This window comes from Pseudoalteromonas sp. H71, from assembly GCF_001468485.1.
Classification (GTDB): domain Bacteria; phylum Pseudomonadota; class Gammaproteobacteria; order Enterobacterales; family Alteromonadaceae; genus Pseudoalteromonas.
This window is the reverse complement of the sequence record NZ_LODI01000003.1, coordinates 64,438-121,077: the sequence shown is the minus strand read 5'-3', so window position 1 is coordinate 121,077 and position 56,640 is coordinate 64,438. Positions and strand designations below refer to the sequence as shown.

Genomic DNA, 56,640 nt, shown 5'->3' with positions numbered 1-56,640 from the left:
TTGAATTTTTTCACCGCTTGATATTTGCCATAAATCAACTCGCTTATTAGGCGAACCCGTTGCCAGCAATGTGCCTTGCTCGTTAAAGCGCACGGCGGTAAAAATTTTCTGACGCGCAATATACGCCAGTTTACTCACAAGATCACCTGTAGTCAGCTTCCATACATGTGCTTGCTTCATACTATCGGCAGTAAATGCAAAACGACCTTGTGGATCAAGGGTTACTTGAGTAACACGTGTTGGGTGGCTAAAGCGGTGAATAACTTGCCCAGTATTGGTATCCCAAAAATAGGCAACGTAATCGTTAGAGCCGCTTAATGCAAAGCGTCCGTTAGGCGCTAAATCAACGGTATTAACTTTATCTTGATGGCCTAAAAACTCAATGCGACGTCCGGTTTCAAGGTTTAAAAATACAACCACGCCATCGCTGCGACCATACAACACGCTGCGACCTTGGTTGCTAATGGCAATATCTCGAATCGTGGCTTTTTGTATTTTGTAATAGCCTTTGTTTTCGCCGGTGCTGATATCCCACACTGCGAACGTTGTTTTTTCTGCGGTAACCGCAACGCTGTTATCAAACGCAATAGCCACGCTGTAAACTAAGTTGTCTTGCGATTGCTGCTGAAACCATTGGTATTTTAAAACGTGCTGTTGATTATCCCACAGCGCGACCCCATGGTTGATAGAAGAGATTAAACTGTACTTACCATCGTGAGAGAGTGCTGACGAAAATGCACCTTGTGCGGTGTGTTCAAAGCTTTCTACCGATTGATTTTTTTTATCGGTACAAGCAATGGTTAAAAAACAGCTAAAAACGATTAAAAAAGTACGAAATATCGACATCTTACAAGTATTTCCTCTTAACTCTTAGTGACTGAGAGGTTAGACTAGGTGCGTTAAATGCCTAGGTTGTTTGTCTAATCACTGAATATATATTTTTAGTTTAGCTAACAATACAGACTTTAGTTATTAAACAAACAGCCTACCATGTAGGGCGTTAATCTTTAACTAGTAATATTACAATAAATGACAACTGCAAAGTATGTCGGAGATTTAAAATGAAAAAGACGATTAGATTGTCATTGATTGCAGCGTCGGTTTTAGCGCTTACAGCTTGTAATCAAGAAGCAAAAAAAGAGCAAGCTGAAGTAACACTAGACACTGTAGAGCAACAACAAGCATATGGTATTGGTGCTTCTGTAGGTAACTTTTTAAATAAAGACCTAGCAGACAAATCTGAAATTGGCATTGAGCTAGACCAAGCACTACTAATTCGTGGTTTCGAAGATGCACTTGCTGGTAATGCAAAAATTGACGAAGAAAAAATTCGTGAAGTGTTAACGGCTTTAGATACCTCAGTACGCACTAAGCAAGAAGAAAAAGCGAAAGTTGAGTCTGAAAAAAGCAAAGCGGCAGGTGTTCAATACTTAGCTGATAACGCTAAAAAAGAAGGCGTAACGGTAACTGAGTCTGGCTTACAATACGAAGTATTAAGCGAAGGCGAAGGCGAAAAGCCAGCAGCAACAGACGTTGTTAAAGTACATTACAAAGGGACATTATTAGATGGCACTGAGTTTGATAGCTCATACGCACGTAATGAACCAACTACATTCCCACTAAATCGCGTAATTGCAGGTTGGACTGAAGGTTTACAACTTATGCCTGTAGGCTCTAAGTACAAGTTCACTATTCCTTCAGAGCTTGCTTACGGCGACCGTGACCTTGGTAAAATTCCAGCTAATTCAACACTTGTTTTTGAAGTTGAATTACTAGAAATTCAAAATGCAGAAGCACCAGCTGAATAAGCTAGGCTTAAAACGTAAAAAGGGGCCTTAAGGTCCCTTTTTTAATTCGTGTAGCTTAATTTAAACGTGATTTAATCAGTATGATTAGAAAACAAGTTATCGATTAGTTCATCTTCAAGCTCAAAACGAAGCTCTAATGATTCACCAATAACTGAAAGATCGTTGTCAAACCCTTCTAACAAATCATCTTTATTTACTTCGGCGTACTTGTCATTAAAATCAAGTGCGACATCGGTTGTGCTAGAAATACGCGGATAAATCGAGTTTGCCAGCTTTTGGCTTTCTAACCCCTTTTTTTCACAGGCTTTAGCAATATCATCGTACACTTCAAAGTGGCCTGCAGACAGGTAGTCCATAAGCAGTTGGCAAAAAGATTGAATTTGTTCAGGCTCTGGTAGCGCATGATCGTTTTTATCATAAGGCGCAAACCCTGCAATCTTACAATACAGTACAATAAGTTCTTGGCGTTCATTGAGCCAGTTATCGATTACTGTATGACTACCACCCCATTTCTGTTGAGCTTTTTCTACACGCGTCAGCATAACTGTTCTCCTAAGCTGGGTTGGTTGTTAGTTACATTCGTTTTTATGTACATCAAGATATATTTAATTTGCGTGTATATCAACAAGTAATGCAGATGTTCTAATTGTGAATAAGCTTTATTTGATAGGAGGGGCAAAATTTTATTGCAGGCAAGAAAAAACCACCGGTTAAGGTGGTCTAATTTCTTCAAGTGGCTTGTTATAACAAGCTTTCTTATTTTTATTAAATGATTTTTATTGTTATTATTTAAAACTTTTTATTTTTATTGTTTTAATAATTTATTATTGTTTTTGTTAACGCGGGAAAGACAATACCAAGGTTTTTGTTATGTTGCAAACATATTAACAAAAAGTTTTAAATGTTAGTGTTTTTTGCTCGTTTTATAATCAAAATGGATTAAAACCATCAATATTGTTGATCTACTTCTATGTAAAGGTGTTTTCGTCTTTAAGAAATAGAGAGGCGATGAATATGGTGATACAATCTTGCACAATTTCTATAAGCATTAGGATCATTTACGCCATGAGCGAATTAAAAAACGACCGTTATTTACGTGCACTTGCAAAACAACCCGTTGATGTAACGCCTGTATGGATGATGCGTCAAGCTGGACGTTATTTACCAGAGTACCGTGCTACACGTGCACAAGCGGGCGATTTTATGAGCCTGTGCCGTAATGCTGAGCTTGCCTGTGAGGTAACACTTCAGCCACTGCGTCGTTACCCATTAGACGCAGCCATTTTGTTCAGCGATATTTTAACGATTCCTGATGCAATGGGTTTGGGTTTGTACTTCGAAACAGGTGAAGGCCCTAAATTTGAACGTCCTATTTCATCGCTTGCCGATGTTAAAAAAATACCTAAGCTAGACCCAACCGATGAGCTTGGCTATGTAATGAACGCGGTAAGCACTATTCGCCGTGAACTTAAAGGCGAAGTACCGCTGATTGGTTTTTCGGGTTCACCATGGACACTTGCTACATACATGGTTGAAGGCGGCAGCAGCAAAGTATTTGGTAAAATTAAAAAAATGGCGTTTGCAGAGCCACAAACACTGCATTTACTATTAGACAAGCTTGCTGATTCAGTGATCGACTACTTAAATGCACAAGTAAAAGCCGGTGCACAGTCGTTAATGGTATTTGATTCGTGGGGCGGTGTATTAAGCCCGCGCGACTACAACGAGTTTTCACTGCAATACATGCATAAAATTGTAGATGGCTTAATTCGCGAATACGATGGACGCAAAGTGCCAGTAACGTTATTTACTAAAAATGGCGGCCAATGGATTGAGGCAATAGCAGCAACAGGCTGTGATGCAGTAGGCCTAGATTGGACCATTAATATTGGTGACGCTAAACGTCGTGTAGGCGATAAAGTAGCGCTACAAGGTAATATGGACCCGTCAATGCTGCACGGTACGCCAGATCGTATACGCCAAGAAGTAGGCACTATTTTAGAAGACTTTGGTACAGGCAATGGCCATGTGTTTAATTTAGGTCACGGGATTACGCCAGACGTTGACCCAGAAAATGCCGGTGTATTTATTAATGCCGTGCACGAGCTTAGCGGCCAGTATCACAAATAATTAATGTGTTTTATGCATTAATACTAAAAAGCCCGCTTAACAGCGGGCTTTTTGTTTATACGCTTTAAAGTGCTTACTTAAACAAGCGATTTAAGCCATTTAATGCCGCAACCCGATAGGCTTCTGCCATGGTTGGGTAGTTAAATGTGGTATTTACAAAGTAATCGATATTATTGCCACCATTTTTTTGTTCCATAATGGCTTGGCCAATGTGAACAATTTCAGAGGCACGTTCGCCAAAGCAATGTACCCCAAGTACTTCTTTGGTTTCTGTGTGGAATAATATTTTTAAGCTGCCTACTTCAGTACCTGCAATCTGCGCGCGTGCAAGGTGTTTAAACTGAGCACGGCCTACTTCGTAAGGTACTTTAGCAGCGGTTAGTTCTTGCTCTGTTTTACCCACTGAGCTCATTTCTGGAATGGTATAAATACCCGCCGGAATATCAATAATTAACTTATCATCACAGTTACCGCAGGCTATTGCATCAGCGGCAATACGGCCTTGGTCAAACGCAGCACTAGCAAGGCTTGGATAGCCAATTACATCGCCTACCGCATAAACGTTTTCAACCTCAGTTTGGTAGGTTTCGTTTACTTTTATTTGCCCACGGCCGTCGGCTTTTAAGCCAATGGCTTCAAGGTTAAGTGTGTCAGTGTTACCTGTGCGGCCATTGGCAAATAAAATACAGTCAGCTTTCACACGCTTGCCCGATTTTAAATGCATAACAACGCAATCGTCGCGCGTTTCTACACGATCAAACTCTTCGTTATGACGAATAACAATGCCGCTATTCCAAAAGTGGTAGCTAAGTGCATCAGATATTTCAGCATCCATAAAGGCAAGTAAACGGTCACGAGTATTCACTAAATCAACTTTAGCGCCTAAACCTTTAAAAATAGAAGCATACTCACAGCCAATAACCCCTGCGCCGTATATAAGTACGCGCTGAGGGTCATGCTCAAGGCCTAAAATAGTATCGCTCTCATAAATACGAGAATGGCTAAAATCAACTTCAGGTGGGCGGTAAGGGCGAGAGCCCGTGGCAATAACAATGGTTTTTGCTGTAATACGCTCAGTTGAACCATCAAGGCGTTTTACTTCAACCGTGTGTTTATCAACAAAGCTCGCATCACCTTGAAACATATGAATGCGATTACGTAAATTAGACTGCTTAGAAATAACCGAACTTGCATGACGTAAAATATCAGGAAACGTTAAACGACTAGGGCGCTCACCAATATTAAACAACGGGTTGGCTTTGTATTCAATGTAGCGGCTAACCGAGTGACGTAATGCCTTAGAAGGGATTGTTCCCCAATGTACACAACCGCCGCCGACTGTTTCTTGGCGCTCTATAACCGCTACTTTTTTGTTATTTTTCGAAAGATTCATGGCGGTGCCTTCACCGCCAGGGCCCGTACCAATAATTATTGCGTCATATTGGAAACTTACGGGGGCTTTTTTCTGTTCTGGTTGTTTGGCCACAGCCACTCCTAAATTAATTAAAAGAGGCTTTTAATAACCTCGCATTAAGTGCTAGCCATGCCTGCTTTTGATTTTCCCAGGCGGCTTCCAGCTCGTGATATTGTGCCATTAAAGCTGAACGTTCACACTGCTTTGCCATATTATTTTTTTTAACTTCTAAAACTTGTTTTTGAAGTGAACAATATGTCTGCAGTTTTTTCAGCAATAAATCGTACTCTTGTTGTAATAATGTAAGCCTATCTTGCGCTAAAGGCAATTTTGCAACACGTGTTTGCGTTTTACTCATAAGCGTATCGGCTTTAGCTTTTTCTATACGTTCAACCGGTGTGCGCTTTAATTTACTGGCTAAACCAATGGCAGCTAAAGAGCGGATCATCCATTTGGTGGGGTCATAATGAAACCACTTAATCCCATTACGATAATCACTTGCAAAAATATGATGAAAGTTATGGTAACCCTCGCCATAAGTGAATAACGCTAAAAAGCCATTATCGCGCGCAGTATTTTTTTCAGTGTATGGGCGCGAACCCCAAATATGGGCCACCGAGTTAATAAAAAAGGTAAAGTGTTGGCTTAATACTAAACGCAGTAAACCCGCTAAAATCAGCATACCCCACACATCGCCCACCAATAAACCAAGTACCAATGGTAGGCCAACATTCATCGCAATAACCAGTTTTAGGTAGTGTTTGTGTTGCCACATAACGATTTTATTACGCTGTAAATCACGACAATTACTGTAATCGCCGTAGCTATCGCCTTGGTAGTCACGTAACATCCAGCCAATGTGGCTGTACCAAAAGCCATTAGTTGCGGCGTAAGGGTCTTTTATTGGGTCGTCAACTTGGCCATGGTGTATACGGTGATCGCTACTCCAGTGTAGCGCACTGTTTTGCAAAGCAAACGCACCGCCTAGGGCAAAAATAAATTCAACAGCAGGATGAGCATTATACGTTTTATGTGACCATAAACGGTGGTAACCGGCTGTGATAGATAGGCCTGCAAAAAACATGCAGGCTACAAAAGCAATCCAATGTGCGCTGGTAAATCCGTAGCTAATGCCATACCAAGGAACAAGTGTGATAGCCGCTAAAAAGGTAAGGCTAAAAAATAGGACGTTTGTCCAGATAATCGGTGGTTTATTCATCATTCTCAATCTCAGCGTACAACTGTAAGCTAAAATAGTATTTCAAACTCTCGCCGTCAAGTATTAGACTGGGGAATTGAGCTATTATCACTAAATATTAATATAAAATTATTCAGGGAGTTGTTGATGTCGGGTGTTAGAGCGCAACAGAAACAAAAAACACGACAAGCCTTAATTCAGGCGGCATTTAATCAGCTAAGTGCAGATCACAGCTTTTCGAATTTAAGTTTACGCGAAGTAGCCCGCGAAGCCGGCATTGCACCCACCTCGTTTTATCGCCATTTTAAAGATATGAACGAGCTAGGTTTAACCATGGTAGACGAAGCCGGTTTAACGCTGCGCCAACTTATGCGCCAAGCCCGCAGACGCATAGCAAACGACGGCGGCAGTGTCATTAACACCTCGGTTGTTACGTTTATGGAATTTATAGACAGCTCAAGTAACCAATTTAGGTTATTACTGCGTGAGCGCTCAGGTACATCTAAGGCATTTAGAGCCGCAGTCGCACGCGAAATCAAACACTTTATTTTAGAGCTTGCCCACTACTTAGAAAGCGAAACCAAGTGCGACGCCATGCATGCCTACATCCAATCAGAAGCCATGGTAACACTGGTATTTAATGCCGGCGCAGAGGCGCTAGATATAGAAGGCCAACAACTAGACGAACTAGTTGAGCGTGTTATTTGGCAGCTGCGTTACATAACGCGTGGTGCAACCCATTATGTAAGAGAAACAAATAAAGTAACTTAGCCTAAAAAATAGTAAAGAGTTAATATAAGCAGAGCAGCTTGTTTAGGTTATATATTTAAGCGTGGTTTTGGTTATTTTTGATATTTAAATCCTGAAATTAATTATTATTTAAATAATAAAACCTAAAATAATGTGAGTTTAAGTTGTTTTGTGGAATTTTTATGCTTGCTTCCATCTCTAGGTAATGTTAAAAATAGGCCTCACTGAACACACACACAAGAAACAAGATGCAAAATATTCGTTTAATTACACTAAAACTTAACCTCTTACTGCTATGGCAAGTGAGCGGGGATTAGTGTGTTTGCATCGAGTTAAACATTAAAAACCCCGCAATTGCGGGGTTTTTTTTATCTCGCGGCTGGGATAAATTGAAATTTGGGTAACACAGGAATGAGGGGCAGTTATGCAAGACAAAGATAAAGTATGGATTTTTGATACCACCTTACGTGATGGCGAGCAGGCACTTAAAGCAAGCCTTACTGAAGACGATAAAATTCAGTTAGCGCATACTATTAGCCGCTTGAATGTTGATGTGATGGAAGTGGGTTTTCCAGTTTCGAGCCCTGCTGATTTTCGCTCGGTGCAACGTATTGCAACCGAAGTAAAAGGCCCAATTATTTGTGGTTTAGCACGCTCGGTTGCTAAAGACATTGAAGCCTGTGGTGAGGCGCTTCGCACAGCACAGCAAAGCCGTATTCATACTTTTATTGCCACAAGCCCTTTGCACCTTGAACACAAATTACGCATGAGCCTAGATGATGCAACGGCAATGGCGGTTAAATCAATTAAATTAGCGCGTAACTACACAGATGATGTTGAGTTTTCGTGTGAAGATGCAGGGCGTACGCCGCATTGGGATTTATGTAAAATTGTTGAGCAGGCCATTAATGCGGGTGCCTCTACTATTAACTTGCCCGATACCGTTGGCTTTGTAACGCCAGACGAATACGCTGCAATGATCCGCCATTTAATGAATAACGTGCCAAATATTGATAAAGCGCGTTTAAGCGTACATTGTCATAACGATTTAGGTTTAGCTGTAGCTAACTCGGTAGCCGCTGTACAAGCGGGTGCTCGTCAAATTGAATGTACAATAAATGGGATTGGTGAGCGTGCGGGTAACTGCTCGCTTGAAGAAGTGGCGATGATAATGAAAATGCGCAAAGACCACTTAAAAGTACATACCGATATTAAAAGCGAAGAAATTTATCGCGCATCTCGCCAAGTTGCAAAAATTTGTAATATGCCGGTACAGCCAAATAAAGCGATTGTGGGCGAAAACGCCTTTGCACATAGCTCGGGCATTCACCAAGATGGCGTATTAAAAGCGCAAAATACTTATGAGATTATGTCGCCAGAAAGCGTAGGTGTGCCAAATAACCAATTAAATATGACTTCGCGTTCGGGTCGTCATGTTATTGAGCACCGCTTAGAAGAGTTAGGGTACCAAAAAGCTGATTACGATATGGACAGCTTATACGAAAGCTTTTTAGCGTTAGCGGATCAAAAAGGCACGGTGTACGACTACGACCTTGAAGCCATGATTTACTTAAATCAAATTAACGACAAAGACGAAAAATACCAGTTAGAGTTTGTAAACTCAGCGTCTAACTCACAGTCGGTAGCAAGCTCAACTATTGGTATGGTGATTGATGGCGAAGTTAAACAAGAAGCTGCTACAGGTAATGGCCCGGTAGAGGCGTCGTTTGCGGCAATTGAGCGCTTAACCGGTATGAGCGTTGAAATGATTGAATACAACTTAGAAGCCACTGGCCAAGGCGCAAGCTCGCTAGGCCAAGTAAACATTATTGCTAAATACGATGGCCGCCCTTATCACGGTGCGGGTATTGCTGCGGATGTGGTAGAAGCGTCGGTACGCGCCATGATCCGTGTTTACAACTTAATTTATCGTGCACAAAAAGTGTCTGATTTAAAACAACAAAGGAAAGCAGGATGAGTAAAACAAACTACAGCGTTGCAGTATTAGCTGGCGACGGTATTGGCCCAGAAGTAATGGCAGCAGCAGAGCAAGTACTTGATGCTGTGAGCAATAAGTTTGGTTTTACTCTAAGCCGCGATCATCATGCTATTGGTGGTGCAGCCATTGATGAATTTGGTGAAGCATTACCACCAAAAACACTAAGCGCGTGTGAAAACGCCGATGCCATTTTATTTGGCTCAGTAGGTGGCCCTAAGTGGGAAAACCTACCACCTAACGAGCAACCTGAGCGTGCATCGCTTTTACCGCTTCGTAAGCACTTTGGTTTGTTTTGTAATTTACGCCCAGCGCAGCTTTTACCGGCGCTTAGCGCAGCATCGCCATTACGTGCCGATATTAGCGAAAAAGGCTTTGATATTTTATGTGTACGCGAGCTTACCGGCGGCATTTACTTTGGTGAAAAAGGCCGAGGCGGCGAAGGCGAAGAAGAGTTTGCCTTTGATACGCAAAACTATTCGCGTAAAGAAATTGAACGTATAGCTCGTTTTGCTTTTGAAGCAGCAAAATTACGCAGTAACCACGTAACCTCAGTAGATAAAGCCAACGTACTTGCATCAAGCGTATTATGGCGTGAAGTCGTTACAGAAGTAAGCAAAGACTACCCAGAAGTAAGCCTAGATTACATATATGTAGATAACGCAGCTATGCAGCTAGTTAAACAGCCTAGCCAGTTTGACGTGTTACTTTGCGATAACTTATTTGGTGATATTTTGTCAGATGAGTGTGCGATGATCACAGGCTCAATGGGCTTATTACCTTCGGCTAGCCTAAATCAATCGGGCTTTGGTTTGTATGAACCAGCTGGTGGCTCAGCGCCAGATATTGCAGGCAAAGGCGTTGCAAACCCGATTGCACAAATTTTAAGTGCCGCACTTATGCTACGTTACTCATTAGGGCAAGACGAAGCAGCGCGCACCATTGAAAAAGCCGTAGCCGAAGCCGTAGAAGCAGGCGTTGGCACGCCAGATATCTACCCACAAGGTGGATACAGCACAAGCGATGTCGCAGCAGCCATCGTTTCACGTATTTAATTATTAAAGGCGCAGCACCGTTATGCTGCGACTTAACAGAGTAGGGAATTAGCAAGTGGCCCAAACGTTATACGACAAAATTTGGCAAGCACATACCGTTGCCAGCATAAATGAGCAAACTGATTTACTTTATATTGACCGCCATTTAGTGCACGAGGTGACATCACCACAGGCTTTTGCAGGCTTACGTGAAAAAAACCGTAAGGTGCGTTGCCCTGAAAAAACCTTTGCAACGATGGATCATAACGTATCGACTAAAAGCCGATCACTTGATGCCGCAAGCGAAGTATCTAAAAACCAGTTAATGGCGCTAGATGCAAACTGTAAAGAGTTTGGCATTGTACTTTACGATTTAAACTCAATTAACCAAGGTATTGTGCATGTAATGGGGCCTGAGCAAGGTATTACCTTGCCTGGCACTACCATTGTATGTGGTGATAGCCATACCTCTACGCATGGTGCGTTTGGCGCATTAGCACACGGTATTGGTACATCTGAGGTTGAGCACGTATTAGCAACGCAAACGCTACAGCAAAAAAAGGCAAAGTCGTTAAAAATTCAAATTAACGGCGTGCTTCGCCCAACGGTAACCTCTAAAGATTTAATAATGGCGGTTATTGGTAAATTAGGTACTGCTGGTGGCACAGGTTATGTTGCTGAATTTTGTGGTGAAGGCATTGAAGCACTTTCAATGGAAGCCCGTATGACGCTATGTAATATGAGCATTGAAATGGGTGCAAAAGCGGGTTTAATAGCGCCAGATAAAATTACCTATGATTATTTAAAAGGTCGTCCGTTTGCACCAAAAGGCGCTGACTTTGACGCCGCAGTTGAATACTGGGAAACCTTAAAAACAGATGAAGGCGCTGAGTTTGACTTAAGTGTTGAGCTTGAAGCTAACGACATTCAGCCGCAAATTACCTGGGGCACAAGCCCAGAGCAAGTCATTGGCGTTGATGAGTGCATACCAGATCCTGACCAAGAACCTGATTTAATTAAAGCCGATGCTATACGCAGCGCACTTAAATACATGGACTTAAAAGCGGGCGATAAATTATCAAGCGCAAAAGTAGATACAGTTTTTATTGGTTCGTGTACTAATAGCCGTATTGAAGATTTACGTGCAGCGGCAAAAATTGTTGAAGGTAAGCAAGTTGTAGCTGGTATTGAAGCGTTAATTGTACCGGGCTCAGGCCTTGTTAAAAAGCAAGCTGAAGACGAAGGCTTAGCCGATATTTTTAAAGCCGCAGGCTTTGAATGGCGCGAGCCAGGCTGTTCAATGTGTTTAGCGATGAACGATGACCGTTTAGAAGCGGGCAAACGCTGTGCATCTACGTCTAACCGTAATTTTGAAGGCCGCCAAGGTCGTGGCGGGCGCACGCATTTAGTAAGCCCTGCAATGGCAGCAGCTGCTGCAATACATGGTCACTTTGTTGATATTAGAGGAGAAGCCTAATGAGCGTATTTTTTAGTGGCTTAATGGCCCCACTTGATAAAAACAATGTAGATACAGACCAAATCATTCCTAAGCAGTTTTTAACATCAACCAGCCGTGATGGTTTTGATGCAGCATTGTTTTACGATTGGCGTTACCTAGAAAACGGCGAACCAAACCCTGATTTTATTTTAAATCGCCCATGCTACCAAGGCGCGCAAATATTATTAACGCGCGACAACTTTGGTTGTGGCTCATCGCGTGAGCATGCACCGTGGGCGCTTAAGCAATATGGTTTTGAAGTGATTTTAGCGGAAAGTTTTGCTGATATTTTCTTTAATAACTGCGGCAACAACCAAATGCTAGCCATTGCACTACCGGCGGATACGCTTGAGCAATTGTTTGTACTTAGCGAGCAACACGACGATATAAACATTCAAATCGATCTTGAAAACCAAACATTATCAAGCGATAAATTTGCGCCAATTAGTTTTGATATTCGTAAAGACGTAAAAGAGCGTTTATTAAGTGGCTTAGATTTTATTGGTGTGACCGAAACGCTAAATCCACAAATTGATACGTTTGAAAAACAACTTGCTGCTGAGCGCCCTTGGCAGTAAAGAAAAGCAATTAATTACATATGAAAACAAAGCGCGGCTGAGTATATAAGCCGCGCTTTTTTATACGCTAAATTAATGTCTAAAATCTGCCATTAGCGCAGGAATGCCCGGCAACATACCAACAATAGCCATAACGGTAGTTAAAACCACAAACATAATGAGTGGTACAACCCAGCGGCTCATTTTAGTTAAATTAGCACTGCGCTCTTTACAGCCAATTAAGCCTAAGTTATCAAGCAGCATAGTCAGTGACCAACCAAAAGCAGGGTTAACCAAGCTTGACGCAAATACAACTATTGCGGCCGATTGCGTTGTTTTACCTTCGCGTGTCATTTCCATACCAGCCTCAAGTAGCGGAATAAACACACCAACAATAAGCGCAACGCAAAGCACGGGTTGCCAAATGGCTAAATCCATTGGGTAACCCCATAAACCCGCAATAATACAAAATACGGCTGTTAAAATGGCGCCCGCCGGAATAGGGCGTTTAGCAATAGCAGCAGGTACAATGTAAGTCCCCCACGATGAGGTAAAGTTAGCACCTCCGGCCAGCGAGCCAAAGGTCTGCCTAACCGATGTACTTAGCATGGTGTCGTCTATGTTCATTTGTACTTTTTCAGTACGTTGCGGGTAACTAATTTTTTGAAAAACTTGATGCCCTAAAAAATCCGGTGACCACATAGCGACAGCTAGTACCGCAAACGGCAGCACAACCACAAAGCTTTCAAGTTTTGGTAGGCCAAGCATCCAACCCGTGTTTTCGCCCCACCAATAAGCTGGGTTCATATTTGGTAAGCCCGGTGCCGTATTAAATTCAAATGGGGCACCGAGTGCAAATGCAACCACACCGCCAATAAGGCAGCTAAGCGGCACAGCAAGCCAGCGCTTTTTAAAATGCTCAAGTAACGCATACAATAAAATGGTGGCCAAAATAACTATAAATGCAATGTGCGCCATATCAATGGCCTCAGCCCATGCAAATAGCTTTTTAACCTGCGAAATAGTACCAATAAAGCCCAAGTATATGAGTAAGCCCCCGCACACGCCTTTACTGGTTAACCGTGCCAATAAACTCCCTCCTTTGGTTATGGCTAAAATAAAGCCAAAGGCACCAATAAGTAAGCCAAACGCCATAGGGTGGCCGCCAGCGGCAACCACAATAGGAATAAGAGGAATAAGTGGGCCATGAGTACCGGCTAAATTAGCCGTGGGTAAAATAAAGCCCGAAAACAAAATAATAAAAATAGAAACAATGAGTAATTCATAGCGTACGTTTTCTAACACAAACGCATCGCTTAAACCCAGTGGCGCTGCAAAAGTAGCTGCAATAGCCCCCACCATAACAACTTTACCAATGGTGCCCGCCATGGCTGGAATCGTGTCTTCAAATTCAAAGCGGTAGTCTCTAAATGGTAAATTAGGCCGCCAGCGCTTGGGCTGCATAATTTGTAGCTCGTGCTCTAAATATTCGTCGCGGGTATTAAACTCTGAACTGGGTTTATGATTGTTTTGATAGCTGTTGATATTGTCGTGCAATGTATCTTTGTGATCTGAGTTGTGACCCTTTGGGGTTACTGACATAGTCCCTCCTGTTACTCGTTGCTTATTTTTCAAAACGCCCTAAAGCAAATGAATAGTGAAGGGGCAGGGTAGAACAGCTTTTACTCAGGAATGTATAGGCAAAAGGTCGTGTATGATTATTTTTAATACAGTTAATTAAAAAAACAGCTTTACACTAAAAATCATAAAATTACAGAAGGTGATTAAAAGTTTTTATAAATCATATTCTTGATTGCATCATTAATGATGCGCAGAGCTATTTGCCGAATAGTATCGTGTTAACGACAGGTTATTATCCTTTAGTCTTAGTGGTTGTTAAATTTGTTTTATTTCAGGCTATTTGCTTGCAGGAGCCGTTAATTTTGTTTTATTTGTGGTGGAATAATACTTCTGTTACTTTCTGATTGTTAATAACAACAATAAAGAATAGAGATGCAATTCAACTCCCCTAAATCAATTGGTATTTTACTTGGTACGCTTTACGGCATATTTATGCGGCTGTTTGTAGAGCTATTTGATACTTATAATTTAAGTAGCCTAGTCTCTATATCATTTATGTTTTTAGTGCCCGTTGCAATTGGCTATATTCGTATTCATTTTGAATTTAAAAGCGCAAAAACATTAACTAAAAGGCAAATGGTGATAATTGCTTGGCAGCCAATTTTTGTTTTTTTACTTGTCAGTGTTATTACGTTACTTGAAGGCAGTATTTGTGTGGCAATGGCTTTGCCTGCCTTTATGCTCTTTGCAAGTATTGGCGGTTTACTGGCAGGTTTTATTAAAAATCGCAAAACTAAAAACGCTAACCATTCTTTACTTTCAATAGCTTTGCTTCCTGTATTGCTCTCACCTATTGAGGTAAATTATTTACACTTATCAAAAACGTACGAAGTCACCAACTCTATAATTATTGAAGCGCCTATAAACCGTGTGTGGCAGCAGCTTGCAAATGTAAGCACCATAGAGCCACAAGAATTGCCATTTTCGCTTACCCAATTAATAGGTGTACCTAAGCCCTTAGAGGCAAATATGAATGCTGCGGGTGTTGGTGCAATTAGAACCAGTAAATGGCAAAAAGGAGTCATATTTAAAGAAGTTATTACGGATTGGCAGCCAAATAAACAGATGCTTTATAGATTTGACATAGACCCTGATGCTATCCCCGATGACGCACTCGATAAACATGTAAAACTAGGAGGCGAATACTTTTCACCTCTTTACGGTGGGTATGAGTTAAGTGAAGATAAAAGCGGTAATACCATTTTAACTTTAAAAACGACCGTGCAAGATAATACAAATTTTGGTGTTTATTCGCGAATATGGGGTGAGGTCATTTTTCAAGACTTCCATCATTCACTTTTAACATTAATGAAAAATAGAGCAGAGAAGCCACTTGTCGCAGTTATTTCCCAAACTTAACTTAAACCGCTATGGTATTAAAAAATTATTATAAGAGTACTTTATGAAATCATTAACGGCAGCAACGTTATTACTTGCCTCATCGGCAGCTATTGCGCGCCCTGCGCCTTTGGTATCTATACCAATGCATGATGCGTTTTTTAAAAATATTGCAGCGCACTGTGGTAAAGCGTTTGAGGGCAAAGTAAGTATAGATAACGCAAAGGGCCTAAGCTCATTTGATAATAAAAAACTAATCATGCATGTACGTAAATGTACTGATAGCGAGCTGCAAGTACCATTTCATGTGGGAGATGATGCGTCACGTACATGGATCATTACAAAAACAGGCAGTGGTTTGAGCTTAAAACACGATCATCGCCATGAAGATGGTACTGACGATGCTTCAACCATGTATGGCGGTCATACACTTGATGCGGGTTATGCACAAATGCAGTCGTTTCCTGCTGATCAATATTCTAAAGAATTATTTGTAGCACAAGGTATTGCGCAATCGGCAGGGAATACATGGCAAATGTATATTTACCCTGAGGTATTTACTTACCGTTTAATTCGTCAAGGGCGCGAATTTAAAGTGGATTTTGATTTAACCAAATCTATTACGCCACCCGCTGCACCATGGGGGTACGAAGAGTAAACTTATTGTTCGGGCTCTTCGCATTGCAATAAAACCGTTAAAGGTGGTTGATAGGCACGTGGCTTAGTAGGAAAACGTTCGTATTCTTGCACGCCTTCAAGCACTTTTAACATAAAGGTATTACCACGGCACAACCTCTCTGCATGGCGAAGTAAAAACATACTTTGATTGGCAAAATGCTTATAGTCGTCTGATTGTATTTCTAGTTTGTAATTGCTGTCGTCAATTTTGGTTTGGTAGTAATGCACTTTATTATCAAAGTCGTATGATTTTTCTTTTTCGATGGTGTCGGCTTGCGCAGTGCCTATACTCGAAAGGCCCACCAGTGCGCTAATAATAATAAAGCGTGGTGAAAATAACCCTTTCATAAAATGTATCCTTTAATTTGCGAACTTAATACCCATTAAATACTCATATAAGTTCGGTTTATGTACGTTAAGTCTAACACCCAAAAAGAGATAATGTGATGTTCAAACAAATAAAACAGCTTTTTGCAGCATTCGATGATCAAGCGCCGAGTATAGAGCCGCACGATTTAAAGACGGCGGTAGCAGCGTTGCTAATTGAAGTCATGCGTGCCGATACTAAGCTCGACAATAATGAACAACACACCCTGACTGTAACCTTAAAAAAATATTTTAATTTAACAGATTCTGAGGTTGAAGAGCTCACCACCAATGCTGCAAGCAGTTTAGATGGTGCAATTGATTACTTTCAGTTTTCAAAGCAGATTAATGAACATTGCAGTGCAGCCGAGCGCATCGAAATAATAGAATTGCTGTGGCGTTTAGCCTATGCAGACGGTGAAATAGACCCACAAGAAGAGTACGTAATACGTAAAATAGCGGGTCTATTATATGTAACGCATGTTGATTTTATCGCCGCAAAAATAGCGGCGACAAAGCAAAAGTAAAGCGTATAAGGTTACTTTAATTTGCTTGCAACACTGACTAATTGATGAGCAAGTGAAGATACTTTATCGGCTACTTCTGGGTCGCTAATTTGGCCATTATCGCCAAAAACAGAAAACGCAGAGGGTACAGCAAGTTGGTCGGCAAGCACTAACGAACCAATGCCGCTTAAAATATCACGTACGTGGTTTAAACCGCGTAAACCGCCCAATCCACCCGGTGAAGTAGCAAATAATGCCACTACTTTATTACGAAATGCCGGTACTGCACCTTGCTCTGTACGTGACGCCCAATCGATGGCGTTTTTTAATGGCGCAGTGATCGAGCCGTTATACTCTGGGCTTGCCAATAAAATACCATCTGCAGAGCGGAGTTTGTCTTTTAAAAGCTGGGCGTCGACTGGTGTGCCTTGCGCTTCAATGTCCTCGTTAAATAGTGGAATATCTAATTCGTTTAACTGAATAACTTCTACTTCAGCACCGGTTTGCAAAGCAAAACGTGCTGCTTCATTAATAAGTTTTTGATTAAAGCTTTCTTTTCGTAAGCTGCCCGCAAGAGCGATAATTTTTGGTGCTGACATGGATTTGGCCTTTTTATGTTTTAAGTTACATACCTAATGTAGCAAACTTTTACTTGTAGAAAACCCAAATAAACGCAACACTTATGTGCGTATACGCACATAAGTTTAAGGCAGGGCGCATGGCAATAAAATTTGACGACTGGCAAGACGTAAAAGTAGCCTTTGAAGTGGCTCGGCTTGGCACGCTTACCGCTGCGGCAGAGGCACTAAATGTACACCACAGCACAGTGTTAAGACGAATTAACAGCCTTGAAAAAAACCTAGATACCCGCTTGTTTCATCGCCATGCTCGTGGTTACAAGGTAACTGAAATAGGCGCTAAATTATTTGCTACAGCGCAAACTATAGATACCTCGCTCGAACAGCTACATAACGATATTGCCGCTGCCGATAGTACTTTACGCGGAAGTTTATTACTTACTACGGTTAGTGGGTTTATTGATGTAATGGGCGATGTATGTGAACAATTTCAGGCATTACACCCACAAGTACAGCTTGAAGTTATTTTGGAGCAAAAACGCTTGCGCCTCGATCACGGGCAAGCACATATTGCGCTTCGTGCAGGGCCTAAACCTGATGAAGGTGACTACATTGCTCAGCATTTAGCAAAGCTAACATCCGGTTTATACGCCAATAAGCGCTACATTGCCAAGCATGGTATGCCCAAATCGTTAAGTGATTTATCGCAGCATAATTTTGTATCAGGAGTTGCGGGATATAACGCGCGGGTGCCTTATTTTGCTTGGGCAGACGAAAACATTCCTGCATCGCAAATCAAATTACGTGTATCAGAAACCGCCGAGGCTACACGCGCTATTATTAAAGGCTTAGGGATTGGTGGTTTACAACATGATGTAGCAGCGCAATATAGCGATTTGGTCCCTGTGCTACACAGTGAATTAAATTGGCCCACCGATGTGTGGTTAGTGACCCATCATTTAGTGCATCGCACCGCGAAAGTACAAGCTTTTGCAGGATTATTAAAAGCGCATTTTAATAAGCCTCAAACTCTTAAATAGTTTTTTTAACCTCAATACCTAAACGCTTAGCAAGGCGTACAAGGTTTGCTCTGTCGAGTTCCAGCACTCTTGCAGTTGCTGCCCAGTTATAATTATGCTGCTTTAGTTGCTCGGTTATAACTGTAAATTGTAAAGATTCAACGGCCTGCTTTAATGGCTGATTACAGGCCGTGTGAATGGTGTTTTGCGTGTTAACTTGCACTGTATTACTTAGCTGTGGGGTTAAATCGCAGTGCTCGCTTGTAATCGTAACTATAGGGTTTTGCCATTGGCTTTGCTTAGCCTTTAATGCGCTGCGGCTAATAACATGTTCAAGCTCGCGTACATTACCAGGCCAACTGTATTGGTTAAGCAATGCTTGCGCTTCAGTGCTTAGCTTTAATTGTTTAATACCTAATTTACGGGCTGTTTGCTCAATAAAATAACCAGCAAGTAGGGTTATGTCGTGCTCACGTTTATTAAGTGGCGGCACGGTAATAGGGTAAACACTTAGCCGGTGATATAAATCGGCTCTAAAGCGACCTTGTGCTACCTCATGTTTTAAATCACGATTAGTGGCAGCGACTACTCGAACATCTACGTATTTTGGTATGTCTTCACCAACGGTTTGAATTTCACCACTTTGCAGTACGCGCAGCAATTTACTTTGCATAGCCAATGGCAGCTCGCCAATTTCGTCTAAAAATAATGTGCCGCCATCAGCTAGCTGAAACTTACCTTGGCGGGCATTTTGTGCACCAGTAAAAGCGCCTTTGGCATGGCCAAAAAATTCACTCTCTGCAAGATTTTCGGGAAGTGAGGCACAATTTAAGTGAATGAGAGGCTGATCTTTACGTGCAGAATTTAAGTGAATATTACGCGCTACTAACTCTTTTCCTACGCCTGTCTCTCCTAAAACCAATACACTAAAGTTAGAGGCAGCAACTAGTTTTATTTCATTTTTAAGCGTTTTTATTACTGGGCTTTGGCCAATTATTTCACCGCCATCGCGAGTAAGTGCATCACGTGTTAACTCTTGCACAAGTGCACTTGAATGCTGCGCATGTTGTTTGTAATGGGCAAGCTCTAGAGCCGTTTTAAAATGTGCACTACACAGCGTTTGTAAGGTGCTTAGCGTATCTGTGCTGATACTGCTAAAGGCATTTGCATTAAGGCTATCAAACGTGAGTACGCCAAGTAGTGCATTTTTATCGTAAAGGGGTAAGCCTAAACAGGCATGCACAGGAATATCGCCTGTTTTAGCCAGCAGTAGGCCGTCGTATGGGTCGGGCAGTGGGCAGTCGTGTGCAAATTGTAATGCGTGGCTAGCACTACAAATAGCCTTAAGGCGAGGGTGCTCTGCTATTTTAAAACGCCTGCCAAGGCTGTCGGGCATCAGGCCTTTAATGGCTAAGGGTTTAAGTTGCTCGCCCTGCACCACAAGTAATGCACTGGCATCGCTAGGTATTACACGCTCAACCGTTGCCAGTAATTGGTCAAAGCTGTGCTCGTGCAGGGTGCTTTGGGCAAGCTCTAAAGCTACTTGGGTGAGGTTGAATTGCTGGTTCATGTCAAAATGACCTATACGTGTTTTTATGATTTAAAATAGGGTAGGTCATAAAGACTCATTTTGTAAAGTGGTTATATTTAACCTGCTGAATAGTAATGCTTTATTTTATTGGCACAGTATGTGTAATAGCTAAGTAACGTTAATGGTTACTGAGGTAGTTATGGACACACTTACAATAAATAATGTAAGCAACAATGTTGAGTTAGGCTCATTTTTTGAATCGCTTTTATTTACTGCTAATGCCGTATTAGGGTTGAGCTTTATTTGTATAGTTGTAAGTATTTTAATTAGCTACTCCTATGCAGAGTACTTTTCGATGCAGGTACAAATATCAGCACATATTAGCACTATTGTAGTGGCAGCTATTTTAAAAGTTAGTTATGTGCTGCGTTGTGTTGCTCAACATGGTTTAGGGCAGGAAGTACGCTAATGCGCCCACTAAATTTAACCGAGCCAATGCCAGCGCACATAGCTATCCATCACGTAACTAAATGGCCGTTATGGCTGCTTGCATTTAGACCTTACTTTTTAGCCGGCGGTTTGCTGGCATTTTTCTCGATAGGGTATTGGTTACTTATTTTATCAGGCCATGCTAGTTGGCACTTAACCATACCAGCTACATTTTGGCACGCGCACGAAATGCTGTTTGGCTTTGCAGGAGTGGTTGCTGTAGGTTTTTTACTTACGGCGGCACAAACATGGACGGGCATTGGAAGTATAAGTGGCAAAGCACTTATGCTACTTACTTTAATATGGGTAATTGCTCGTTTAGCTTTTTTTATTGTGCTGCCAGATTTTGCCAATATTAATTTATTGGCTGTTATTGTGCTGCAGCTAGTATGGTGGATAGGTGCAATTGCGGCGCTGGCTAATATGCTGTTAAAAGCACGCAGTAAAAATAACTATCAGTTTTTAGCTATTTTAAGTGTGTTGTGCTCCCTCAATACACTTTATTTATTACTTGTTTTAAATAACAACATGCAGCTTGCTTTGGCTGTGGTTGACACCGCTGTACTCGTTATTAGCTTACTGGTAGGCATTGTTGCTGGAAGGGTGCTTCCCTTTTTTACTGCTAAAGGTTTATTGCTTAGCGAGCAAACACGCACTCCTAAAATTGATAAAGCACTGCTGTATTTATCAATATTGGCAATTACTTTATTTTTTATCAGTAAGTTATTTTTAAGCTCAATTAGCCCTGCATTAATTGTTGCAATAGTTGCTGCGCTTCACTTAATTCGATCAGGGTTTTGGTGGAACGCAAAAGTGCTAAAAGTGCCTTTATTATGGTCTCTGCATTTTTCTTATCTTGCTTTAGGTGTTGGCTTGATGATGATTGCATTTAGCTTTTACACAAGCGTAATACCCTTCAAAGATGCGCTCCATCTTATCACTATTGGCACAATAGGGATGATGATTTTAGCCATGATGACCCGTGTATCGCTTGGTCATACAGGGCGTACGCTTAGCACCCCTAATTATATATCTGTTGCTTTTGCTCTTGTGCTGGTGGCAGCTATTACTCGCTCAATACTCCCCTTAATTATTGGGCCACACTTTGCTTGGCAGGTAAGTGCTTTGCTGTGGTTAGTGGCTTTTTTGTTATTTTTAATTTACTGCACACCTATATTAACGCGGCGTCGTGTTGATGGGCGTTGTGGTTAGTTTACCTACAGGAATACATTATGTTATCTGATAAAACCATTGAGATTGTTAAAAGCACCGTTCCGTTATTAGCGCAAGCCGGCACGGTTGTTACCGATCATTTTTATAAGCGTTTGTTTAGCCATAACCCAGAGCTTAAAAATATTTTTAATATGGCGAATCAAAACACCGGCCGCCAGCAATTTGCTTTGTTTAACGCATTAGCGGCATACGCCCAAAATATTGATAACTTAGCGGTGTTAAAAGAGGCATTAGCGCGCATTAATCATAAACACACCAGTTTAAATATTTTACCAGAGCACTACCCCATTGTTGGTGCTCATTTAATTGGCACCTTAAAAGAGCTTATTCCTGATCAATTTACGCCAGATGTAGAATACGCATGGCGTGAAGCTTACGCATTGCTTGCTGATATTTGTATTACCGAAGAAGCGGCTTTGTATGAACACAGTAAAAACACACTGGGTGGTTGGGCCGGTACTCGCCAATTTGAAATAACCAACAAGCAAGTTGAATCTGAGCTAGTAACAAGCTTTACACTTACGCCGGTTGATGGCGAAGCGGTTATTACCCATAAACCTGGCCAATATTTAGGTATTAAAGTTAAGCCAGAGGGCGCTGAATATGAAGAAATTCGCCAGTATTCTATTTCGCAAAAAAGTAACGGTAAAAACTACCGTATTAGTGTTAAAAAAGAGCTACAGCCAAAGCCTGGTATGGTGTCTAATTATTTACACTCACTAGCTCAAGGTGACATAGTTGAACTATACCCGCCTGCAGGTGATTTCTTTTTACGCAATAGCACTCAACCGACGGTACTTATTTCAGCAGGTGTTGGGCAAACGCCAATGCTTGCTATGCTCGAAACGTTATTAAGCGATAACCCTAATCACGACATTCTATATTTACATGCGTGCGAAAATACTCAACAGCACTCGTTTGCACACTATTTAAATGAATTAAGTACGGTTTATAACTGTTTGCAAACTATGACGTGGTTTAATCAAAGCAGTGATGGGGCTGATTTTACTGGGTTAATGGATTTAACAGCCATAAAAACACAGTTACCTCTTACAAATGGCAATTTTTACTTATGTGGCCCCGCTGGGTTTATGGCGTTTGTGAAAAGCCAGTTACTGGCACTAGGCGTTAAAAATGAGCATATTCATTACGAAGTGTTTGGTCCGCATCAAGACTTATAAACCAAGTGAAAAATGATAAAGGCACACAGTATTAATGCTGTGTGCCTTTTTAATAGTATTTTATTGCGCTTTACAACTTACGTTTTTAAGCTCAATAGACATATCTTTTTTAGGATAATAAAGCACGCACTGCTCGCCGATTATTTGTAAAACAAATTTTTCAGACTTTATATTATGCGCGCCCATTATGGGCATGCCATTTGGATCTTTACTATTTCCATGGCTTAGCAAAAGCTCGCTACGTTTGGTAAACACAGTGTCGGCAAGTGTAACTAGCGTGCCACCTTTGGCTTTTATAATGGCCTGTTGTAGCACAGTAATAACGCCTGAGTTAACCTCTGTTAAAAGCGCAGGTTTTGCAACGGCATTACTCATACTATTACACCCCCCAAGGCTAATTAATACAGTGAGTATTGCCAGTAACTTTACCATTATTGCTCCTTAGACAACGTAGGCCATGTTAGGTCCATGTTACCGCCAGTGAGCTCATTTGGTGCGTTTAAAGGCTGCAGTTTTTCGCTAGTTACAGCAAAGCTTGGTACATCTACTTTACTATTAGCGACTGTTGTTGTGATTGGGCACTCACCGTTATTATCTATATGAAAAAGTGCCGTAGATAGTAAAGCTTCGTTGCTATCACCAAGTTGATTATCAAAGTCGTCGTTAACAACACACCCTTGTACATCGGCATTAAATTGTGGCGTTGGTGTAGGGGTAAAGCCAGCGGCATATTCACCAAAGCCTTTGCTGTTAACGCCACTAAATTGAATGGTGTAGTAGGTTGTTCCACAGTTGTGTGTAGGCGTAAATCCGTATGGTTTACCACAGGTTGTATCGCCAATAAGTATCACCTCTGCATCTATCCCTTTTAAGCCATTTACAAACGCTTCAGAGGCTGAACAGGTACCTGATGTACTTAATACATACACTTTAGATAAGTTTAAATCAGGTAATTTATCGCCAGTACTGAAAAACGTTGAGTAGTCTATTTCTTCGTCAATAAACGGGAATGGAGAATCAACAGGCTGTTTATCATTTTGTTGCGTTTGATAGTAAAAACGGTTTTGTACATTGGCGCTCCCCGCCACCATATATGCAAGCTGCGAAGACAGTGCTAATAAACCACCGCCGTTGTATCTAAAATCAATAACGAGTTCGTCCACGTTATCGGTTCTAAACTTATCTACTGCATCAATGAGTCCTTCTTGGGCAATACCTATGTGACTATTAAACTGCATATACCCAACGCGCGTGTTATTGCTTGTTACAATTGTTTTTACATTTTGAACTGGAGTTTGTTCGATGTTACCTGCAGTGACATTAAACGTTTTTTCCGTGCCGTCGTTACTGCGTACAACAATTGTATGTGAGTCACCGTTGGTTGGGCTAAACAAGCCTTCGTTTAAAGTGTCTATGCCTGCTTGGGTATTGGTATTAATACTCACACCATCAACTTCAAGTACGGTATCGCCTCGTTGAAAGCCAATTTGGCTTGCTGGAGAGTTATCTTCAAGGTAAGCAACACGTAAAATTCTATCGGCTGAATCACCAATAAATGCCCAGTTAATACCATAGCCAGAAGTGACGCCCGACTGTGCTTCTTGGAAGTAATCTTCAGAGGGTTCTGAAAAATGAAAGTTATCTTTTTTAGCACCCGAATCGGTTAGTTCTTCAGTTTTTAGTTGAGCAAAATAGTCAGCCACGGTATCGAACGATTCAGGGTTGTTATCGGTAATTTCATCATACCAAAGGTATGTTTCGTCGCTCCATGAACGAAGCCATAGTTTTTCGTATAAGGCTGAACCAGCTTGGTCTGGGTATGGTTGGTTATTATTAAACGGATCGTTACCTGTGCGCGGTGTTTCACAAAAGTTTTTAAGTTCGTCTGACGGTTCAAATACACCAGCAGTCCATGTCGGTGTGCTACTTGTTGGTGGCGTGACAGGAGATGGTGTATTGTTGCTACCTCCGCCTCCACCACAACCTGTTAAAGCAAAAGCTGAGAGCACGCTGATAATTGCAAGCGATAGTGTGTTGTTTTTAAACATGCTAAGTACTTCCTGTAAATAAGTTATTTAAAATACTACAACACCTGATTATTTATTCAACGTTTAGCTTTTTCTTTATGTAAATAAGTGTGTCATTTTTATTTGCAAAGCAGGAGCTTGAATTTCTTTATTAGTGGATAGGCGCTATTACAGTTTATTGGTCGTGTTTTTTAGTGCTAGGTCTTGTTTTTGCCAGGCATTAAAGAGTTTTTGTTGTTGTTTTGAAATTTTTAAACCATACGTTTTTTGCATGTAAGCATAGGCGTCGGCAATTTGTTTTCGGGCATAAAGCGGAGGCTCTACAACGCGTTGTTTAAAGTTTACTTTTACATTACATTGGCCATATTGGGTCGCGGGCTCACCCAGCATACCAAAGCGGTAATTAGAACGGTCAGCGTTTATTTCGCCAATGGCGGGGGCTAAATTGTTTATGTCGGCTTCCATCTTCCTAAATTTAGCACTGACCTTACGGCAATTTTTTCGCCCGCCGTTTTGCCAACATTGTAGTTGATGGCCAAACTCCCATGCCGGCACTATGTGCTCCCATTCAATACGTAAAGCGCGCTGATTTATTTTGCCAGAGCGCGTGAACGTATTACGTGGTACATAGCCACAACCCGTTGGATCTGGCACTAGTTTTTTACCTTGTTTTTTAATATCACAACCGCAATACAGGCTTTTTGCATTGTTCGGTAGTGTTTTTATTAAGTGCTTTTTAGCAGTAGAGAAACGAGTAAAGTCTTTACTTGATACCGAAAAACAGACACAGCAAGCCAGTAAGGCCAAAATCAATCGGGTCATATCCATCACATGCGTGAACTACAGGAGCGCCTAGTTTACTGGCTTAACAGGCAAACATACACTTATTTAAAACTGCGTTTAATCCTTATATTTTGCAATAGCAGCAAAAAACCACTTAAACAAAAAAGTACACTGGTTGCTGCAAAGCTAATTAATAAAGGATTATTAAAGTTTTCACGCTCATCATAATCCATAATATGAAGCATCCAAAAAAAGTCGAAAATTCGCCACAGTGTACTGCGCACAGTAATCACTTGGCCTGTATCTGATGACAAATAGAGGGTGGTGCTAAATGTATCGTTAAATTGTACTTGCCATACATTTTTTTTATAACCGCTTTCTCGTGGTCCTACAGCTAATAATGCGGTACTTTCGGGTTGAGCATCAATAAGTAAATGTGCGTGCGCATTAGCAATTATTTGCTGTTTATTCGGCGCTTTAAATGGTTGTCCAGTAATGCCATTAAAGCTTTGTTGGTTGTCTTTACTGGTTACAGTTATAAGTGGGGTGAATAAGAAATGTGTGAAGGTTATTTTAGTCGGATTGGTTACTTTGGTTGCGATATCATCAATTGATGCGACGTAACTATGGCTTTTAAAAGGGTTGGCTAGAGTGCGTGTTGCTAGGTGTTTACCATGTACTTTTTCAAGCGGAATAGCGCTCATCACTAAACCGCCAAGCAACCAAGCTAGTATTTGTATTCCTAATAGGTAGCCTAACCATTTATGAAGTTTACGTGCTGGCTTAAATATTTTTTTCATAGGTGTTTATCTTATTATTTTTAATAAACATTTTACGCGAATGGTAGGCAAGGTGGGTGCGACAAAATGTCGCACTAGTGCATTAAAACTGAGTTGCAGCACACTAGCGCGAATAGTAAGTAGCAATAACACTCTAAAATAAGAATATTAACTGATAAAGTGTCTATTTATAGGGTGTTGATTTGGTATAACGATAAAACTGCGTTAAAGTTTGCAAGGTAACCATTAGAGGATAAATACGAAACAATGTCGGAAATTCAATTTTTAAATGTAGATCTAGAGCTTGAGTCAAAACAAGATATTAGTGTGCTGGTGGCCGACCTAAAAAAAGTCGCAACGATTTTACATTATGACAAAGACGAATACCGTCAATTAGCGCGTATTGAGGTAGCTGGCGATGTTAAATCACCAGACAAAGCAATAAACCATATTTGTGAGCTTATTGAATCGTGTTCACGCAATGCATTAAAGCAATGGTTAAGCTGTTCACGCAGAACGTTTGATATAGGATTTGAGTCAGGCACATCGCCAAAGTGTTTTAATCAAGCTTTGCATGCAGATACACTACTTCGTATATCTGCTATTGGCGCGGGTATGGAAATAACAATTTACCCTCTCGAGAAGTAACCTACGCTTTTCGTTCAACAACTGCTGCGGTCATTTTTGATACGCAGCACAGTTCGTTACGGCTATTTGTGATTTTTATTTCCCATACTGAGCTACGTTTTCCAATATGAAATGCGCGTGCTGTTGCCGTTAATGTACCATTACGAGAAGCCTTTAAATGGCTTGCACTTATTTCTTGCCCAACACAGTAAAATTTTGTGAAATCGACAACAAAATTAGCAGCATAGCTGGCTACCGTTTCTGCCAGTACAACGTTAGCGCCGCCATGAACCATGCCAATAGGATTATGATGTGCAGGGATTGCAGGCATAGTTGCGACTAAGTAGTCATCGCCTATCTCTGTTATTTCTATTCCCATGGTTTTCATTAGGGTACCTTGGCCACTAATCCCTTCGTCTAATTGTTTACACAGTGCTAATGTAATCGGTTGATGCCAAATACTCATATAGATTCCTTTAAATTTAATGAAGCAAGTTACTATTTTTATAGGCTATTTTAGAAAGCACCTAAAATGTACACGTAAGGAAGTAATTTGGCTATTTGAACGGGTAATTTAAATTTGCGATTTTTATTTAACTGTATATACTCACAGTTAAATGTACTGTATGGAAAACCAGTTGTATGCGCCCATTAACTAAACGCCAAGCTCAAATACTCGAATTAATTAAAGTGTTTATTAAAGACACTGGTATGCCGCCTACACGTGCTGAAATAGCACAAACGTTAGGGTTTAAAAGTGCAAATGCCGCTGAAGAACATTTAAAAGCCCTTGCCAAAAAAGGGGTGATTAAAATGAAGCCAGGCGCAAGCCGAGGGATTCAACTTGTTGAAGAAGAGGAACCGGAGCAATTAGGTTTACCGCTTATTGGCCGAGTTGCGGCAGGCTCACCCATTTTGGCGCAAGAGCATGTTGAGAGCCACTGTAAAATTGATCCATTAATGTTTAAACCAGCTGCTGACTTTTTACTGCGCGTAAATGGTATGAGTATGAAAGATATAGGCATTATGGATGGCGACTTACTTGCTGTACATAAAACACAAGTGGCTGAAAATGGTCAAGTTGTGGTTGCTCGTGTTGATGACGATGTAACAGTAAAACGTATTGAAAAGGCAGGTCGTCAGGTATTACTTCATGCCGAAAATGACGAGTTTGCACCAATTAAGGTCGACCTTGAAACTGAGTCATTCAACATTGAAGGCTTGGCAGTGGGTGTTATTCGTAACGCAGACTGGATGTAGCTTTACCTTATTTTATAAATTGCGCACTATTTTGGTGCGCATTTTTATTTTTTTAAATTTGTTTTTTTTATTCATACTCCTTATTTCATTCTCAGCCCTTACTAACTCTCGATTTTAGCTACTTTTTTCTACGCTAAACTAAATCAACTCTCTACTTTTTACATATTTATTGTTTGTTTTTAATACAAAAAACTTGCATGCTGGTTAAATATTAACTAATTGTTAATGAACTGACGCTGGCAATACTCATCGCTTTTAAGTTTTGAGCACACACAATAAATTTGTTGCTAGCGCAGTGAATGCCAATTTTTTTATAAATCAAATGGCATTAATACAAAAATAAAAATAACGAATTGGCGTTTAAGCCGTATGCCTCTTCGCTTTGCACTAGCAACAGCATCAAAGGAGTCGTCACATGGGTAAACTTAGTTGTACCTTGTGGCTTATATTGTGTGTTTTTCCGCAGTTAGCGTTGGCCAACAGCCAATATAATATGCGCAAGGGCGTTACAGATATAAGTGAAAATGTTTACGAATTACACATGACCATATTTTTTATATGTTGTGTAATTGGAATAATAGTGTTTGCCATCATGCTTTGGGCACTCATTCATCATCGAAAATCTAAAGGGGCGGTTCCCGCTCAATTCCACGAAAGTACTAAAGTAGAAATTCTTTGGACTGCTATACCATTTGTTATATTAATTGCGATGGCAGTGCCAGCTACAAAAACGTTAATAGCGATGGAAGATGCCAGTAAAGCCGACTTAACAATTAAAGTGACTGGCTCGCAGTGGAAATGGCATTATGAATACATGGGAGAAGACGTAGAGTTTTACTCAATGCTTGCAACCTCTCAAGATGAAATTACCAATTTAGCAGATAAAAACCCAAATTATTTGCTTGAGGTAGATAAACCCCTCGTACTGCCAATTAATAAAAAAATTCGTTTTTTAATGACCTCAGATGATGTTATTCACTCTTGGTGGGTACCAGACTTTGCCGTTAAAAAAGACGCAAATCCGGGCTTTATTAACGAAACATGGACCAACATAAACGAAGAAGGGATTTACCGAGGCCAGTGTGCTGAGCTGTGTGGTAAAGATCATGGATTTATGCCTGTTGTAGTTGAGGCTAAATCTGAAGCTGATTTTAAAGTATGGCTTGCCGACGCTAAACAAGCTAAACAAAAAGCTGCTTTAGCTGATGCAGCTTTACTTGATCAAACATTACCAAAAGAAGAGTTAATGGAGCTGGGTGCTCAGGTATACATGGCAAGTTGTGCCGCGTGTCATCAGCCTACAGGTATGGGATTGCCGGGCGTATTTCCGGCGCTTAAAGGCAGCCCAATTGTACTTGGAGATATAAAAGGTCATATAGACATACTTATTTATGGTAGCCCAGGTACGGCAATGCAATCATTTGCCAAGCAGTTATCTATAAAACAATTGGCTGCGGTTATTACTTACAAGCGCAATGCATGGGGTAACGATACCGGTGATGTTATTCAGCCTAGTGAGATTCAAGCAGCACTTGATGCCGACGCGGAGGCTAACTAATGAGTAGCATAGCAGAACAACCTAATGCCAACGAAGCGCACCATGCTCATCACCCAGCTAAAGGCTTTAAACGCTGGCTTTATACAACTAATCATAAAGATATTGGTAGCTTATATTTAATATTTTCGCTGACCATGTTTTTAATTGGTGGCGCAATGGCTATGGTGATCAGGGCCGAGTTATTTCAGCCAGGATTACAGTTAGTCGACCCTCACTTTTTTAATCAAATGACCACAGTTCACGGTTTAATAATGGTGTTTGGTGCCGTTATGCCGGCTTTTACGGGATTAGCCAATTGGATGATACCGTTAATGATAGGTGCGCCAGATATGGCATTACCTAGAATGAACAACTGGAGTTTTTGGATTTTACCTTTCGCATTTTTAATTTTGCTTGCGTCTTTATTTATGCCTGGAGGGGGCCCTGCTTTTGGCTGGACTTTTTATGCTCCGCTTTCAACCACATACAGTAATGACAATACTGCCTTATTTGTATTTGCTGTGCACATAATGGGCATTAGCTCGATTATGGGGGCTATTAACGTGGTGGTTACTATAGTTAACTTACGCGCTCCTGGTATGACGTGGATGAAACTCCCTCTGTTTGTATGGACATGGCTAATAACGGCATTTTTGCTCATTGCTGTTATGCCTGTTTTGGCAGGCGCGGTGACCATGGTTTTAACCGATAAATATTTTGCGACTAGCTTTTTTGATGCTGCCGGCGGTGGCGATCCGGTGATGTTTCAGCATATATTTTGGTTTTTTGGTCACCCTGAAGTTTACATCATGATTTTGCCTGCCTTCGGTATTATTTCAACCATAGTGCCTACTTTCTCGCGTAAAAAGCTATTTGGTTATGCATCAATGGTTTATGCCACGTCATCTATAGCATTGCTGAGCTTTATTGTGTGGGCGCATCACATGTTCACCACCGGTATGCCGGTAGCTGCAGAGCTATTTTTTATGTATTCAACAATGCTGATATCGGTACCCACTGGCGTTAAAGTATTTAATTGGGTAGCCACCATGTGGCGCGGTTCGATTAGCTTTGAAGTGCCTATGATGTTCAGTATTGCCTTTATAGTGTTGTTTACATTAGGTGGTTTTTCAGGGTTGATGCTTGCTATTACCCCCGCCGACTTTCAATACCACGATACTTATTTTGTAGTGGCTCATTTTCACTATGTATTAGTGACCGGTGCGGTATTTTCAATCATGGCCGGTGCTTATTACTGGCTGCCCAAATGGACCGGCAATATGTTTAATATCACGTTGGCTAAATGGCACTTTTGGTTGTCGTTAGTCAGTGTAAATGTGCTGTTTTTCCCAATGCATTTTGTGGGATTAGCTGGTATGCCTCGTCGTATTCCGGACTATGCACTGCAATTTGCAGACTTCAACGCAATTATAAGTATTGGTGGCTTTGCATTTGGTTTATCTCAACTGTTGTTTGTGGTGGTTGTTTTTAAATGTGCCAGAGGTGGCGAAAAAGTCCCTGCTAAAGTTTGGGATGGTGCAGAAGGGCTGGAGTGGGAAGTTGATTCGCCAGCGCCATACCACACATTTTCAACACCACCGGAAATTAAGTAATGACACATGCACCACTTCTTAAGCGCCTAATACTTATCAGCATAGGTATGTTTGCGTTTGCGTTTGCCTTAGTGCCGTTATACGACGTGTTTTGTGATTTAACAGGGCTTAATGGGAAGCCATCGTTAGAGCAAGCACAACAAAGTACTATGGTTCAGCAAACAAGGGACGTCAGCGTGAGTTTTACTACCCATGCGCAAAGTGGTGCACCTTTTGAAGTGAAATCAAAAGAGTACAGTGTGGTTGTAAAACCCGGAGAAATGCGAGAAGTCGTTTTTAGCGCAAAAAATAGTAGCGAACTCGATAAAGTTATGCAGGCTGTGCCGTCTGTTTCACCTGGGAAAGCAGCAAAATATTTACACAAAATGGCCTGTTTTTGCTTTGATCAACAACCCCTAAAAGCGGGAGAAGAGCTCGAATTTAAATTGCTTTTTTATGTTGATACAGCGCTTCCAAGTGATGTTGAAGAGCTAACTTTATCTTATACCGTATTTGATATTAGTGAACAGCTAGTAGCCAGTAATAACTAGCGTTTAATACTAGTGTGAAACTAGGAGCAAGTAAAATGAATCAAGAATATGAGCATTATTACGTACCAGAGCAAAGTCCGTGGCCTATTGTAGGGGCGGTTGCATTATTTTTTATCGCCGTAGGCGCAGGCTTAACTGTTATGGAGGTTGGAAAGGAAGGGGGTAGCGGTGTTTATTTGCTTTATGCCGGTATAGCCGTTCTTCTGTATATGTTATTTAGCTGGTTTAGAAACGTTATACATGAGTCAGATCAGGGGTTGTACTCTGCGCAAATGGATCGCTCTTTTCGACAAGGCATGAGTTGGTTTATTTTTTCTGAGGTTATGTTTTTTATGGCCTTTTTTGGTGCGTTATTTTACGCGCGTATGATTTCGGTGCCTTGGTTAGGTGGCGCGGGTAACAATGCTATGACCAATGAGGTTTTGTGGCCTACTTTTGAAGCTATGTGGCCTTTAGTTGTTACACCTTCGGGAGACACAACGCAAGCTATGGGTTGGCAAGGGCTACCACTAATTAATACGTTAATTTTAATCGCGTCATCAGTTACTTTGCATTTTGCTCATGTAGCAATGGAAAACAATAAACGCAAACCACTTAAAGTATTTTTAGGGCTTACGGTGCTATTAGGCGTGTGCTTTTTAGCATTACAAGTAGAAGAATATGTTCATGCATATAACGACCTAAACTTAACATTAGATGCCGGTGTTTACGGGAACACATTCTTTTTGCTTACTGGTTTTCATGGCATGCATGTCACGCTTGGAGCCGTACTTTTATTTGTTATTTTAATACGAATATTAAAAGGGCATTTCACAAAAGAAAAGCACTTTGCCTTTCAAGCTGCTGCTTGGTATTGGCATTTTGTTGATGTGGTATGGCTGTGTTTATTTGTATTTGTATATGTGCTGTAACGTTTATGGGCGAACTGTTTGCCTTTATAAAACCGAGCTTAACTGCTGCAATTGCAACCACTAATACAATAACCGAAAACAACACTCGGCGACCTAAAAAATGAGACATAGGTCGTCCGTTTGTTTTCCCTGACACCATAATAAATAACGCTCTAAATAAGTTAAAAAGTATAAACATTAACAACAGTACAATAATAATTTTAATAATCACTGAGTTGACCCTTTATGCAAGTAGTTTTAAGGCACAAACAAAAGCTTAGTTCAATAATCACAATTTGTATGGTTGTGGTTGTTGTGCTTGTATGTGTGCACCTAGGCTTTTGGCAATTAGAACGAGGTGAAAAAAAACAGCAACAGCTTACTGCCATTGCTCAAATACAAACTCATGGTGTTATGAATTGGTCGCAGTTGCTTGAGTTACCAAAACAATGGAATAAAACCGGCGTATTAGTTGAGCTTAAAGGGACATTTTTAAGCGAACATTACTGGTTGTTAGATAATCAAGTATATAACGGGCAAGTGGGTTACGACTTACTAGCTCTGTTAAAACCAAATAATGATACGCGTGCAGTATTGGTTAATTTAGGCTGGGTCAGAGCCCCAGTATCACGTGATTTTTTACCCAAAGTGGTTTTGCCCCAAGGTGAGTTTACGGTCAAAGCACAAATTAAAGAGAATAACCTCAGTAGTTTTACTCTAGAAGATAAAACCGCGAGTGGTGATCTGCCCAAACGCATTCAATCAATCGACTTAAGTTTTATAAAATCGCAAACAAACATCCCATTAGTTAACTTTATGGCTTACCGCCAAGGTGAAGGTGATGAAATGGCGATACCGCATTACAAAGCGGTTGTAATGAGCCCACAAAAACATAATGCCTATGCCTTACAGTGGTTTTTAATCGCGTTTTCATGTGTTGTTGTTGCCATTTTTGCGAGTAAAAAAAGGAAAAAAAATGAAAAATAAACCCCTTTTATTGTTTGTAACCTGTTGTGCTATTCCTTTGCTTTTAGCTTATAGCGCGCTCAAATTTGATTGGTTACCCAGTGCGGTTACAAATCATGGTGAATTTCTAAATGAAGAAATAAAGCTAAAAAATTGGCAAAACGATAACCCTAAACAATGGACTATAGCGCTTAATTATTCGAGTGAGTGCAGCGCGTCATGTAGCGAGCAGCTTGAGGCGCTTAATAATCTTTATATAGCGCTAGGAAAAAACCAAGGCAAGGTTGATATGGCTGTTATGGGAAGCCCTTCACAAGCAGATTTACCATGGAAAAAAATGGCTCAGCAACCAAATTTAACGCCAGCTAGTTTGTATTTAATTGATCATATGGGGCTTGTGGTGCTTGAGTACCCTTATAAAGTAAAGCCTCAAGAAAACCGCTTAGTTCAAAAGGGGTTATTAAAGGATTTAAAAAAACTACTTAACTATTCTCGTTCAAGCTAACACGGTTAGTGTGAGGTAAAAGATGTATAAAAATTATAAAAATTGGGTTTTATTAACCGGACTTTTTGCTTTAGTGGTTGTTGCTCTGGGTGCTTACACTCGTTTGAGTGATGCCGGACTGGGTTGTCCAGATTGGCCGGGGTGTTACGGTTTTTTAACGGTTCCTAAACACGAAGCTGATATTGCTTTAGCGACACAAAGTTACCCTGACATGGTGTTTGAAAAAGCGAAAGCCTGGAAAGAAATGATTCATAGGTATTTTGCTGGCACCTTAGGGCTGATGATTCTAGCGTTGTTTATTGTTGCTTTTTTAAAGCGTCAATTTCCAACTACCCCATTAAAGCTAACATCTTTGTTGTTATTGCTTGTTGTGTTTCAGGCTGCATTAGGGATGTGGACTGTCACTATGAATCTGCAGCCACTTATTGTAATGGGGCATTTGCTAGGTGGCTTTAGTATCTTATCGCTGATTACTTTGCTGTATTTAAGGTTAACAGCAAAACCTATTATGGGCGGAGATGAGGGCGCTAAGCAGCACTTCGGATTGAGTTTGATTGCGCTTTTTGTGCTGATTTTACAAATAGCGCTTGGCGGCTGGCTTGCGGCAAATTACGCAGCACCACACTGTAATGGTTTACCTTTATGTGATTACGCTCAGCCTTTTTCGTTGAGTAGTGTTTTTCAATTACCGCTTGAGCATAGCAACTACGAGTTTGGTGTGCTGTCACAGCAAGCAAGAATGTCTATCCATTTATTACACCGCATTTGGGCATTAGTGACCTGCATCGTATTGGCGCTTGTTATGTGGAAAATTTACAGCCACGCTTATTCTCAAAAAATTAAAAGCTGCGTAATAGCGGTATTGGTCACTTTATTTTGCCAAATTAGCTTAGGGCTTATTTTGGTACATTGGCACTTTCCGTTGGGGATTGCACTGGCGCATAACTTAATGGCTGCCATACTGTTATTAAGTATGGTTAGGTTGTGTTATTACCTAAAATCAAGCACATAAAGGAGAAATATAATGGCACTAACAATAAACAAAAAAACAATACAGCCTGTTCATACTCAATCACTTAGTGTGCGTGCTTACGACTTATTACAAGATTACTTAGCCATTAGTAAATTTAAAGTAGTGGCTATGTTGGTTTTAACAGCCTGGGTTGGATTAGCATTAGCCCCTGATGTTGGGCGTGGAATAGGCGTTCAAGTTATTAGCTTATTAGGAATAGGCCTGTTATCTGCTGCGGCCGCCGTTATTAATCATGTAGTGGATAGCGAAATAGACTCTAAAATGGCAAGAACGCGTCATCGGCCTGTTGCTAAAGGGCGTTTAAGTAAAACACATGCATTAACGTTTGCGGCAAGTATTGGGGTTACTGGTTTTATCATGCTTACGGTGTGGGCTAATACGCTTACAGCAATATTAACGTTATTTGCATTAGTGGGTTATGCCTTTATTTATACGTCATTTTTAAAACGCGCGACACCTCAAAATATTGTAATAGGCGGACTTGCTGGAGCGATGCCGCCATTGCTTGGTTGGGTATCTGAAACAAATCAAATGGCAGCAGCGCCATGGTTGCTGGTTATGATTATATTTACCTGGACCCCCCCCCATTTTTGGGCTTTAGCTATTGCTCGAAAAAGTGATTACGAGCGTGCAAAAATTCCAATGTTGCCGGTAACACATGGTATCGACTTTTGTAAAACATGTGTGGTTGCATACTCAGTTTTACTCGCTTTAGTGTGTGTGATGCCATACTTAATTGGTATGTCAGGAGGTATTTACTTAGTCGGTGCTTGTGTGCTTAATAGTGTGTTTATGTATAAAGCCATTAAGTTAAAATTTGCAGCTAATAACGACAAGGCTATGGATTTATTTCGTTTTTCGATAGTGCATTTAATGGTACTCTTCGTGATCTTATTTATAGATAAATGGTTCCCTTTATGAAGCGACTCTGGCTTTTAGTAATTGTTATTTTAAGTTTATTTTTATCAGCATGCTCAAGTGAAAACGATCCTCAAAATTTAAATGCACTTGTTTATGAAAACGCTAAATCACTTTCGGATTTTACGTTAAAAAATCAGCTCGACGAACCGGTGACAAAAGCGCAATTTAAGGGGCAATGGAATTTAGTGTTTTTAGGGTACACAAGTTGTCCCGATATTTGCCCGTTAACGTTGGCTAAGTTAAACGCTGTTTATAAAGAGCTGGAAGCTGATTACCCGTTGCAAATATGGTTTGTATCGGTCGATCCAAATAGAGATACAGCAGAAAAGCGAAAACAATATATAGATTACTTTAACCCAAATTTTTTGGCTGTTTCTGGGCAGCACAAAGATCTTTTTCCAGTAGTAAGAGAGCTTGGCTTAATTTACGCAATTAGTGATACAACAAAAGCTGATTATGCGGTTGATCATAGTGCATCAGTTGCGTTGGTTGATGATACTGGAGCGCTAAGAGCTATTTTTAAACCTGAGTTTAAGCAAGGTAGTGTACCGCTTATTAATTCAACTCAATTAACGCAAGAGTTTAAAGTTATTGCAAACTACTACTAAAAACTGACTTTTTAATTTTTCACGTATTTTAAGGGGGCTTTAGGCTCCCTTTTTTGTTTTTTTCATTCCTGTTTATAAATTTATTAAAATTTTTTTTGACCCTTTTATGGCAATTTTAACAACTAGAGCTAAGCTTTTGTTATGAATTGAAATGAAAGGGATTACACAATTTTACATGTTAAAACTTCCAAGCGAACTTGTGATTACCCGAGTTGAAACGCTCCACCAAGACTTACTACAAGAACTCAATAGCAACGACGACATCAGTCTTGATATTAGCGATGTCGTGTCTGCAGATACTGCATCTATTCAGCTGTTATGTGCGCTTCAAAAACACTTACTTACTATACAGCATAAAATTATATGGGTAGGTAGCAGTGCAGCATTAGCACATACCATTAATCAGCTTGGCTTAAGCCATTATTTAACAATCGAGATAAATAGTTAGAGGTTTATATGAAAAAAATCTTAGCAGTTGATGATTCAGCGTCTATGCGTCAGATGGTGAGCTTTACTTTAAAAACCGCAGGCTTTGATGTGACAGAGGCCAAAGACGGCAGTGAAGCATTGGCTATTGCTAAGCAGCAAGGTTTTGATGCGGTTATTTCAGATGTAAACATGCCCATTATGGATGGCATTACATTAATACGGGAGCTACGTACATTACCTGACTATAAATTTACGCCACTACTTATGCTAACCACCGAGTCGGGTCTAGAAAAAAAAGTAGAAGGTAAAGAGGCTGGTGCAACAGGTTGGATAGTAAAGCCATTTAATCCAGAGCAGTTACTAGCGGTGATTAAAAAGGTTATTCGTTAGTCAAGGAGCGCAAAGTGAGCATAGATTTAAGTCAATTTTTTGAAGTTTTCTTTGAAGAGAGTTTTGAAGGCCTTGATACCATGGAAGCTGAGCTTTTAAACTTAGTGCCTGGTGAGGAAGACTTAGAAACTATTAACACTATTTTTAGAGCCGCTCATTCAATAAAAGGGGGGAGTGGGACGTTTGGTTTTTCATCGGTGTCTGACTTTACTCACGTACTTGAAACTTTACTGGATCAAATTCGCCAAGGTGAGCGCACCCTGACAACCGAGCACGTTAATTTATTACTTAAAGCGGTTGATTGCCTTAGATCGTTACTCGCTGGGTTGCAAGCAGAGCAAGCGCCCGACTTAACTGAAGCCGATACACTACGAGCACAATTTGAAGAGGTGCTAGGAATAAAGGGCGCAACACAAGAGTCCACCACTCAACCCTCTGACAACCAACCCGATAGCGATACTTACCAAATAGACTTTAAGCCGCATCATCACTTATTTAAAACAGGCAATGAGCCACTCATTATGATTAGTGAGCTTGAGCAATTAGGCGAGCTAGATACCACTGTTTTTTACGATGAAGTCCCTGAAATAACTGATTTAAGTAGTGATGAGTGCTTTTTACATTGGCGTTTTTTTTTAAATACCAGTCATGGGAAAAGCGCGATTAAAGAAGTGTTCGAATGGGTTGAAGATGACGCTGATATTACTATTGAATTATGCGGTGGCTTATTTACCGATGATATACCAGCATCAGCAACCAACATAATCGATAGCAACGCTGTTGGTAATGACGCAGCACCTACCCTAGAGCCTTTGACCCCAGAGCCAATAACAGAGCCGACGAAACAGGCTAAGCCCATAAAGCCCACCTCTGCGAGTGCCAATAAAAAATCAACAACGCCCGAATCTACTTCCATTCGCGTCGGGATTGATAAAGTTGACTCATTAATAAACATGGTCGGTGAGCTTGTTATTACTCAGGCTATGCTTAATCAGCTTAGCGAGCAAGACATTACGCCGGCTACTATTACTGCATTGCAAGAAGGCTTAGCGCAACTTGCGCACAACACCCGCGATTTGCAAGAAAACGTAATGCGTATCCGCATGTTGCCAATTAATTTTGTATTTAGCCGTTTCCCACGTTTGGTACGCGACATTGCGCAAAAGCTAAATAAACAGGTTGAATTGAAGCTGATAGGCGAGCAAACCGAATTAGACAAAACAGTAATGGAAAAAATTTCCGATCCTATGGTTCATTTAGTTAGAAACTCATTAGATCATGGCTTAGAAACTGTTGAGAAAAGACTGCAAGCCGGAAAAGATCCTGTAGGAACGGTGACCTTAAATGCATTCCATCAAGGTGGAAATATTGTTATTGAAATAATGGATGATGGACAAGGGTTAAACACCAAAAAAATCCAAGAAAAAGCCATTGCAAATGAGCTAATTTCTGCCGACAACCACCTGAGCGATGAAGAAATTAACGAGCTGATATTTATGCCAGGCTTTTCCACTATGGATGAGGTGAGTGACTTATCTGGCCGGGGTGTTGGTATGGATGTCGTTAAGCGTAATATCCAGTCTTTAAATGGTTCTGTAGAAGTCACATCTGCACCAGGGGTAGGCTCAACATTTACAATTAGGTTACCACTTACACTGGCTATTTTAGATGGTCAGTTAGTTAAAGTTGCCCAGCATACTTATATTATTCCGCTCATTTCTATTGTTGAATCGCTGCAAATTGATATTGCCAAGGTAAGCCGTGTAGGAAAAAACCTTGATGTACTTAGGTTACGTGATGAATATATTCCAATTTTAAGGCTCTACGATATTTTTAATCATGATAATGCCATTGAATCTCTCGATAAAACTTTACTTGTTGTTGTAGAAACCGACAACCAAAAAGTGGGTTTATTGGTAGATGACCTCTTATCGCAACAACAGGTGGTAATTAAAAGTTTAGAGGCAAACTATCAAAAAGTAGATGGCATATCCGGCGCGACTATTTTGGGTGATGGGCGGGTTTCATTGATAGTTGATATAAGCGGGTTAATAAAACTTTCAGGTTTAAAAAAACCGGGCAGTCAAGAGTTAAGTATTGAGTCGCAAGCTGCTTTGGAGGCGCTATGATTTCTGAGCTTAATCTGCAGCAGCAAAAGGGCGTGAAACAGTTTTTAACATTCATCATGGCTGATGAAGAATACGGTGTAGATATTTTAACTGTACAAGAAATTCGTAGCTGGGAAGAGATAACCGTTTTACCCAACGCTCCCGAGTTTGTAAAAGGGGTTATTAATTTGCGTGGCACCATAGTGCCGATTATTGATTTAAGGCTGCGGTTTGGCTTGCCCAGTATAGAGTACGGGCCGCTTACAGTGGTGATTGTAGTAAAAATAGAGTTTGAACAAGACAGTAAAATTATTGGTATTACCGTTGATGCGGTTTCTGAGGTTTACAGTATTGCAGAGCAAGATGCTAAAGCGGTTCCAAGTATTTCAGAAACAAATAACGACGATTATGTGGCAGGGTTAGTTAACGTGGGCGAGAAAATGGTGGCGTTAATCGACTTACAAAAAACAATGAATATTTAGAGTCAGTATTTGCTAAATAAAGTAAAAATAACTTAAAGGTGGTGATGAGCATGGGATGGTTTAGTAATCCAAAACAGTCTGAATCAAATAATGATTTAATTATAAGTGCATTAAATAAGTCATTAGCTGTGATTGAGTTTGAGCCAAGCGGAAAAATTATTACCGCTAATGCTAACTTTCTTCGCGTAATGGAATATCAACTAGAAGAAATTCAAGGCCAGCACCACTCTTTATTTGTGGATGATACTGAAGCTCAAGAAAGTGACTACAAACATTTTTGGCTGCGATTGAATAACGGCGAATTTATATCTCAAGAGTTTAGACGCATTACTAAAAGTGGTAAAGAAGTGTGGATTCAGGCCACCTATAATCCAATTGTGAACTCTCAGGGGCAAGTCATTAAGGTTGTGAAATTTGCGACGGATATAACAGCACAAAAGCTCGTTTCAGCAGAGGCAAGAGGACAAATAAATGCAATTAGTAAGTCTCAAGCAGTTATAGAGTTTAATTTAGACGGCACTATTATTGATGCAAACGATAATTTTTTAAACACCTTGGGGTATCAGCTTAACGACATCATGGGCCAGCACCATCGAATATTTGTTACACCTGAATACGCAGCAAGTGATGAATATAAAACTTTTTGGGCTAAATTAGGGCGTGGTGAATTTGACTCGGGTGAGTATTTAAGAATAGGAAAGCAGGGTCAAGAAATTTGGATTCAGGCTTCTTATAACCCAATTTACGACATGAATGGTAAGCCCTTTAAAGTAATTAAATATGCGTCTGATATAACAGCTCAAAAAGAGTTAGAAAAATCTTCACGCAAAGCTGCAGACCTAGCTAGCGCCTTAAAAGTATGCCAAGCAAATGTAATGATTGCAGATCAAGACCTTAATATTGTTTTTGTAAACGAACGCGTGCAAGACATGCTAAAAGCGCGTGAAAAAGACCTACAAACGGTATTACCACACTTTTCTGTTGATAATTTAGTGGGGACTTGTGTTGATGATTTTCATAAAAAGCCGTCGCATCAACGAGAATTACTAAAAAATTTAGATAAACCTTACAAAGCAGAGCTGCGTTTAGCGGGGTTGATTTTTACATTAATAGCGACGCCATGGTACAGCCAAGAAGGCAAAAAACTCGGTACTATTGTTGAGTGGGACGATATTACTGATAAGGTTGCTAAAGCTGACGCTGAGCGTGCAATCGCGCAAGAAAACCGTCGTGTGCGCCAAGCGCTTGATACTGTTGCAACCAATACCATGATTGCAGATTCATCAAATGTCATTGTGTACATGAATAAAGCCGTTAGAAGCATGATGAGCATTGCTGAAAATGACCTTCGAAAAGACTTACCTAATTTTGATAGCAAAAATCTGCTTAATCAAAATATTGATGTATTTCATAAAAACCCAGCGCACCAACAAAACTTATTAGCAACGTTAAAAGATACTTACAGCACGCAAATAAAGGTTGGTGGACGCACATTTGGTTTGGTTGCAAACCCAATAATAACCCCAGAGCAAGAGAGAATTGGCACTGTTGTAGAGTGGGAAGATAGAACCTCAGAAGTTGCAATAGAAAGAGAAATAGCACAATTAGTAAGTGCTGCAGGAGAGGGGGACCTCGATACGCGTGTAATGGAAGAGGGTAAAGAAGGGTTCTTTTTACGCTTGGCACAAGGGTTAAACAGTCTGGTTAAAATTGTAGACGATGCGGTCGCAGATACTGGCAATATGCTAGATGCCTTGGCAACTGGCGACCTATCTAAGCGAATTGAAAAAGAATACAAAGGCTCGTTTGATAAATTAAAACGCGATGCAAACACCACTGCAGATAAATTAACGGAGGTTATTAATCGTATAAGCTCATCAGCGACCTTGGTGGCCAGTGGCGCAGAAGAAATTTCTCAGGGGAACGCAGATTTAAGTCAGCGTACGGAAGAGCAAGCATCATCACTGGAAGAAACAGCCTCAAGCATGGAAGAAATGACGAGTACGGTCCGTCAAAATGCAGACAATGCCAAAGTGGCAAATACGCTCGCAGAAGAAACATGCGATAAAGCGATTCAGGGTGGTGAAGTGGTTAATCGCGCTGTGACGAGTATGTCAGCGATTAATGAATCGAGTAAGAAAATTGCCGATATTATTGGTGTGATTGACGAAATTGCATTTCAAACTAACTTGCTTGCACTTAATGCGGCGGTTGAAGCAGCAAGAGCCGGTGAGCAAGGGCGTGGTTTTGCGGTGGTTGCGGGTGAGGTGCGTAATTTAGCTCAACGCTCTGCAGGTGCAGCAAAAGAAATTAAAGAGCTGATAAGAGATAGCGTAGGTAAAGTGGCAGATGGCTCTCAGCTTGTGAATGAGTCAGGTGCAACGCTGAAAGAAATTGTGGTGTCGGTACAAAAAGTGACGCAAATGATTTCAGATATTACAGAGGCGTCTGAAGAGCAAAGTGCAGGAATAGAACAAGTAAATAAAGCTATTTCTCAAATGGATGAAATGACTCAGCAAAATGCAGCCTTAGTAGAAGAAGCATCGGCAGCAGGTGAATCTATGGCTGAGCAAGCAAATGAAATGCGTAGGCTTCTTAACTTCTTTTCACTAGGCCAGCAAGACATGGCTATTATGTCGCCCACGATGAATACCCCAAGTTTAGCTCACAAACCACAAAATAACGCAGTACAAAGCAAGCCAAGAGGCGATAACTTTATTGACTCGGCAGACGAGTGGGAAGAATTTTAATTTTTATGATTAAAGGCCTTATTAAGAAAACGCTCAATAAGGCCGCACTTACTGCTATGTATGAGAGCTGCTAATGAAAGAGTTTTTGTGTACCGATCGCGATTTTAAAGACATTGCTAATTTAGTGTACAACGCTTGCGGTATTGTTTTGGGCGATCATAAACGTGAAATGGTGTACTCACGTTTAGCAAGGCGAATAAGAGCGCTGAAATTAAACGACTTTAAAGCCTACTTAGCCTACCTAGACACGCATAAAGACAAAGAATTTGATGCGTTTATAAATGCAATTACCACTAATTTGACGTCTTTTTTTCGTGAATTTCATCATTTTGAATTTATTAAATCTGAGCTTGTACCTAGTTTACTAAAATCAAATAAAGACACTAAGCGCGTGAGAATATGGTCTGCAGGCTGCTCAACAGGAGAAGAGCCTTACAGTTTAGCGATGACGCTAAATAATGCGTTTCCAAGTAATTGGGATGTAAAAATTTTAGCCACCGATTTAGATTCTAACGTGTTAGAAAAAGCGCAAAAAGGTGTGTATACCGCAGCAAACGTAAATGGCTTAGACGACTTTCATTTAAAGCGTTGGTTTTTAAAAAGCAAAGACGGCGAACATTATAAAGTGAAAGACAAGTTACGCGAATGTATTTCTTTTAAACGTTTAAACCTATTGCAGGACTGGCCAATGAAAGGGCCCTTTGATCTTATTTTGTGCCGTAACGTGGTTATTTATTTTGATAAAGAAACTAAAGATCATTTATTTAAACGCTATGCAAATATACTAAGCGAGCACGGCTACTTATTTTTAGGTCACTCTGAAAGTATGGGAAAAGAGCACTCAAATTATAAAAATTTAGGAAAAACTATGTATCAACTGAGAGCACATGCAGGCTGAATTTAGAAGTGTTTTGCCCAGTTTTGAACACATTAAGCGTTACTGGGATTCAGGAAGAGATCATGTAGTTGCCAAATTGCTTCCAGGAGAATTTTATGTATCTAAAAATAATGAATTGATTTCAACTGTACTTGGCTCATGTATTGCTGCCTGTGTTTACGATGAAGTATTAGGTATTGGTGGGATGAATCATTTTATGTTGCCGATACAAAAAGGTGTAGAGCTTAAAAGCGCGCATGGTTTAAATTGCCGCTATGGTAATTGGGCTATGGAGTACCTGATAAACGAAGTATTAAAAAACGGGGCGTCTCGTCATAATTTAAAAATTAAGCTATTTGGTGGCGGAAAAATAATTAGTGCAATGACAGATATTGGGCTGGGTAATATCAGTTTTGCTACCGCCTATGTTAAAGAAGAAGCCTTAAATTTAGTGGCCCATGATATGGGCGGCCCGTGGCCTAGAAAAATATTTTTTCATCCACAAACGGGTAAAGTGTATATGAAAAAACTTAAAAAATTACATAACGACACCATTGAAAAGCGCGAAGTACGTTACTTGCAAAACCTTAAAAAGCAAGAAGTGGTATCGAATATAGAGTTGTTTTAGGAGTCGCTATGATAAATGTATTAATAATCGATGACTCCCCTTTAATTAGAGGGTTGCTTACAGAGATACTGCAACAAGCCAGCGATATTAATGTTGTTGGTTGTGCAGAAGATCCATACCAAGCACGCGAAATGATAAAAAAACTTAATCCCGATGTACTTACCTTAGACGTAGAAATGCCAAAAATGGATGGGATTAGCTTTTTAAAAAACCTAATGCGCCTAAGGCCTATGCCTGTTGTTATGATTTCTACGCTCACGCAAAAAGGATCGCCTATAACATTAGAGGCATTAGAGCTAGGTGCTGTTGATTTTATTGCTAAACCGACTAGTAATGTAAGAGCGCAAATGAATCACTACGCGTCACTCGTTCAGCAAAAGGTGAGAATTGCGGCAGGTGCACGGATACGAAGCTTTAAAAAAGCGCCACCCGATGCTAAGCCCATACTTACGGATACTAAGTTTTTATTAAATAAAGTGATTGCTATAGGGGCATCTACCGGCGGCACCGAGGCAATAAAAGAAGTACTAATAAAAATGCCCGTTAATTGCCCGCCTATTGTTATTACTCAGCATATTCCTCCCGTGTTTAGTGCATCGTTTGCCGAGCGTATGGATAGAACATGTTTAATTAACGTGAAAGAGGCGCAGCATGGTGACAAGCTTAGTTCTGGTTGGGCTTATATTGCCCCTGGTGGGCTTCATTTAAGTATACAAAAACGTGGGGCTGCTCTTTATTGCCAACTCGATGATAGCGAGCCTGTAAATCGGCATAAGCCGGCAGTCGACGTATTATTTGATTCGCTCGTACATTGTGGGGCAAAAAATGTGGTTGCAACAATACTTACAGGTATGGGCGCTGATGGGGCTAAAGGGCTATTAGCACTTAAGCAAAACGGCGCATACACATTAGCACAAGATGAATACTCGTCAGTTGTGTGGGGGATGCCAAAAGCTGCAATTGATATAAATGCAGCCAATGAAGTGGCTGCACTTGATAAAATGGCTGAGAAGTTGTTAAGCCATGCAGTTATAACTAAGTAAGTATAGGCTTAAATTTATTGAATAACCCAAGGCTGAGAAAACCAATAATAGCTATTCGGTTTTTTAATTGAAGGCGCTGTACAATTAAAGCGTGAACGGCCTTTGTTAAGTGTTTTAGGAGAGGTTACTTCTACTGTTGTATCAGTTAACCAGTCTAAATTAGCTTTACCAATACCTGAAACATAACAAGCCAGTTGAGCTTTTTTAAAATCCTCCACTTTAAACGAAATAGTTAACGCAGGCGGGTTTTGCTTTGTTACGCTATTACCGTAGCTTAATTGAGTGATATTAAATGCCTGAGAATTTAATTTGGTTGCCAGTGTTTTTATGTCACTGTAAACGCCAGATGCAGGAAAGCGGGGTAAGCGACTAAAGTTAGCGTGTTTGCTTAGTGCACCTGAATGCTGGCCAATGCCTATATAGCCAAGCTCTGTCACTAAAGCTTGTAACTCGTTATCAAACTCTCCGTAGGGGTAGGCTAAATACTTAAAGTCGTGGCCTATTTCATCTTTTATACGTTGTTGTGAATTAACAATATCTTGAGTTATACGCTCTTTCCATTGCGCATTAGTTTCACCGTCAAGTTTTACATGTAAATAGTCATGCTGTGCGGTGTGGTTACTTATAAGTGCGCCTTTTTTGCTCAGCTCTTTCAGTTTATCCCACCCCATCACATAGCGTTTACCTTCGTCTATTAGTTTAGGGTTAACAAAAATTGTATAAGGGTAGCCAAACTTTTCTAATATTGGAGCAGCTTGATCAAAATTATTATTGTAACCATCATCAAACGTGATGGCGACGGTTTTATCAGGTAAGGTATGGCCTTGCTTTAAAGCATCAAGTAGTTCATTTAAGGCAATAACATTAAAATCATTATTTTTTAAATAGTTTAGATGCTCTGTAAACGTTTCTTCGCTCACACTCGTAACCGCCGGCAGGGTTTCACTTACATGGTGGTACTGTAAAATAACACCAGCATTAGCACGTAAAGATAAACCAATAAGAGTAAATAATACCAAATGAAACAATTTCTTATACATAATAAAGCACACCATAAAAGCTTGCTGTTGTTAGCAGGACCAATGATATTATCAAATATCACCGTGCCACTGTTAGGAATAGTTGATACCGCGGTTATTGGCCATTTAGGCAGTGCACATTATTTGGCTGGTATTGCGCTAGGCTCAGCCGTTATATCCATTTTATTTTGGCTCGCGGGTTTTTTAAGAATGAGCACGACCGGCATGGTTGCACAAGCCTATGGCCAAAATGACTTAACCCAGCTAGCAGCTTTACTCAAACGAAGCCTATTACTTGCCAGTATAGTGGCATTATTTCTTATTGCTATGTCTCCTTTAATAAAGCATGCCATAGCGTTTTTATCAGACGCGAATAATGCGGTGCTAAGCGAAGCCTACACTTATTTTAGTATTCGAATTTTTAGCGCGCCAGCGGCATTATGTAATTTAGTTTTATTAGGTTGGATGCTAGGCGTCCATTATGGACGAGGGCCTTTTTACCTATTGTTGGTGACAAATAGTGTAAACATTGTGCTCGATATTTATTTTGTTGTTTTTTTAGATTGGGCTGTTGCAGGCGCTGCATGGGCATCGTTAATCGCTGATTATACTGCGCTCGTATTTGCGCTGTTTTTAGTGACTAAACTGGCAAAAAAACAAGGTGTAGCTTTAAGTACTCCGCACTGGTTTAGCTTCAAAAAAATGGCAGGGTTATTGAGTTTAAATCGCGACATTTTTATCCGGTCTTTAATACTTCAGTTGTGTTTTAGCTTTATGACTTTTTATGGTGCGCGTATTGGCGAAACAACCCTTGCAGCGAATGCCGTGTTACTAAATTTTTTGATGTTAGTTAGTTTTGCGTTAGATGGCATAGCTTACGCAAGTGAGGCTAAAGTAGGCCAAGCTAAAGGTCAGCAGAGTATAAGTAAAATACAACTGTGGGTAAAAATAAGTGTATTTTGGGGAATGTTGTTTGGCGTGGTTTATAGCCTGTTTTTTGCTGTGTTTGGTGCACATATAATTACGCTACTGACCAATGTACCTGAGGTTATTAATGAGGCCACGCAATATTTACCGTGGGTAATTGCTTTGCCATTATTAGCTATGAGCTGTTTTTTATTTGATGGTGTATTTGTTGGTTTAACCCGTGCTAAGGATATGCGAAATAGTATGTTGCTTTCGGCAGCTGTTGGTTTTTTTGGTGTGTTTTGGGTATTTATTGATTGGCAAAATAATGGGTTATGGCTTGCGATGAGCTGTTTTATGCTAATGCGTGGAGTTACATTAATAATTAAATATCAAAAACTTAAGGCTAATAATCAACTGCTAGATTAAGATTTATTTCCATAGATCTGGATCGTGATATTTTGGCCCTATGTCTTTAATTACTTGCGAAAAGCGATTGGCAAAAATGCCACTGTAGCCCCAAAAAGCAAAAAATAGCGCAGGTATTAAAATTAAAACACCAATAATTTGCAAACTATAATGGCTATAGTAACCCGCAAAAATAAAAATCACGGCTAGCACAAACAGTGCTATGCCGCGAAAAAACCGCTTTAAACTTAGCTTAGGGTTGCTCCCTAAGCGGTATATGAGAGGCTTTAGCATTTACTAGGCTTAATAGTAAGAATGGTCGCCAGCTTCGTGATCAGTAATATCTGCAACACCTGTGATCTCGTCAAACTTAGCAATCATTTCTTTCTCGATGCCTTCTTTTAACGTTACATCAATCATAGAACACCCATTACAACCGCCACCAAACTGAAGCACTGCAACGCCAGCAGCTGTAATTTCTACTAGGCTTACTTGGCCGCCATGGTTAGCTAGTTGCGGGTTAACTTCTGTTTCAAGCATGTGCTGAACACGTTCGTTTAATGATGCATCATCACCAATTTTACGTGCTTTTGCATTAGGTGCTTTGAGTGTTAGCTGAGTTCCCATTTTGTCGGTAACAAAATCAATTTCAGCTTCTTCTAAAAAAGGAGCACTTTCAGCATCAACAACGGCATCAAACCCATTAAAGTTTAATCGAATATCGCTGTCTTCAACGGCGTCTTCTGGGCAATAAGAAACACCACACTCGGCTTGTGATGTACCAGGGTTTACAACAAAAACGCGAATATTGGTCTGTTGTGATTGATCTGCTAATAGTTTAGCAAAATGTGCTTGTGCTGTTTCGGAAATAGAAATCATAAAAAACGGCTTTATACCTGACTAAATTACTCGGATACTGCATATCATACTCCGCTCATCGTGTTGCGGCTAGTGTTGAGCGTAAAAAGTTGGCATCTATTTTAAGCAATGCTAGCGTGCAATTAACAAACATTTTTAGAGTGATCTATATGCGTTTATTAATAACAATAATGGTGGTAATGCTGAGCTTTTCAAGTGTAGCAAAACCGCTTTCGTACTATTTTGAAGACGATGTTGTATTCGATCCAACCATCCCTACACCAGAAGAGGTATTAGGTTATCAAGTTGGTGAGTGGCATGTAAGGCACGACCAGCTCGTACGCTACATGGAAGTACTTGCTCAAAAGAGCGATAGAATAAACTTTGAGATAATTGGCCGCACACATGAGCAACGACCACTGGTAATGCTAACGGTTACAGCGCCAAATAAGTTAACTCAAATAGAGCAAATACGCCAAACGCACTTGGCTCGCTTGGGTAATAACAGCAAAAAAGCAAAAGATGAACCTGCAGTTGTGTGGATGGGTTACAGCGTGCACGGTAACGAGTCATCGGGTAGTAATGCATCGCTCTTAACGGCTTATTACTTAGCTGCAGCACAGGGTGATGAAATAAACAATTTATTAAATAACACGGTTATTTTACTCGACCCATCACTAAACCCCGACGGACTTGCACGTTTTGCAAATTGGGCAAACAGCAATCGCGGCATGAATTTGTCGTCAGATCCAAAAACTCGCGAGCATACCGAAAACTGGCCAAGCAGCCGCACTAATCATTATTGGTTTGATTTAAACCGAGATTGGCTATTACTACAGCACCCTGAATCGCGTGCGCGTATTGCTAAATTTCATCAGTGGAAACCAAACGTACTTACCGATTTTCATGAAATGGGCCCAAACAGCAGCTACTTTTTTCAGCCGGGCATTCCAAGCAGAAAGCACCCAATTACGCCAGTTGAAAACGTAACATTAACCAAAGCAATTGCTAATTATCATGCCAAAACATTGGATGAAAATAATGCACTGTATTTTACAGAAGAAAGCTTTGACGATTTTTACTATGGAAAAGGTTCAACTTACCCAGATGTAAACGGGGGGATTGGTATTTTGTTTGAGCAAGCAAGCTCTCGTGGCCATATACAAGAGACCATTAATGGCCCTTTAACATTTCCATTTACGATAAAAAATCAGCTATTAACGAGCTTATCTACCTTTAAAGCGGCGGTCGAAAATCGCCAAGCGTTGCTTGACTATCAAGCTAAATTTTATAATCAAGCAACAGAGCTTGCAGGTGACGAAAACTTTGCAGGTTACGTGGTTGAAGGTGCAAAAGACAGCACTCGCATTACCGACTTTTTAGCGCTATTAAAACAACATAAAATAGAGGCATTCGAGCTTACTAAACCATTAACAGCAGGTGGCATAAACTTTACTACTAACAGCTACTACGTCCCTTTAGCCCAGCCCCAATATCGTTTAGTTAAAGCGATATTTAGCGAGCAGAAAAACTTTGCAGATAATACATTTTACGATGTATCTGGCTGGACATTAGCGCACGCATTTAATCTACCTTTTGCAAAAGTAAAAAGTAACTGGGGGCTAGGCGTTGCAGACACGCCTTGGAGTAGCGAACCTAAAGCACCCTTAGCAAGTTTAGAGTCTGCGTACGCGTTTGGTTTTGCATGGGACGACTACTTAGCGCCTAAAATGTTAAATACATTATTAAAGCAAGGTATAAAAGCACGAGTAGCACTGAGTGCCTTAACGGCCAAATCGAGCGCGGGCGACATAAATTTTGAACCAGGTAGTATTATTATTCCGGCTGGTTTGCAAACACAGCAAAACTGGATTGCTTTGTTAAACACTGCACAAAGTGAATTTGGCATTGCCATAAAACCTATTACAACAGGTTTAACGAGTAAAGGTGCTGATTTGGGTTCACGCTCTATGGCAGTTGTTAAAGCACCTAAGGTTTTACTGGTTGGCGGCCAAGGCACTAGCCAGTACGAAGTAGGTGAAGTGTGGTATTACCTAGATAGGTTTGTAGGTATTGCCCCTACGATTGTTGAAATGACGCGTTTAAGCTCGCTTGAGCTCAGTGATTATAGTCACATTGTGTTGGCCCACGGTAATTACACTAGCTTAACCGATGCAGAAAAAGTAGCGATTAAAAGCTGGGTAAGAAAAGGCGGGGTTATTTGGGGTCATAAAGGCGGTGCTAAATTTTTAGTCGACCAGCAATTACTTAAAGCAAATTATTTATCGCGACAGGATTTAGCCGGCGCTTTCAAAACTGAAGGCCTCAGCTATGGCGATAAAGATCATCTAGCGGGGCGTCAGCGTATTGCTGGGGCTATTTTTAATACTAGCGTGGATTTAACGCACCCAATGACCTTCTCACTGACGCGCGACACCTTACCGGTATTTAAAAACAGTACATGGTTACTGGAAGCGTCAGAAGCCCCATTTGTTAATGTACTTACTTATACAAAACGCCCGTTATTAGCAGGCTTTACAGACTCTGTAAATGTAGAGCAAGTAGCTGAAGGCGCTGGTTTAATAGCACATTCGTACGGACGCGGCAGTGTTATTGCTATGACCGACAACCCTGTATTTAGAGGTTACTGGTATGGTACAAGCCGATTACTCAGTAATGCACTGTTTTTTGGCCATACATTCCGCGCGAGTGGGCAGTAAAATAAATTAACTAAATTGGCGTTAAACAGGTTGTAAATGCCCACACCTGTTTGGCGCCTGCCTTTTTTAAAGCCTGAGTTGCGGCATTTAATGTTGCGCCGGTTGTCATAATATCATCAACAATAGCAACTGTTTTGCCACTCATGTCTTCAGTACATATAAATGCATTAGTCAGATTTTTAATACGCTTTGCTTTAGTGAGTTGCGATTGTGCATGGGTTTTTTTATTGCGAATAAGCGCATTACTTAAAACAACGCGAGAGCGTAAACAAGGGTGCCATACTTGGCTTACTTGATTAAAACCTCGCTTTAAAAAGCGGCTTTTGTGCAAAGGTAAAATTATAAATAAATCAGGGGATTGCGTACTACATGTAAAAAACGCATCGAGCTGCTTTTGTACAATTTGTTGAAGTGTTTTTTTGTAATGTATTTGGTTACTAAATTTAAGTTGAGTTAACCACTGTTCAAATGGAGGGCGGTAAAAAGCGCAAGCAAATAACCTTTCAAATTCGCAGTTAGGAAACATATCAACAATATCAGGGCGATGAAGTAAATTTGGGTGTTTGGTTACATCTATTAATGCTAAATCTTCTAAGCAATAACCACATAAACCCAGATCAGCGCATACAGGGCTTTTGCATTGTACGCAGTAGGATGGAAACAGCCAGTTAAACAGACCTTTCATGAGATAGTGCCCTGCATTGCAATCATCTTTTTAAACGTTATTATGAGCCTAAGTTTGGTTAAGATTATGCAAATATGCAAAAAGAGTTAGTACTTTTACATGGTTGGGGAATGAATAAAGGCGTTTGGCAGCTTATACTGCCAGAGCTTGAAAACGTATATACAGGCGTAGTGCGTAGCCTTGATTTACCAGGGTTTGGCAATAGCGCAACCACATTACCAACCCCGTATAATTTGCATGATGCCGCTATGCAATTAAGCCAACATTTAAAACCTGATTCTATTTTAATGGGGTGGTCTTTAGGTGGTTTGTTTGCTTTATACATTGCAAAGCATTGGCCTGAAAAAGTGTCTAAGGTTATTTTAGTGGCATCTACGCCTTATTTTGCAGAGCAGGACGAATGGCCAGGAATTAGTGAAAAAGTACTAACTCAGTTTAAAGACCAATTGGTTAATCATAGAGAAAAAACCATTGAACGCTTTTTGACTATCCAGGCTATGGGAAGTGAGTCGGCCAGAGACGACATAAAACAGCTTAAACAATTGCTAAACCAATATTCAGCACCCAATAATGAGGCGTTAGCCGCCGGTTTAGATATTTTACAAAATGACGATTTACGCGATTTATTTGCAACGTGTCCGGTAAAAATTATGGGTATATTTGGTCGCTTAGATGCATTAGTGCCGTATAAAGCAATAGCTACAATGTCAGTACTAAATGCTGAGTTTGAATACCAAGTAATAGATAAAGCATCTCATGCACCGTTTATTTCTCACAAAGGTGAGTTTTTATCTATCGTTAAATCAATGCTTTAAAAATGCAACGGTCATTGTGCCTAGTAAAGCTTTATTTTGCGCATAAACTGAGCGATAATTAAACAATATTTAAGTGGTGGAGGTTTACCATGTCAATCGGATCTGTATTTAATAATGGTGTTGAAGGGTTTAACCGTGCAAGCCAAGGTATTGAAAAGGCCAGCGCAGAAATTAACCGTGCCAGTATAGAACAGCAAGACGATGCGCAACTTGCACAACAGCGACAGTTAGTCGCAGCAACGCCGGATGAAGCTGTAACAGCACCGGTTGCTCAGCCTGCGCGTATTGACGAATCACTTGTTAACCTAAAAGTTGAAGAATTTAACGCTAAAGCCAATGCGCAAACAATTCAAACAGCTGATGACGTACTGGGTACGTTAGTCGACATTAAAGTGTAATGTAATGAATATTGTCACGCCATTTCCATCAATTAATATAAACACAGCCAATGTTTATACGGAAACCGCTCGGCGTGACAACCAACTACGGGAAGTGATCCCTGCTCCGTCTGCAAATAGCGCAAGTAATACCGAAACCAAAGCGCAAAGCGATGCTGAAAAAGCTAAATTACCGGGCAATAATGAAGGTGCAACATATAGCGCGTCGGGTAAGTTAGCTGACGAAAAAGTCGTTCAAGCACGCGATGATGAAAACGCCGAAAACCCAGAGAGCTCTGAAGAGCAAAAAGCGCAGCAACAAGAGTCTGAACAAGAACAGCAAGTTTTAGAGCAAGAGCAGCAGCAAATAAAAGAGCTAAAAGCGCGCGATACTGAAGTGCGTATTCATGAACAAGCGCATGCTTCTGTAGGTGGTAAATACGCAGGTTCGCCAAGTTACGAATACCAGCGTGGCCCCGACGGCACTAACTATGCAGTGGGCGGCGAGGTACAAATTGACGTTGCTGAAATTCCAGGTGATCCCCAAGCAACCATAGAAAAAATGCAAACGGTTAGAGCCGCAGCCCTAGCTCCTGCCGAGCCTTCGGGTGCTGACCGATCAATAGCGGCAGACGCAACTCAAAAGCTGGTAGCAGCTCAAGCTGAACTTGCAGCGCCTCAAAATGATGAAGACGACAGTGCTGAAAACAATAGCAAAGCGTCATTCACAAGCAGTGAAACGCAAGAAACTAAAATGGCAGACAGTGAACAGCAAACACGAGATGCTGACGTAGAAGCACGCGCAGGACGAATTGCTAATTTTTATCAAATGGCAACTTCGCCATCCACACAAAGTGGTTTTTCAGCAATCTCTTAGCGAATAGCCTTAACACCGACTATTAAACTCTCCTCAATAAATTACTTTTAATGCTTACTGATTTGAATTGAATAAAAAAACCGCTTTCGCGGTTTTTTTATTTTATAGCGTGTAGCGCTTTCCAGTTTTTACTTAAAAGCTAAACAAGCTGTATGGCCAGCTATTTTTTTACTTTGGCATTCGCAAATGCATCGGCAAACGCGTTACCCATAACCGCATTACCGCTATCGCGTTTAGGTTTAGCTGCCTTTGGTTGCGCGTTGCTAGTGCGCGGCTGTTGTTTTTGTGCAACCGGGGCTGGTTTGTTGCTGGTGTCTATTTCGTCATTTAAACGCATGGTAAAGCTAATACGTTTACGCGAGGCATCAACCTCTACTACTTTAACTTTTACAATGTCCCCCGCTTTAACTACTTCGCGAGGATCAGATATAAACTTATTAGTAATCGCCGAAATATGTACTAAACCATCTTGGTGAACACCCACATCAACAAATGCACCAAAGTTAGCAACGTTCGATACAACACCTTCTAAAATCATGCCTGGTTTTAGGTCACTTATTTTCTCTACACCCGCTTTAAACTCAGCAGTTTTAAACTCTGGACGTGGATCGCGACCCGGCTTATCAAGCTCAGCAATAATATCGGTAACCGTAGGTAAACCAAATTTCTCGTTGGTGTAGTCGTTAGCAACAAGCTTGTTTAAAAATTCGCTGTTACCTATTAACGTGGTTACTTCTGCGTTGTTCTTTTCGCAAATTTGCTTAACAACAGGGTAAGCTTCAGGGTGAACTGATGAGTTATCAAGCGGGTCGTTGCCATTGTTTATTCGTAAAAAACCAGCAGCTTGTTCAAATGCTTTCGGCCCTAAACGTTCAACCTTTTTCAGCTCGCTGCGTTTTGAAAATGACCCATTAGAATCGCGGTAATTTACAATGTTTTGCGCTAAGGTTTTGTTTAATCCTGATACGCGTGTAAGTAAAGGAACCGACGCCATATTTAAATCAACACCTACCGAGTTTACACAGTCTTCAACAACCGCGGTGAGTGTTTGCCCCAGTTGGCTTTGTGATACATCGTGTTGATATTGTCCTACACCAATTGATTTAGGCTCTATTTTAACAAGCTCAGCAAGTGGGTCTTGTAAGCGACGTGCAATCGATACCGCGCCACGTAAAGATACATCTAAGTCAGGAAATTCGTTAGCTGCAAATTCAGATGCCGAGTAAACCGACGCACCCGCTTCGCTCACCATAATTTTATTTAGTTTTAACTCGGTATTTGCTTTCATTAGCTCAGCAACCAATTTATCTGACTCGCGCGACGCTGTACCGTTACCAATGGCAATCAGTTCTACTTTGTGTTGGCGGCAAAGTTGCTCTAATGTACGCAGTGATTTATCCCAATGGTTTTGCGGGGCATGAGGAAAAATAGTTTGCGTAGTTAGCAGCTTACCTGTGCTGTCTACAACAGCAATTTTGCAACCGGTACGTAAACCGGGATCAAGTCCAAGTGTTGTGCGTGGACCTGCAGGTGCCGCCATTAGTAAGTCTTTTAAGTTTTTAGCAAATACATCAATAGCGCCTGCTTCTGCTTTTTCGCGCATGGCTGCAAAAAACTCGTTTTCTAAGTGTAAACCTAGCTTAATTTTCCACGCCCATTGCACCACGCTTAAAAGCCAAGCACTCGCTGTTTGGTCGGTAATATTTAAGCGGTAGTGCTGTGCAATCATGTTTGCACAAAGTTGAGCGGGGTTTTCTGAACTTGGCTCTGGGTTCACATTTAATTGAAGTATGCCTTCGTTGCGAGCTCGCAGCATGGCTAATGCACGATGAGAAGGAACTTTAGTAAGTAGCTCCTGATTATCAAAGTAATCGCGATATTTAGTGCCCGCTTGTTCTTGACCTTTAATTACCGTGCTTTGGATTGCACCGTTTTGGCTTATGTGACTTCTTAATTTAGCGAGTAATTTTGCATCTTCAGCAAAACGCTCCATTAAAATAAACTTAGCACCATCAAGCACGGCTTTTATGTCATTAAAACCATTTTCGGCATTAATGTACTGCTCAGCGTGTTGCTCAGGGTTTAAACTCGCGTCGGTAAATAACGCATCGGCTAGGGGCTCTATGCCTGCTTCTATGGCTATTTGGCCTTTGGTGCGGCGCTTTGCTTTATAGGGTAGATATAAATCTTCGAGTTCTGTTTTACTTTGCGCGCTAGTGATGTCGGCTTTAAGCTCTGCGGTGA

General features: G+C 40.7%; 57 protein-coding genes (2 of these 57 cut by a window edge). 38 read left to right on the top strand and 19 right to left on the bottom strand.

What is annotated here, in order from left to right; genetic code table 11:
- Positions 1 to 846, bottom strand: the 5' portion of a protein-coding gene (locus ATS71_RS04050) for a WD40 repeat domain-containing protein (protein ID WP_058403649.1). 153 nt of this gene lie to the left of the window's left edge; the window shows 846 of its 999 coding nt (coding positions 1-846); it begins with the start codon at positions 844 to 846; the stop codon falls past the left edge of the window.
- A 215-nt stretch (positions 847 to 1,061) separates the two neighbouring features.
- On the opposite strand from ATS71_RS04050, the gene fkpA reads away from it, so the two are divergent.
- On the top strand, positions 1,062 to 1,808 hold the full coding sequence (gene fkpA, locus ATS71_RS04045) for an FKBP-type peptidyl-prolyl cis-trans isomerase (RefSeq protein WP_008126756.1): 747 nt from the start codon (positions 1,062 to 1,064) through the stop codon (positions 1,806 to 1,808).
- Positions 1,809 to 1,879: 71 nt separating this feature from the next.
- Here fkpA and ATS71_RS04040 read toward each other — a convergent pair whose 3' ends face one another.
- The gene (locus ATS71_RS04040) at positions 1,880 to 2,350 is read right to left on the bottom strand and encodes an Rsd/AlgQ family anti-sigma factor (protein ID WP_058403648.1); all 471 of its coding nucleotides are present in this window, start codon (positions 2,348 to 2,350) and stop codon (positions 1,880 to 1,882) included.
- A gap of 523 nt (positions 2,351 to 2,873) precedes the next feature.
- Here ATS71_RS04040 and hemE point away from each other — a divergent pair.
- The gene (hemE, locus tag ATS71_RS04035; RefSeq protein WP_008126752.1) at positions 2,874 to 3,938 is read left to right on the top strand and encodes a uroporphyrinogen decarboxylase; all 1,065 of its coding nucleotides are present in this window, start codon (positions 2,874 to 2,876) and stop codon (positions 3,936 to 3,938) included.
- A gap of 73 nt (positions 3,939 to 4,011) precedes the next feature.
- Here hemE and sthA read toward each other — a convergent pair whose 3' ends face one another.
- Both sthA and ATS71_RS04025 read right to left on the bottom strand, forming a co-directional pair.
- On the bottom strand, positions 4,012 to 5,424 hold the full coding sequence (sthA, locus tag ATS71_RS04030; RefSeq protein ID WP_058403647.1) for a Si-specific NAD(P)(+) transhydrogenase: 1,413 nt from the start codon (positions 5,422 to 5,424) through the stop codon (positions 4,012 to 4,014).
- Positions 5,425 to 5,437: 13 nt separating this feature from the next.
- The gene (locus ATS71_RS04025) at positions 5,438 to 6,571 is read right to left on the bottom strand and encodes an acyl-CoA desaturase (protein WP_058403646.1); all 1,134 of its coding nucleotides are present in this window, start codon (positions 6,569 to 6,571) and stop codon (positions 5,438 to 5,440) included.
- Positions 6,572 to 6,697: 126 nt separating this feature from the next.
- Between ATS71_RS04025 and fabR the strand changes: the two genes are divergently transcribed.
- From fabR to leuD, 5 genes are all read left to right on the top strand, one after another.
- On the top strand, positions 6,698 to 7,321 hold the full coding sequence (fabR, locus tag ATS71_RS04020; protein WP_058403645.1) for an HTH-type transcriptional repressor FabR: 624 nt from the start codon (positions 6,698 to 6,700) through the stop codon (positions 7,319 to 7,321).
- 403 nt (positions 7,322 to 7,724) lie between these two features.
- Positions 7,725 to 9,278 (top strand): 2-isopropylmalate synthase, encoded by a 1,554-nt coding sequence (gene leuA, locus ATS71_RS04015; RefSeq protein ID WP_010557777.1) that lies wholly within the window; start codon positions 7,725 to 7,727, stop codon positions 9,276 to 9,278.
- The gene (gene leuB / locus ATS71_RS04010; protein WP_058403644.1) at positions 9,275 to 10,351 is read left to right on the top strand and encodes a 3-isopropylmalate dehydrogenase; all 1,077 of its coding nucleotides are present in this window, start codon (positions 9,275 to 9,277) and stop codon (positions 10,349 to 10,351) included. Before leuA ends, leuB begins: the two co-directional genes overlap by 4 nt.
- 55 nt (positions 10,352 to 10,406) lie before the next feature.
- Positions 10,407 to 11,807, top strand: a complete 1,401-nt coding sequence (gene leuC / locus ATS71_RS04005; protein WP_058403643.1) for a 3-isopropylmalate dehydratase large subunit — start codon at positions 10,407 to 10,409, stop codon at positions 11,805 to 11,807.
- The gene (leuD, locus tag ATS71_RS04000; RefSeq protein ID WP_058403642.1) at positions 11,807 to 12,406 is read left to right on the top strand and encodes a 3-isopropylmalate dehydratase small subunit; all 600 of its coding nucleotides are present in this window, start codon (positions 11,807 to 11,809) and stop codon (positions 12,404 to 12,406) included. The genes leuC and leuD overlap by 1 nt, the downstream gene beginning before the upstream one ends.
- A gap of 72 nt (positions 12,407 to 12,478) precedes the next feature.
- Here the strand turns inward: leuD and ATS71_RS03995 are convergent, their stop codons facing one another.
- On the bottom strand, positions 12,479 to 13,987 hold the full coding sequence (locus tag ATS71_RS03995; protein ID WP_058403641.1) for a DUF3360 family protein: 1,509 nt from the start codon (positions 13,985 to 13,987) through the stop codon (positions 12,479 to 12,481).
- A 411-nt stretch (positions 13,988 to 14,398) separates the two neighbouring features.
- Here ATS71_RS03995 and ATS71_RS03990 point away from each other — a divergent pair, with 411 nt between their 5' ends.
- Together ATS71_RS03990 and ATS71_RS03985 are read left to right on the top strand one after the other, a co-directional pair.
- Positions 14,399 to 15,385, top strand: a complete 987-nt coding sequence (locus tag ATS71_RS03990) for a hypothetical protein (protein WP_058403640.1) — start codon at positions 14,399 to 14,401, stop codon at positions 15,383 to 15,385.
- A gap of 43 nt (positions 15,386 to 15,428) precedes the next feature.
- Entirely contained in the window at positions 15,429 to 16,022 is a 594-nt protein-coding gene (locus ATS71_RS03985) for a hypothetical protein (RefSeq protein WP_058403639.1), read from the top strand.
- 2 nt (positions 16,023 to 16,024) lie between these two features.
- On the opposite strand, the gene ATS71_RS03980 is transcribed toward ATS71_RS03985, so the two are convergent.
- On the bottom strand, positions 16,025 to 16,390 hold the full coding sequence (locus ATS71_RS03980; protein WP_058403638.1) for a hypothetical protein: 366 nt from the start codon (positions 16,388 to 16,390) through the stop codon (positions 16,025 to 16,027).
- A 98-nt stretch (positions 16,391 to 16,488) separates the two neighbouring features.
- Between ATS71_RS03980 and ATS71_RS03975 the strand changes: the two genes are divergently transcribed.
- Complete coding sequence (locus ATS71_RS03975) at positions 16,489 to 16,935, top strand: tellurite resistance TerB family protein (RefSeq protein ID WP_058403637.1); 447 nt, start codon at positions 16,489 to 16,491, stop codon at positions 16,933 to 16,935.
- Between the two features lie 11 nt (positions 16,936 to 16,946).
- Here ATS71_RS03975 and ATS71_RS03970 read toward each other — a convergent pair whose 3' ends face one another.
- On the bottom strand, positions 16,947 to 17,513 hold the full coding sequence (locus ATS71_RS03970; RefSeq protein WP_058403636.1) for an NADPH-dependent FMN reductase: 567 nt from the start codon (positions 17,511 to 17,513) through the stop codon (positions 16,947 to 16,949).
- A gap of 119 nt (positions 17,514 to 17,632) precedes the next feature.
- On the opposite strand from ATS71_RS03970, the gene ATS71_RS03965 reads away from it, so the two are divergent.
- On the top strand, positions 17,633 to 18,532 hold the full coding sequence (locus ATS71_RS03965; protein WP_058403635.1) for a LysR family transcriptional regulator: 900 nt from the start codon (positions 17,633 to 17,635) through the stop codon (positions 18,530 to 18,532).
- Here ATS71_RS03965 and norR read toward each other — a convergent pair.
- Positions 18,525 to 20,081, bottom strand: a complete 1,557-nt coding sequence (gene norR / locus ATS71_RS03960) for a nitric oxide reductase transcriptional regulator NorR (protein ID WP_058403634.1) — start codon at positions 20,079 to 20,081, stop codon at positions 18,525 to 18,527. The genes ATS71_RS03965 and norR overlap by 8 nt on opposite strands.
- 160 nt (positions 20,082 to 20,241) lie before the next feature.
- Between norR and ATS71_RS03955 the strand changes: the two genes are divergently transcribed.
- The 3 genes from ATS71_RS03955 to hmpA are packed head-to-tail and all read left to right on the top strand — an operon-like array spanning position 20,242 to position 22,945.
- Positions 20,242 to 20,511: a hypothetical protein gene (locus ATS71_RS03955; RefSeq protein ID WP_058403663.1), complete on the top strand. Its 270-nt coding sequence runs from the start codon at positions 20,242 to 20,244 to the stop codon at positions 20,509 to 20,511.
- Positions 20,511 to 21,743, top strand: a complete 1,233-nt coding sequence (locus ATS71_RS03950; RefSeq protein WP_058403633.1) for an NnrS family protein — start codon at positions 20,511 to 20,513, stop codon at positions 21,741 to 21,743. Before ATS71_RS03955 ends, ATS71_RS03950 begins: the two co-directional genes overlap by 1 nt.
- A gap of 20 nt (positions 21,744 to 21,763) precedes the next feature.
- On the top strand, positions 21,764 to 22,945 hold the full coding sequence (hmpA, locus tag ATS71_RS03945; RefSeq protein ID WP_058403632.1) for an NO-inducible flavohemoprotein: 1,182 nt from the start codon (positions 21,764 to 21,766) through the stop codon (positions 22,943 to 22,945).
- Positions 22,946 to 23,005: 60 nt separating this feature from the next.
- Here the strand turns inward: hmpA and ATS71_RS03940 are convergent, their stop codons facing one another.
- From ATS71_RS03940 to ATS71_RS03925, 4 genes are all read right to left on the bottom strand, one after another.
- Positions 23,006 to 23,377 (bottom strand): hypothetical protein, encoded by a 372-nt coding sequence (locus ATS71_RS03940; RefSeq protein WP_058403631.1) that lies wholly within the window; start codon positions 23,375 to 23,377, stop codon positions 23,006 to 23,008.
- Entirely contained in the window at positions 23,377 to 24,993 is a 1,617-nt protein-coding gene (locus tag ATS71_RS03935; protein WP_058403630.1) for a S41 family peptidase, read from the bottom strand. The genes ATS71_RS03940 and ATS71_RS03935 overlap by 1 nt, the downstream gene beginning before the upstream one ends.
- A 147-nt stretch (positions 24,994 to 25,140) precedes the next feature.
- Positions 25,141 to 25,794 (bottom strand): endonuclease, encoded by a 654-nt coding sequence (locus ATS71_RS03930; RefSeq protein WP_058403662.1) that lies wholly within the window; start codon positions 25,792 to 25,794, stop codon positions 25,141 to 25,143.
- A 62-nt stretch (positions 25,795 to 25,856) separates the two neighbouring features.
- Positions 25,857 to 26,555, bottom strand: a complete 699-nt coding sequence (locus ATS71_RS03925; RefSeq protein WP_058403629.1) for a hypothetical protein — start codon at positions 26,553 to 26,555, stop codon at positions 25,857 to 25,859.
- Positions 26,556 to 26,801: 246 nt separating this feature from the next.
- Here ATS71_RS03925 and ATS71_RS03920 point away from each other — a divergent pair, with 246 nt between their 5' ends.
- A complete protein-coding gene (locus ATS71_RS03920) occupies positions 26,802 to 27,182 on the top strand; it encodes a hypothetical protein (protein ID WP_006793771.1) in 381 nt (126 codons plus the stop codon).
- Between the two features lies 1 nt (position 27,183).
- Here ATS71_RS03920 and ATS71_RS03915 read toward each other — a convergent pair whose 3' ends face one another.
- Positions 27,184 to 27,627 (bottom strand): PaaI family thioesterase, encoded by a 444-nt coding sequence (locus ATS71_RS03915; RefSeq protein ID WP_058403628.1) that lies wholly within the window; start codon positions 27,625 to 27,627, stop codon positions 27,184 to 27,186.
- A 176-nt stretch (positions 27,628 to 27,803) separates the two neighbouring features.
- On the opposite strand from ATS71_RS03915, the gene lexA reads away from it, so the two are divergent.
- From lexA to ATS71_RS03890, 5 genes are all read left to right on the top strand, one after another.
- Positions 27,804 to 28,421, top strand: a complete 618-nt coding sequence (gene lexA, locus ATS71_RS03910) for a transcriptional repressor LexA (RefSeq protein ID WP_006793773.1) — start codon at positions 27,804 to 27,806, stop codon at positions 28,419 to 28,421.
- A 415-nt stretch (positions 28,422 to 28,836) separates the two neighbouring features.
- Positions 28,837 to 29,979: a cytochrome c oxidase subunit II gene (coxB, locus tag ATS71_RS03905; protein ID WP_058403627.1), complete on the top strand. Its 1,143-nt coding sequence runs from the start codon at positions 28,837 to 28,839 to the stop codon at positions 29,977 to 29,979.
- On the top strand, positions 29,979 to 31,571 hold the full coding sequence (gene ctaD, locus ATS71_RS03900) for a cytochrome c oxidase subunit I (protein ID WP_058403626.1): 1,593 nt from the start codon (positions 29,979 to 29,981) through the stop codon (positions 31,569 to 31,571). The genes coxB and ctaD overlap by 1 nt, the downstream gene beginning before the upstream one ends.
- Positions 31,571 to 32,101 (top strand): cytochrome c oxidase assembly protein, encoded by a 531-nt coding sequence (locus ATS71_RS03895; RefSeq protein ID WP_058403625.1) that lies wholly within the window; start codon positions 31,571 to 31,573, stop codon positions 32,099 to 32,101. The genes ctaD and ATS71_RS03895 overlap by 1 nt, the downstream gene beginning before the upstream one ends.
- 35 nt (positions 32,102 to 32,136) lie before the next feature.
- Positions 32,137 to 33,012, top strand: coding sequence for a cytochrome c oxidase subunit 3 (locus ATS71_RS03890; protein WP_058403624.1), 876 nt, complete (start codon positions 32,137 to 32,139; stop codon positions 33,010 to 33,012).
- Here the strand turns inward: ATS71_RS03890 and ATS71_RS19345 are convergent.
- Positions 32,912 to 33,223, bottom strand: coding sequence for a DUF2909 domain-containing protein (locus ATS71_RS19345; RefSeq protein ID WP_082653587.1), 312 nt, complete (start codon positions 33,221 to 33,223; stop codon positions 32,912 to 32,914). The genes ATS71_RS03890 and ATS71_RS19345 overlap by 101 nt on opposite strands.
- 14 nt (positions 33,224 to 33,237) lie before the next feature.
- Here ATS71_RS19345 and ATS71_RS03885 point away from each other — a divergent pair, with 14 nt between their 5' ends.
- From ATS71_RS03885 to ATS71_RS03825, 13 genes are all read left to right on the top strand, one after another.
- Entirely contained in the window at positions 33,238 to 33,978 is a 741-nt protein-coding gene (locus ATS71_RS03885) for an SURF1 family protein (protein WP_058403623.1), read from the top strand.
- A complete protein-coding gene (locus ATS71_RS03880) occupies positions 33,968 to 34,462 on the top strand; it encodes a hypothetical protein (protein ID WP_058403622.1) in 495 nt (164 codons plus the stop codon). Before ATS71_RS03885 ends, ATS71_RS03880 begins: the two co-directional genes overlap by 11 nt.
- A gap of 22 nt (positions 34,463 to 34,484) precedes the next feature.
- The gene (locus tag ATS71_RS03875) at positions 34,485 to 35,474 is read left to right on the top strand and encodes a COX15/CtaA family protein (RefSeq protein WP_058403621.1); all 990 of its coding nucleotides are present in this window, start codon (positions 34,485 to 34,487) and stop codon (positions 35,472 to 35,474) included.
- A 12-nt stretch (positions 35,475 to 35,486) separates the two neighbouring features.
- On the top strand, positions 35,487 to 36,416 hold the full coding sequence (gene cyoE, locus ATS71_RS03870) for a heme o synthase (protein WP_058403620.1): 930 nt from the start codon (positions 35,487 to 35,489) through the stop codon (positions 36,414 to 36,416).
- On the top strand, positions 36,413 to 37,024 hold the full coding sequence (locus ATS71_RS03865) for an SCO family protein (protein ID WP_058403619.1): 612 nt from the start codon (positions 36,413 to 36,415) through the stop codon (positions 37,022 to 37,024). The genes cyoE and ATS71_RS03865 overlap by 4 nt, the downstream gene beginning before the upstream one ends.
- A 151-nt stretch (positions 37,025 to 37,175) precedes the next feature.
- Positions 37,176 to 37,472, top strand: coding sequence for an STAS domain-containing protein (locus ATS71_RS03860; RefSeq protein WP_082653586.1), 297 nt, complete (start codon positions 37,176 to 37,178; stop codon positions 37,470 to 37,472).
- Positions 37,473 to 37,480: 8 nt separating this feature from the next.
- Positions 37,481 to 37,843, top strand: coding sequence for a response regulator (locus ATS71_RS03855; protein WP_058403618.1), 363 nt, complete (start codon positions 37,481 to 37,483; stop codon positions 37,841 to 37,843).
- 14 nt (positions 37,844 to 37,857) lie between these two features.
- Entirely contained in the window at positions 37,858 to 39,972 is a 2,115-nt protein-coding gene (locus tag ATS71_RS03850) for a chemotaxis protein CheA (RefSeq protein ID WP_058403617.1), read from the top strand.
- Positions 39,969 to 40,433 carry a chemotaxis protein CheW gene (locus tag ATS71_RS03845; protein WP_058403616.1) on the top strand — a complete coding sequence of 155 codons (465 nt, stop codon included), beginning with the start codon at positions 39,969 to 39,971 and terminating at the stop codon, positions 40,431 to 40,433. Before ATS71_RS03850 ends, ATS71_RS03845 begins: the two co-directional genes overlap by 4 nt.
- 50 nt (positions 40,434 to 40,483) lie before the next feature.
- Positions 40,484 to 43,183, top strand: coding sequence for a methyl-accepting chemotaxis protein (locus tag ATS71_RS03840; protein ID WP_058403660.1), 2,700 nt, complete (start codon positions 40,484 to 40,486; stop codon positions 43,181 to 43,183).
- Between the two features lie 73 nt (positions 43,184 to 43,256).
- The gene (locus ATS71_RS03835; RefSeq protein WP_058403615.1) at positions 43,257 to 44,081 is read left to right on the top strand and encodes a CheR family methyltransferase; all 825 of its coding nucleotides are present in this window, start codon (positions 43,257 to 43,259) and stop codon (positions 44,079 to 44,081) included.
- Positions 44,071 to 44,688, top strand: coding sequence for a chemoreceptor glutamine deamidase CheD (gene cheD, locus ATS71_RS03830; RefSeq protein WP_058403614.1), 618 nt, complete (start codon positions 44,071 to 44,073; stop codon positions 44,686 to 44,688). Before ATS71_RS03835 ends, cheD begins: the two co-directional genes overlap by 11 nt.
- 8 nt (positions 44,689 to 44,696) lie before the next feature.
- The gene (locus ATS71_RS03825) at positions 44,697 to 45,731 is read left to right on the top strand and encodes a protein-glutamate methylesterase/protein-glutamine glutaminase (protein WP_058403613.1); all 1,035 of its coding nucleotides are present in this window, start codon (positions 44,697 to 44,699) and stop codon (positions 45,729 to 45,731) included.
- Positions 45,732 to 45,745: 14 nt separating this feature from the next.
- On the opposite strand, the gene ATS71_RS03820 is transcribed toward ATS71_RS03825, so the two are convergent.
- A complete protein-coding gene (locus ATS71_RS03820) occupies positions 45,746 to 46,771 on the bottom strand; it encodes a polysaccharide deacetylase family protein (protein WP_058403659.1) in 1,026 nt (341 codons plus the stop codon).
- Positions 46,772 to 46,813: 42 nt separating this feature from the next.
- Here ATS71_RS03820 and ATS71_RS03815 point away from each other — a divergent pair, with 42 nt between their 5' ends.
- Positions 46,814 to 48,085: an MATE family efflux transporter gene (locus ATS71_RS03815; RefSeq protein ID WP_058403612.1), complete on the top strand. Its 1,272-nt coding sequence runs from the start codon at positions 46,814 to 46,816 to the stop codon at positions 48,083 to 48,085.
- Between the two features lie 3 nt (positions 48,086 to 48,088).
- Here ATS71_RS03815 and ATS71_RS03810 read toward each other — a convergent pair whose 3' ends face one another.
- Together ATS71_RS03810 and nfuA are read right to left on the bottom strand one after the other, a co-directional pair.
- Entirely contained in the window at positions 48,089 to 48,358 is a 270-nt protein-coding gene (locus ATS71_RS03810) for a hypothetical protein (RefSeq protein ID WP_058403611.1), read from the bottom strand.
- A gap of 9 nt (positions 48,359 to 48,367) precedes the next feature.
- Positions 48,368 to 48,943: a Fe-S biogenesis protein NfuA gene (nfuA, locus tag ATS71_RS03805; protein ID WP_058403610.1), complete on the bottom strand. Its 576-nt coding sequence runs from the start codon at positions 48,941 to 48,943 to the stop codon at positions 48,368 to 48,370.
- A gap of 149 nt (positions 48,944 to 49,092) precedes the next feature.
- On the opposite strand from nfuA, the gene ATS71_RS03800 reads away from it, so the two are divergent.
- A complete protein-coding gene (locus ATS71_RS03800; protein WP_058403658.1) occupies positions 49,093 to 51,642 on the top strand; it encodes a M14 metallopeptidase family protein in 2,550 nt (849 codons plus the stop codon).
- 10 nt (positions 51,643 to 51,652) lie between these two features.
- Here the strand turns inward: ATS71_RS03800 and ATS71_RS03795 are convergent, their stop codons facing one another.
- Complete coding sequence (locus ATS71_RS03795; RefSeq protein ID WP_058403609.1) at positions 51,653 to 52,327, bottom strand: ComF family protein; 675 nt, start codon at positions 52,325 to 52,327, stop codon at positions 51,653 to 51,655.
- A gap of 74 nt (positions 52,328 to 52,401) precedes the next feature.
- On the opposite strand from ATS71_RS03795, the gene bioH reads away from it, so the two are divergent.
- From bioH to ATS71_RS03780, 3 genes are all read left to right on the top strand, one after another.
- The gene (gene bioH / locus ATS71_RS03790) at positions 52,402 to 53,142 is read left to right on the top strand and encodes a pimeloyl-ACP methyl ester esterase BioH (RefSeq protein ID WP_058403608.1); all 741 of its coding nucleotides are present in this window, start codon (positions 52,402 to 52,404) and stop codon (positions 53,140 to 53,142) included.
- 89 nt (positions 53,143 to 53,231) lie between these two features.
- Positions 53,232 to 53,540, top strand: coding sequence for a hypothetical protein (locus ATS71_RS03785; protein ID WP_006793799.1), 309 nt, complete (start codon positions 53,232 to 53,234; stop codon positions 53,538 to 53,540).
- Between the two features lie 4 nt (positions 53,541 to 53,544).
- Positions 53,545 to 54,396, top strand: a complete 852-nt coding sequence (locus tag ATS71_RS03780; RefSeq protein WP_058403607.1) for a putative metalloprotease CJM1_0395 family protein — start codon at positions 53,545 to 53,547, stop codon at positions 54,394 to 54,396.
- 160 nt (positions 54,397 to 54,556) lie between these two features.
- Here the strand turns inward: ATS71_RS03780 and ATS71_RS03775 are convergent, their stop codons facing one another.
- Positions 54,557 to 56,640 carry the 3' portion of a Tex family protein gene (locus tag ATS71_RS03775; RefSeq protein ID WP_058403606.1) on the bottom strand. It continues 241 nt past the right edge of the window, so only the last 2,084 of its 2,325 coding nucleotides appear in the window; its start codon lies off the right edge, out of view; its stop codon occupies positions 54,557 to 54,559.

What these genes read in the sequence shown, in the direction of transcription:
- fkpA (WP_008126756.1), top strand. Translation starts at nt 1,062, where the DNA reads ATGAAAAAGACGATTAGATTGTCATTGATTGCAGCGTCGGTTTTAGCG.
- ATS71_RS04040 (WP_058403648.1), bottom strand. Translation starts at nt 2,350, where the DNA reads ATGCTGACGCGTGTAGAAAAAGCTCAACAGAAATGGGGTGGTAGTCAT.
- hemE (WP_008126752.1), top strand. Translation starts at nt 2,874, where the DNA reads ATGAGCGAATTAAAAAACGACCGTTATTTACGTGCACTTGCAAAACAA.
- ATS71_RS04025 (WP_058403646.1), bottom strand. Translation starts at nt 6,571, where the DNA reads ATGAATAAACCACCGATTATCTGGACAAACGTCCTATTTTTTAGCCTT.
- fabR (WP_058403645.1), top strand. Translation starts at nt 6,698, where the DNA reads ATGTCGGGTGTTAGAGCGCAACAGAAACAAAAAACACGACAAGCCTTA.
- leuA (WP_010557777.1), top strand. Translation starts at nt 7,725, where the DNA reads ATGCAAGACAAAGATAAAGTATGGATTTTTGATACCACCTTACGTGAT.
- leuB (WP_058403644.1), top strand. Translation starts at nt 9,275, where the DNA reads ATGAGTAAAACAAACTACAGCGTTGCAGTATTAGCTGGCGACGGTATT.
- leuD (WP_058403642.1), top strand. Translation starts at nt 11,807, where the DNA reads ATGAGCGTATTTTTTAGTGGCTTAATGGCCCCACTTGATAAAAACAAT.
- ATS71_RS03995 (WP_058403641.1), bottom strand. Translation starts at nt 13,987, where the DNA reads ATGTCAGTAACCCCAAAGGGTCACAACTCAGATCACAAAGATACATTG.
- ATS71_RS03990 (WP_058403640.1), top strand. Translation starts at nt 14,399, where the DNA reads ATGCAATTCAACTCCCCTAAATCAATTGGTATTTTACTTGGTACGCTT.
- ATS71_RS03985 (WP_058403639.1), top strand. Translation starts at nt 15,429, where the DNA reads ATGAAATCATTAACGGCAGCAACGTTATTACTTGCCTCATCGGCAGCT.
- ATS71_RS03980 (WP_058403638.1), bottom strand. Translation starts at nt 16,390, where the DNA reads ATGAAAGGGTTATTTTCACCACGCTTTATTATTATTAGCGCACTGGTG.
- ATS71_RS03975 (WP_058403637.1), top strand. Translation starts at nt 16,489, where the DNA reads ATGTTCAAACAAATAAAACAGCTTTTTGCAGCATTCGATGATCAAGCG.
- ATS71_RS03970 (WP_058403636.1), bottom strand. Translation starts at nt 17,513, where the DNA reads ATGTCAGCACCAAAAATTATCGCTCTTGCGGGCAGCTTACGAAAAGAA.
- ATS71_RS03965 (WP_058403635.1), top strand. Translation starts at nt 17,633, where the DNA reads ATGGCAATAAAATTTGACGACTGGCAAGACGTAAAAGTAGCCTTTGAA.
- norR (WP_058403634.1), bottom strand. Translation starts at nt 20,081, where the DNA reads ATGAACCAGCAATTCAACCTCACCCAAGTAGCTTTAGAGCTTGCCCAA.
- ATS71_RS03955 (WP_058403663.1), top strand. Translation starts at nt 20,242, where the DNA reads ATGGACACACTTACAATAAATAATGTAAGCAACAATGTTGAGTTAGGC.
- ATS71_RS03950 (WP_058403633.1), top strand. Translation starts at nt 20,511, where the DNA reads ATGCGCCCACTAAATTTAACCGAGCCAATGCCAGCGCACATAGCTATC.
- hmpA (WP_058403632.1), top strand. Translation starts at nt 21,764, where the DNA reads ATGTTATCTGATAAAACCATTGAGATTGTTAAAAGCACCGTTCCGTTA.
- ATS71_RS03940 (WP_058403631.1), bottom strand. Translation starts at nt 23,377, where the DNA reads ATGGTAAAGTTACTGGCAATACTCACTGTATTAATTAGCCTTGGGGGG.
- ATS71_RS03935 (WP_058403630.1), bottom strand. Translation starts at nt 24,993, where the DNA reads ATGTTTAAAAACAACACACTATCGCTTGCAATTATCAGCGTGCTCTCA.
- ATS71_RS03930 (WP_058403662.1), bottom strand. Translation starts at nt 25,794, where the DNA reads ATGACCCGATTGATTTTGGCCTTACTGGCTTGCTGTGTCTGTTTTTCG.
- ATS71_RS03925 (WP_058403629.1), bottom strand. Translation starts at nt 26,555, where the DNA reads ATGAAAAAAATATTTAAGCCAGCACGTAAACTTCATAAATGGTTAGGC.
- ATS71_RS03920 (WP_006793771.1), top strand. Translation starts at nt 26,802, where the DNA reads ATGTCGGAAATTCAATTTTTAAATGTAGATCTAGAGCTTGAGTCAAAA.
- ATS71_RS03915 (WP_058403628.1), bottom strand. Translation starts at nt 27,627, where the DNA reads ATGAGTATTTGGCATCAACCGATTACATTAGCACTGTGTAAACAATTA.
- lexA (WP_006793773.1), top strand. Translation starts at nt 27,804, where the DNA reads ATGCGCCCATTAACTAAACGCCAAGCTCAAATACTCGAATTAATTAAA.
- coxB (WP_058403627.1), top strand. Translation starts at nt 28,837, where the DNA reads ATGGGTAAACTTAGTTGTACCTTGTGGCTTATATTGTGTGTTTTTCCG.
- ctaD (WP_058403626.1), top strand. Translation starts at nt 29,979, where the DNA reads ATGAGTAGCATAGCAGAACAACCTAATGCCAACGAAGCGCACCATGCT.
- ATS71_RS03895 (WP_058403625.1), top strand. Translation starts at nt 31,571, where the DNA reads ATGACACATGCACCACTTCTTAAGCGCCTAATACTTATCAGCATAGGT.
- ATS71_RS03890 (WP_058403624.1), top strand. Translation starts at nt 32,137, where the DNA reads ATGAATCAAGAATATGAGCATTATTACGTACCAGAGCAAAGTCCGTGG.
- ATS71_RS03885 (WP_058403623.1), top strand. Translation starts at nt 33,238, where the DNA reads ATGCAAGTAGTTTTAAGGCACAAACAAAAGCTTAGTTCAATAATCACA.
- ATS71_RS03880 (WP_058403622.1), top strand. Translation starts at nt 33,968, where the DNA reads ATGAAAAATAAACCCCTTTTATTGTTTGTAACCTGTTGTGCTATTCCT.
- ATS71_RS03875 (WP_058403621.1), top strand. Translation starts at nt 34,485, where the DNA reads ATGTATAAAAATTATAAAAATTGGGTTTTATTAACCGGACTTTTTGCT.
- cyoE (WP_058403620.1), top strand. Translation starts at nt 35,487, where the DNA reads ATGGCACTAACAATAAACAAAAAAACAATACAGCCTGTTCATACTCAA.
- ATS71_RS03865 (WP_058403619.1), top strand. Translation starts at nt 36,413, where the DNA reads ATGAAGCGACTCTGGCTTTTAGTAATTGTTATTTTAAGTTTATTTTTA.
- ATS71_RS03860 (WP_082653586.1), top strand. Translation starts at nt 37,176, where the DNA reads ATGAAAGGGATTACACAATTTTACATGTTAAAACTTCCAAGCGAACTT.
- ATS71_RS03855 (WP_058403618.1), top strand. Translation starts at nt 37,481, where the DNA reads ATGAAAAAAATCTTAGCAGTTGATGATTCAGCGTCTATGCGTCAGATG.
- ATS71_RS03845 (WP_058403616.1), top strand. Translation starts at nt 39,969, where the DNA reads ATGATTTCTGAGCTTAATCTGCAGCAGCAAAAGGGCGTGAAACAGTTT.
- ATS71_RS03840 (WP_058403660.1), top strand. Translation starts at nt 40,484, where the DNA reads ATGGGATGGTTTAGTAATCCAAAACAGTCTGAATCAAATAATGATTTA.
- ATS71_RS03835 (WP_058403615.1), top strand. Translation starts at nt 43,257, where the DNA reads ATGAAAGAGTTTTTGTGTACCGATCGCGATTTTAAAGACATTGCTAAT.
- cheD (WP_058403614.1), top strand. Translation starts at nt 44,071, where the DNA reads ATGCAGGCTGAATTTAGAAGTGTTTTGCCCAGTTTTGAACACATTAAG.
- ATS71_RS03825 (WP_058403613.1), top strand. Translation starts at nt 44,697, where the DNA reads ATGATAAATGTATTAATAATCGATGACTCCCCTTTAATTAGAGGGTTG.
- ATS71_RS03820 (WP_058403659.1), bottom strand. Translation starts at nt 46,771, where the DNA reads ATGTATAAGAAATTGTTTCATTTGGTATTATTTACTCTTATTGGTTTA.
- ATS71_RS03815 (WP_058403612.1), top strand. Translation starts at nt 46,814, where the DNA reads ATGATATTATCAAATATCACCGTGCCACTGTTAGGAATAGTTGATACC.
- ATS71_RS03810 (WP_058403611.1), bottom strand. Translation starts at nt 48,358, where the DNA reads ATGCTAAAGCCTCTCATATACCGCTTAGGGAGCAACCCTAAGCTAAGT.
- nfuA (WP_058403610.1), bottom strand. Translation starts at nt 48,943, where the DNA reads ATGATTTCTATTTCCGAAACAGCACAAGCACATTTTGCTAAACTATTA.
- ATS71_RS03800 (WP_058403658.1), top strand. Translation starts at nt 49,093, where the DNA reads ATGCGTTTATTAATAACAATAATGGTGGTAATGCTGAGCTTTTCAAGT.
- ATS71_RS03795 (WP_058403609.1), bottom strand. Translation starts at nt 52,327, where the DNA reads ATGAAAGGTCTGTTTAACTGGCTGTTTCCATCCTACTGCGTACAATGC.
- bioH (WP_058403608.1), top strand. Translation starts at nt 52,402, where the DNA reads ATGCAAAAAGAGTTAGTACTTTTACATGGTTGGGGAATGAATAAAGGC.
- ATS71_RS03785 (WP_006793799.1), top strand. Translation starts at nt 53,232, where the DNA reads ATGTCAATCGGATCTGTATTTAATAATGGTGTTGAAGGGTTTAACCGT.
- ATS71_RS03780 (WP_058403607.1), top strand. Translation starts at nt 53,545, where the DNA reads ATGAATATTGTCACGCCATTTCCATCAATTAATATAAACACAGCCAAT.